Below are 57,138 nucleotides of genomic sequence, written 5' to 3'. Positions count from 1 at the left end.
ATTTTCAGTTGGACATCATGATCGGCGAAGGCCCTGCGGCGCGCTCGATCAAGCTCGACCTGCCGCCCTTTACGTTGGTTGGCGCCACCACTCGTGCGGGCATGCTCACTAATCCGCTGCGTGATCGCTTCGGTATCGTGCAACGGTTGGAGTTCTATTCCACGGCCGATCTGGCGACCATCGTCAGCCGTTCGGCCGGCATTCTTGGCCTAGCTATCGAGGCCGAAGGCGCTTTCGAAATTGCCCGTCGTGCTCGCGGCACGCCCCGTATCGCCAACCGCCTGCTGCGCCGGGTGCGGGATTTTGCGGAAGTTCGTGGGAATGGTGAGATTACTCGCCGTACAGCGGATCTCGCGCTGAACATGCTCGATGTAGACGAGCGCGGCTTGGATCATCAGGACCGACGGTTGCTGCTGACATTGATCGAGAAGTTCGATGGCGGGCCAGTGGGCATCGACAATTTGGCCGCCGCCATCAGCGAAGAGCGCCACACCATCGAAGATGTGCTCGAACCCTATCTGATCCAGCAGGGCTACATCATGCGTACGCCGCGTGGGCGCGTGGTTACCCGGCATGCCTATCTGCATTTCGGCCTGAACCTGCCGAAACGCCTGGGCGATTCGCCAGTAGCGGACCTGTTCGACGGCGACACAAAGTGAAGAAAATATTCTTGTCCCACCCGATTGGAATTTACGGGGCCTGGCTCTAGTATGCGCGCGGAATCGGATGCTCAACCCTTCACTCATCGGTGTCGGGTGTACTACGAAGATACCGATGCCGGCGGCATCGTTTATTACGTCAATTACCTCAAGTTCATGGAGCGGGCCCGCACCGAGCGGTTGCGCAGTCTGGGTTTCGCCCAGTCGCAACTGGTTGGCGAAGACCTGCTTTTCGTCGTGCATTCGAGCGAAGCGCGTTACCACGCGCCAGCGCGGCTGGACGACGAGTTGCTGGTAACGGCCGAGGTGATGGAAATAAAGCGCGCCAGCCTGCGTTTCAGGCAGCAGGTGCGACGCGCCGAGGACAAATTGCTGCTCTGTGAAGGGCAGTTTCTGGTGGCCTGTGTACGCACCGAGAGTTTGAAACCCCGACCTATTCCCGAAGCGCTGCGCACAGCCTTCATCGAGTCGGGTCTATCCCCTGCAGGAGACTAAGTGTGGAACCCAACGTCGACCATATGTCCATGTGGAGCCTGATCAGCAACGCCAGCTTTGTGGTTCAGCTGGTCATGTTGATTCTGGTGGCGGCTTCGGTGATGTCGTGGATCATCATTTTCCAGCGCGGCAGTATGCTGCGTGCCGCCAAGCGTTCGCTGGACACCTTTGAGGAACGTTTTTGGTCGGGCATCGACCTGTCCAAGTTGTATCGCCAGGCCGGCAGTAATCCCGATCCGGATTCCGGCGTCGAGCAGATATTCCGCGCCGGTTTTAAGGAGTTTTCCCGTCTGCGCCAACAGCAGGGCGTAGATCCCGATGCCGTGATGGATGCGGTGAACCGAGCTATGCGTGTCGCTATTTCCCGCGAAGAAGAAAAGCTCGATCAGAGTTTGCCGTTCCTCGCGACCGTCGGCTCTACTAGTCCTTACATCGGTCTGTTCGGTACCGTCTGGGGCATCATGAATTCGTTCCGCGGGTTGGCACAGGTGCAGCAGGCGACTCTCGCCACTGTCGCTCCCGGCATCGCCGAGGCATTGATTGCCACTGCAATCGGTCTCTTTGCGGCGATTCCCGCGGTGATCGCCTACAACCGTTTCTCGGCGCGTGGCGAAATGCTAATCGGCCGTTACTACACCTTCGCCGATGAATTCCAGGCGATTCTCCATCGCAAAGTTCACACCACCGAAGATTGAGGCCCCCAGGCCATGGCCAGAATTCGCAACAGACGCAAACCTGTCGCCGAGATGAACGTGGTGCCCTACATCGACGTGATGCTGGTGCTGCTCGTCATCTTCATGGTGACCGCGCCAATGCTCAATCAGGGCGTAAAGGTTGATCTGCCCAAGGTCAGCAGCGAAGCCCTGCCCCAGGATAACGATGCTCAAGTACTGACCATTTCGATCAAGGCGGACAAGACTTACTTCTGGAACATCGGGAGCGAAGTGGACACCGAAACCGTTCAGGATCAGGCCCTGACACTGGATGAGATGACCAAAGCGGTCACCGCGATCATGAACCAGAACCGTAGCCAGGGTAAGCAGGTTCAGGTGTTCGTGCGTGGCGACAAGGCGGTGGACTACGGTTCGGTGATGTCCGCCATGGGCGGACTGCAGGAAGCGGGTGTCGGTAACGTCGGCTTGATTACCGAGGCGCCTTGATGCAACAGCCGGAACGTTCACGCTCGGAGAGCTACTACTGGCCCACCATTCTGGCGGTCGGGCTGCATATTGTTATTTTCGGAATGCTCTTCGTCAGCTTCGCCATGACACCGGAGCTGCCACCATCCAAGCCCATCGTTCAGGCGACCTTGTACCAGCTCAAATCTCAGAGCCAAGCTACGACTCAGACGAATCAGAAGATCGCGGGCGAGGCTCAGAAAACTGCTGCCAAGCAGTATGAAGCCGAGCAGCTGGAACAGCGCAAGGCCGAGCAGCAGAAACAGGCCGCCGCCAAGGCCGCGGAACAAAAGAAGGCGGACGAGGCTCGAAAGGCCGAAGCAGCGAAGGCTGACGCGGCAAAGAAGTCTGCGGAGGCGAAAAAAGCCGAAGAAGCCAAGAAACTAGCCGAACAGAAAAAACAGGCGGATATCGCCAAGAAGAAAGCGGCTGACGAGGCGGCCAAGAAAAAGGCTGCGGAAGAAGCCAAGAAGAAAGCTATTGCCGAGGCCGCGAAAAAGAAAGCGGCAGAGGACGCAAAGAAAAAGGCGGCAGCTGAGGCTGCGAAGAAAAAGGCCGCCGAAGAAGCCAAGAAGAAAGCAGCAGCCGAGGCTGCCCGCAAGGCTGCCGAGGACAAAAAGGCGCAAGCACTTGCCGAGCTATTGTCTGAAGACACGGAGCGGCAGCAGGCCATGGCTGACACTCAAGGCGATCAGGTAGCCGGTAACTTCGATGACCTGATTCGTCTGCGTGCGGCAGAGGGCTGGACCCGACCGCCATCGGCCCGGAACAACATGTCGGTAACGCTCCGGGTCAATATGCTGCCGGATGGCACCATTACCGCTGCAACCGTTTCGCGTTCGAGTGGCGATGCGCCGTTCGATAATTCGGCGGTCGCAGCAGTAAAGAATATTGGTCGGCTGACCGAAATGCAGGGGCTCACTGCCCAGGAGTTTCAGCCGTATCGCTCGTTCACGATGACATTTACGCCTGAGGATCTAGCGTTGTGATCAATTACCTTCGAGGTTTTATCGTCTTTTTCCTGTTCGTGATGGGCAGTGCCGTGGCGCAGGAGAAGAACATTGTCGTTACCAGCGGTACCGATCGTGCGATTCCGATTGCGGTTGTGCCGTTCGGTTGGCAGGGCGGCACTGTGCTGCCGGAAGACATGGCGGAAATCATCGGCAATGACATGCGCAATACCGGTATTTTCCAGCCGATTCCCAAGCAGAACATGATCAGTCTGCCGACTCGTGGCAGCGAAATCATTTTTCGTGACTGGAAGGCATTGGGTGCCCAGTACGTCATGGTCGGCAACATCGAGCCTTCGGCCGGCAAACTGCAGATCCGCTACGAGGTGTTCAATGTGACCACTGAACAGCAGGTCATGACGGGTACCGTGGGTGGCGGTCAGGATCAGCTGCGGGATATGGCGCATTTCGCAGCTGACCAGGCGTTCGAAAAGCTGACGGGCATCAAGGGGGCTTTCTCCACGCGCTTGCTCTACGTTACCGCTGAACGTCTCGGCGGCACCAATACGCGTTACACGCTGCAGCGTTCTGACTACGACGGTGCGCGCGCCGTGACGCTGCTGCAATCCCGTGAGCCGATTCTGTCGCCGCGCTATTCGCCGGATGGCCGTCGCATCGCCTACGTTTCTTTTGAACAGAAGCGCCCACGTATTTTCATGCAGCACATCGACACGGGGCGTCGTGAGCAGATTACCAATTTCGAAGGGCTCAACGGTGCGCCGGCATTCTCGCCGGACGGCAATCGCCTAGCATTCGTGCTGTCGAAGGATGGCAATCCGGAAATCTACGTGATGGATCTTGGGTCGCGTCAGTTGCAGCGACTCACCAATCATTACGCAATTGACACGGAGCCTTTCTGGGGCGCCGACGGTCAGACTATCTACTTCACCTCGGATCGCGCGGGCAAGCCACAGATCTACAAGCAGCGTCTGGGTAGCAATAATGCCGAACGAGTCACTTTCGTTGGTAACTACAACGCAAACCCGAAACTATCGGCAGATGAAAAGACGCTGGTGATGATTCATCGCCAGGAGGGTTACACCAATTTCAAGGTGGCAGCACAGGACCTGCAGCGCGGCAATTTACGGCTACTCTCAGATACGAGTTTAGATGAGTCGCCCACTGTTGCGCCTAATGGCACCATGCTAATCTACGCGACCCGCCAGCAGGGCCGGGGAGTCTTGATGCTCGTATCAATCAATGGTCGAGTTAGGCTCCCGCTTCCTACTGCTCAAGGCGAAGTCCGTGAGCCATCGTGGTCCCCTTACCTGAACTGATGCGGTATCAACGCTTTACTAACCAAAAACACAACTGGGGTTGTTACACATGGAAATGCTGAAATTCGGTAAGTTCGCTGCGCTGACTCTGGCTCTGGCCGTAGCTGTTGGTTGTTCGTCCAAGGGTGGCGACGACTCTGGCGAAGGTTCCTCCGCCATTGATCCGAACGCTGGCTACGGCGCTGACAGCGGTGCTGTCGACGGCAGCATGGGTGGCGAAGAAGCCGCTCTGCGCGCTATCACTACTTTCTACTTCGAATACGACAGCTCGGACCTGAAGCCGGAAGCCATGCGCGCTCTGGACGTTCATGCCAAGGACCTGAAGTCCGCTGGCAACCGTGTCGTTCTGGAAGGCCACACCGACGAGCGCGGTACTCGTGAGTACAACATGGCTCTGGGTGAGCGTCGCTCCAAGGCTGTTCAGCGCTACCTGGTTCTGCAGGGCGTATCTCCTGCTCAGCTGGAACTGGTTTCCTACGGTGAAGAGCGTCCGGTTGCCATGGGCAACGACGAGCAGTCCTGGGCTCAAAACCGCCGCGTTGAGCTGCGTAAGTAATAAGTCATGCTCAAGCACCGTTACGTTCTGACGCTTATCGCGCTTGGTCTTCCGTTTTTCGCGGCGGCTCAAGTCCCAGTGATTGAATACGACTCGCAAACCCAAAGCGGTGCGCCTGAGTCGGGTTATTCCTCTGGAGCAGATACTGGCGGTGCCTATGTCGGGGGCGGAGCGTCGGCTCCGTCTTCGGCGCAGGGCATGCTCTTCGTTCAGTTGCAGCAGATGCAGGAAGAAATCGCGCAACTGCGCGGTATGCTGGAAGTGCAACAGAATGAGATCCAGCGCCTGAAGCAGGAGGGCCTGGAGCGTTATCAGGATTTGGATAGTCGCTTGGCGAACGCCGCATCAGGCGGTTTGGCCAGCCAGAATTCGTCAGCCACGGGCAGCAGTAACGCCGGTGGCTCGGTGCAAACGCCTGCGAATGCGTCCGGGCAAGATCAGGCAAACAGTCAATCGGCGGATCCCGAAAGGGAAAAGCTGTACTACGACGCCGCTTTCGATTTGATCAAAGCGAAGGATTTCGACAAGGCCAGTCAGGCTTTTTCCGCCTTCTTGCGTAGATATCCCCAAAGCCCCTATGCCGGTAATGCACAGTACTGGCTGGGCGAGGTCAATCTCGCCAAGGGAGATTTGCAGGGGGCCGGTCAGGCATTCGCGAAGGTCAGTCAGACGTATCCTCAGCACAGCAAGGTTCCTGACTCGCTGTACAAGCTTGCGGATGTCGAAGTGCGGCTGGGCAATCGTGACAAGGCTGACGGGATCCTTCGTCAGGTCATTGCCGACTACCCGAACAGCTCGGCTGCGCAGTTGGCTCAGCGCCAACTGAATCGATAAGCCGATCCGTCGGCGCCAGTAACAAAAACCCGCCCATAGAGCGGGTTTTTTCGTTAGAATCGCTGCCCTTTTCCCGCAACGGAGGCGGATGGCCTGTTTAGCCGTCACGCCCGTGGCTGATATGCAAAATACCCTGCGAATTTCCGAGATTTTCTACTCGCTGCAGGGGGAGACCCGTACCAGTGGCCTGCCTACTGTGTTCGTCCGCCTGACCGGCTGCCCCCTGCGCTGTCATTACTGCGATACCGCCTACGCTTTCAGTGGTGGCGAGATCATGTCGCTCGAAGCAATTCTCGAGCGGGTCGCGTCCTATAAGCCTCGCTACGTCTGCGTCACGGGGGGCGAACCGCTGGCTCAGCCGAACTGTCTTCCGCTGCTGCGCGAACTCTGCGACGCGGGCTATGAAGTTTCATTGGAGACAAGTGGTGCGCTGGATATTTCCGATACCGATACTCGAGTAAGCCGGGTTGTCGATCTGAAGACTCCGGCCTCGGGCGAGATGGGTCGCAATCTTTACGAAAACATCGGTCAGCTAACACGGAACGATCAGGTCAAGTTTGTAATTTGTTCACGCGAAGATTACGACTGGGCTGTATCCAAGCTTATCGAGTACCGGCTGGATGCTCGTGCTGGCGAGGTGCTGTTCTCGCCTAGCCATCGGCAGGTAGATGCCAGGGCGTTAGCCGACTGGATCGTCAGTGACAACCTCCCGGTACGATTGCAGCTGCAGCTGCACAAAATTCTTTGGGACGATGCACCCGGCCATTGATACGCGCCGGAGTGGCTGTTTTTTGTTTCCTGAATGTGCCGGAATCTCAAGGTAAAAAGATATGACTGACAAGAAAGCCGTAATCCTCCTTTCGGGCGGACTCGATTCTGCAACCGTTGTCGCGATGGCTAAAGCGCAAGGTTACGCTTGCTACACCATGAGCTTCGATTATGGTCAGCGTCACCGTGCGGAGCTGCAGGCTGCCGAGCGGGTTGCTCGCCAATTGGGCGTGGTGGAACACAAGGTCATCGGCATGAATCTCGATGGGATAGGGGGCTCGGCGCTCACCGACTGTAGCATCGAGGTGCCGGAGGCGCCCGAGGAAGGTATACCGGTAACCTATGTGCCGGCACGCAACACCGTGTTTCTCTCGTTGGCGTTGGGCTGGGCGGAGGTGCTCGGCGCTCAGGATATTTTCATTGGAGTCAATGCCGTCGACTACTCCGGTTACCCCGATTGCCGTCCAGAATTTATCGATGCCTTCGAGCGCATGGCCAATCTTGCGACCAAGGCTGGCGTGGAGGGGCAGGGGTTTGCCATTCGTGCACCCTTGCAGAACTTGAGCAAGGCGGAGATCGTCCAGGCTGGTGCCCGTCTGGGTGTTGATTATGCGATGACCGTTTCGTGCTACCAGGCCGACGACGATGGGCGCGCTTGTGGAAAGTGCGACAGCTGCCGTTTGCGAGCTGCAGGTTTTGAGCAGGCCGGCCTTTCAGACCCGACTCGCTACCGTTAATTTTTTCCAAAAAAACTTTGATTTAATCAATCAAATCAGTATCATGCGCCCCGCATTGGGTCGTTAGCTCAGTTGGTAGAGCAGTTGGCTTTTAACCAATTGGTCGTAGGTTCGAATCCTACACGACCCACCATATTCTCCTTGGGGAGCAGAAAGCCGGAGGCCGTTAGGTCATCCGGCTTTTTTATGTTCGCAGTTCACAGCAATCAAAGCGGGTTATTTCCGTCGGTTATTAAAGGCGGTTTTCACTACGACCTTGGTCTGTGACTCAGCCGAGATTAAACGTAATAGACTGCGACCTCCCGATTGTCCGTTGGTTTGAGGCTCAAATGTATTCTGATCGCATCCGCTTGTCCTCTCTGCAGAGCAAGGTCATGAGCGCCCAAGAGGCCGCTACTCTTATTCAAGACGGCATGACCGTCGGCATGAGCGGCTTTACCCGTGCGGGTGAGGCTAAAGCCGTGCCTTTGGCGTTGATCGATCGCGCCAAGGACGAAAAGCTGAAGATCAGTCTCATCACTGGTGCCAGCCTCGGTAACGACCTGGATGGGAAAATGGCCGCAGCCGGTTTGTTGGCTCGCCGCGGTCCGTTCCAGGCGGATGCCGTTCTGCGCAAGGCGATCAACCAGGGCGAGGTGATGTTCATTGATCAGCATCTCTCCCACACCGTCGAGCAGATGCGCAACAATCAGATCAAGCGCCCGGACGTGACCATTGTCGAGGCCGTAAGCATTACGGAACAGGGTTACATCGTACCGACTACTTCCGTGGGTAACTCCGCTAATCTAGCGGTGTTCGCCGACAAGATCATTGTCGAGCTGAACCTTGCGCATAACCTTAACCTGGAAGGTCTGCACGACATCTATTTCCCGGGTGAGCGTCCGAACCGTGGTCCGATCCCGCTGACCAAGGTCGACGATCGTATCGGCACCGCCGCCATTCCGGTCGACCCGGCCAAGATCGCCGCTATCGTCATTACCGAGCAGCCGGATTCTTATTCCACCGTCACGCCAGCAGACGAAGAAACCCAGGCCATCGCCAATCACCTGATCGAATTCTTCAAGAAGGAAGTCGATGAAGGTCGCATGGCGAAGAACCTTGGTCCGATGCAGGTGGGTATCGGCAACATCGCCAATGCCGTTGTATGTGGTCTGATCGACTCGCCGTTCGAAGATCTGGTGATGTACTCCGAAGTGCTGCAGGACTGCACTTTCGAATTGATCGATGCTGGCAAGATGAAGTTCGCTTCCGGTTGCTCCATCACCCTGTCCGAGCGCTGCAACGATCGCGTATTCGGCAATCTGGAGAAGTACAAGGACAAGCTGGTGCTGCGTCCGCAGGAAATCTCCAACCATCCGGAACTGGTGCGTCGTCTGGGTATCGTTGGAATCAACACGGCTCTGGAGTTCGACATCTACGGCAACGTCAACTCGACGCATGTAGGCGGCACCAAGATGATGAATGGCATCGGCGGTTCCGGTGACTTCGCTCGTAACGCGCACATGGCCATCTTCGTGACCAAATCGATAGCCAAGGGCGGCAACATTTCCAGTGTTGTACCAATGGTTGCGCATGTCGACCACACCGAGCACGACGTGGAAATTCTCGTCACCGAGCAAGGCCTGGCGGATCTGCGTGGCCTGGCGCCGCGCGAACGGGCCCGCGTGATCATCGATAACTGCGTCCATCCTTCGTACCGCGATGCGCTGAACAATTACTTCGAAGGCGCATGCGACAAGGGCGGCCAGACTCCACATATGTTGCGCGAAGCCATGAGCTGGCACATCAATTTGGAAGAACGCGGTCATATGCTCAAAGACAAGTGATCGAAAACCGCCGGCAAATGCCGGCGGTTTTCATTTGGGTGAGCCTAAACACCCTTCGTTTGCCCCCTCGCTTTCCCTTTTGCAGACGCTTCAGCTAGTATTCCTGCCCCTTGAGCGGGCAGGGAGCGGCGGACTGCACCTCGCACTGTCTTCCTCTTTCGCCTCGTCCGATTCGAACAGGCTGGCCGGGTATACTCGGCGCTTCATGCAATAACGTGCTTTTGCAGGACCGCGAATATGACGCAGATACCCGAACGCATTCTTGTGCAGGCTCACCTGGCAGCCAAACAACCCCAGCCGCTGTCGCCCGAGCAGGAAGCGCAATTGCGCGACGATATCGCTGTCGAGTTGAAGCGCCAGAATGCGGTGCTCGTGGCGCATTACTACACCGACCCGGTGATCCAGTCGCTCGCCGAGGAAACCGGAGGCTGTGTTTCCGATTCGCTGGAGATGGCCCGCTTCGGCAACGAACACTCAGCGCAGACCGTGGTGGTCGCGGGCGTCAAGTTCATGGGTGAGACGGCGAAGATCCTCAATCCTGAAAAGCGGGTGCTGATGCCGACATTGGAGGCCACCTGCTCGCTGGACCTCGGTTGCCCGGTGGAAGAGTTTTCGGCTTTTTGTGATCAGCATCCAGAGCGCACCGTCGTGGTCTATGCCAATACTTCGGCGGCTGTGAAGGCTCGGGCTGACTGGGTAGTTACCTCGAGTTGTGCGCTGGAAATCGTCGAAAGCCTGATGGATAACGGCGAGAAGATCATCTGGGCTCCAGATAAGCATCTCGGCAGCTATGTGCAGCGTGAAACCGGAGCCGACATGCTGCTCTGGGATGGCGCCTGCATCGTCCATGAAGAATTCAAGGCGAAGCAGCTCGAAGATATGAAGGCGTTATATCCGGATGCTGCCGTTCTGGTTCATCCTGAGTCACCTGAATCGGTGATCGCTCTGGCGGATGCCGTTGGGTCCACCAGTCAGCTGATCAAGGCGGCCCAGACGCTGACGAATCCAACTTTCATCGTTGCCACCGACCGCGGCATCTTTTACAAGATGCAGCAGCTTTGTCCTGATAAGGCGTTTATCGAGGCGCCGACGGCCGGTAGCGGAGCCGCCTGCCGTAGCTGCGCACATTGCCCATGGATGGCGATGAACACGCTCGAGCGTACGCTGCATTGCCTGCGCACCGGCAGCAACGAGATATTCGTCGATCCAGCCTTGGTTCCGCGGGCGGTCAAGCCGCTCAAGCGCATGCTGGATTTCACTCAGGCTGCGCGTATCAAGCAGGCTGGCAACGCCTGACATCATTGTCCTCGAGGGTGCTGCTGCACGCTCAGCGCAGCATCTCCTCGATCATTCGCTTCTCTTCGATCAGCTGTTTCTGTCGGGCGTCGATACGTGCGGCTGTCTGAAAATTGCTCGATCGGCGCTTGGCGAGATCCAGTTGCTCGATCGCCTGATCGTAATCCCCGACCAGGGCGAAGAACTCAGCTCGGCCCTGGTGCAGCCCCAGTATGTTTCCGGTGAGTCCCCGGATCTCTGAAACCTGATACCAAATGTCCGGGTCCTTGGGGCGTGCTTCGACCAGTTTGTCCAGCTCTTGCTCGGCCTCTTGCAGCTTGTCTTCCTTTATCAGCAGATCGATATGCGTCTGGCGTACCGGGTAACTGCTGGGGTAGAGATTGAGCAGGGTCTGGGTTCGCTCGCGTGCTGCTGCCAGTCGGTTGGCGGTAATATCCAACTCGATCTGCGCCAGGTTGTAGCTGACCTCATCCGGCGACTCCGCCAGTAGCGGTTGCAGGCTGGCGGCGGCGTCCGAGAGTTGGCCACTTTTGATCTGAGCCAGCGCCAGGCCATAGCGAGCAGCATCCAGGCTTTCGTCTTCATTGAGCATGGCTCGGAAGCGCTTGGCGCTGAGACCGGGCGTACTTTCGAATTTAAGGTCGACTCGTGCACGCATCAGCTGATATCGCAGGCTGTCTTGCACGCCGCCAGCCGGATACTGTTCGGCGCGGTTTTTGGTATCGGCGATGCGCGATTCCGAAACAGGGTGAGTCAGGAGAAACTCTGGCGGTTTCTGGTCATAGCGATACTGACGCATCAAACGGCCAAACATCCGCGGCATGGCACGAGGGTCGTATCCGGCTCGTTCGAGATTGACGATGCCGATGCGATCGGCTTCTTGTTCGTTCTGGCGGGAGAAGCGTCGTTGTGCCTGAATCGCCGCGGCTTGAGTCGAAACAATCGCGGCGATGCCTGCATCGCCCGCGCCGGCAGCGGCCGCTACGACTCCCGCAAGCATCGCTGCCATCAGCGGTAGTTGCATCCGCTTTTGTGCCTCCAGGCCACGTGCGAAGTGGCGTTGGGACAGATGCGCTAGTTCGTGCGCCAGTACCGAGGCGTATTCGGCTTCAGTCTGGGCATGAAGAAACAGGCCGCCATTGACTCCGATGATTCCGCCCGGCGCGGCAAACGCGTTCAGCTGCGGACTTTCGAGCAGCACGAACTCCAGACGGCGATCTTGCAGCTGGCTGGTCTCGGCCAGGCGATAGACGCTGCGTTCCAGATAGTCTTTCAGCAACGGGTCGGACAATTGCGGAACCTGTCCGCGAAGCAGGCTGAGCCAGGCCCGGCCCAGTTGGTACTCCTGTTCTGGCGAGACGATACCTGAGCTGGAATCGCCGAGAGAGGGCAGATCATTGGCCATGACCGGCTGCGCAATCAGGCACGCAAGTGTCAGCAGGGTGGGGCGCAGCAATTTCATCCAGACTGGCTCATGAAGGCAGGAGCGTTACTGTAGCCTTGTGCCAGGGTGGCTGGCCAGGGGCGGGCGCGGGTCGGTATCCTGCGCTCCTTTCGAGGAGATGACCATGACCCAACAGACCGTGCCTGTCACCTGCGATGCCGAGCTGGATGCGGTCGGGCTGGAATGCCCGATGCCGCTGCTCAAGGCTAAACTTGAACTCAACCGACTAACCAGCGGGCAGGTACTGAAGGTTACCGCGACCGATCCGGGCTCGCAGCGAGATTTTCGTAGTTTCGCCAGATTGTCCGGCCATGCTCTGTTACGTGAAGAGGCGGATGAAGGCCTCTATCGCTACTGGCTGCGTAAGGCTGAAGGCCTCTAAGGGAAACATATGCTCAAGGTGTTGCGCAGCTGGGCCCATCGCTATTTCTCTGATGAGGAAGCGGTGGTCTTGGCTGTACTGTTGGTGGTTGCCTTTGCTGCGGTTCTGACACTGGGCGACATGCTTGCGCCGGTCCTTGCCGGCCTGGTACTCGCCTACCTGATGCAGGGATTGGTCGGCGCGCTGGAGCGCATCAGGATTCCCCACCTCGTGGCGGTCTGGCTAGTATTTTTGATGTTCGTCGGCGCGCTCACGGTTTGCATGCTGTTTCTTGTGCCTTTGGTCTGGCAGCAGGTGCTAACCCTGTTCAACGAGCTGCCACGGATGCTTGTGGAATGGCAGTCCTTGTTGCTGCTTCTGCCCGAGCGCTACCCGCAATTGCTCACCGAAGAGCAGGTGCTGCGTGGCATCGATTTCATGCGTGGCGAGGTAGGCCGCTATGGTCAGGTGGTGCTGACGTCGTCGCTGTCCAGCCTGCCATTGCTGTTAAGCCTGATGATCTATCTGATCCTGGTGCCGATTCTTGTGTTCTTCTTTCTCAAGGATCGCCAGCAGATAAGCGACTGGTTGAGCGGCTACCTGCCGCGTGAGCGTGCGCTGATTACTCAGGTGTCTCAGGAAATGAACGTGCAGATCGCCAATTACATTCGGGGCAAGGCGATCGAGATCCTGATCTGCGGCGTGGTGTCGTATGCGGTGTTCGCGGCGCTGGAGCTCAACTATGCCGCGCTGCTGGCGCTGCTGGTGGGGGTCTCGGTTGTGGTGCCATATATCGGTGCGACCGTGGTGACCATTCCCATCGCCCTGATTGGCTTATTCCAGTGGGGGTTGGGTGACCAGTTCATCTACTTGATGGTGGCCTACGCGATCATTCAGGCCTTGGACGGCAATGTCCTTGTGCCTTTGCTGTTCTCCGAAGCGGTGAACCTGCACCCGGTGGCTATTATCTGCTCGGTGCTGTTATTTGGCGGCCTCTGGGGATTTTGGGGAGTGTTTTTCGCGATCCCCCTGGCTACCTTGTTCAAGGCGGTGCTATACGCTTGGCCGCGCAGGCCACCCACGGTCCCGGTGGTGGACGTCGGCTAGAACGAGAAAGGCCGGTGTTACCGGCCTTCGCTTATTGTCGATGCAGTGCTTGGGCGGCCTGCAGAACGGCTTCGACATGTCCGGGAACCTTCACGCTTCGCCACTCCTGGCGAAGCACGCCGCCGTGGTCAATGAGGAAGGTGCTGCGGTCTATGCCCATGTATTCCTTGCCATACAGCTTCTTCAGTTTGATGACATCAAACAGCTGACAAAGCTCTTCGGTCTTGTCGCTAATGAGCTCGAAAGGAAACGCCTGCTTAGCCTTGAAGTTCTCGTGTGTCCGCAGGCTATCTCGCGAAACGCCGAAGATCAGCGTGTTGGCTTCGCTGAACTCCGGGTGCAGATCGCGGAAACCCTGGCCCTGAGTGGTGCAGCCTGGCGTGTTGTCCTTGGGATAAAAGTAGAGCACCACCTGCTTGCCCTTCAGCGTGTCGAGGCTGATTTGGGTGTCGCCAGTGGCTTGGGCCTGGAAGGGCGGAACGGGCTGGTCGATTGCTACGGCCATCACTTGTTTCCTTATCAGGGATTTTGCGGGCGCCAGGGCTCTATCAGCGCGTCCAGATTCAGTGCGTCGGCAAAATCCAGAAATTGATCACGCAGCCAGCTGATCTGCGTACCTGCCGGTAGCGTGACGGTCAGCGTCGCGTTGAGCATGGTGCCGCCGGTCTGGGGCGCCTGGTAGGTGTCGCAAGTGAGGTTTTCCAGCTCGACGCGGTGGTCGATGAAGAACTGACACAGCTCATTGAGTATGTCCGGACGGTACACCGAACTGACATAGGCTACGTAAGGGAGTGCCTGCGGGCGGGTTTCCGATGGTTCGCTGCGCACCACGTTGGTGGTGAAGTCGTGCTTCTTGGCCAGGCTCGGTAGCGCTGTCTCCATGCGGGCGAGGGCATCCCAGGTCCCGGTGATCTCCAGGACCAGCGCACAGCATTCGCCATGTCGGGTCAGGCGCGTACTGACTACGGCGCAGCGATTCTCGTTGCTCGCTCTGCAAAGTACGTTGGTGAGCGCCATAGGGTTGCGACCCATGGCGCTGATGACGAGAAACTGTTCTCGAGGTACTGAGGGGGTGGACATGCAGGTTCCTGGCGAAGATGAATCGGACGGCCAGCCAAGCCGAAAATGGCTAAGGTTAGCGAAAAGCACCGCCCGTGGGAATGCGTGTGCGGTGTGAGCCTTAAAAGCGCAACGCTGGCGTTCGATCGTTCCGACGGTGGGATGTAACCAGCGTACTCGCAAAGCGCTCAGGAGCCTTGTACCATTACGCCTCTCTTTTTCCGGCAGGAGTGGTTGCATGATCTCAGGCAGTATGGTGGCGCTCGTCACTCCCATGGACGCGCAGGGCGGTCTTGATTGGGACAGCCTGAGCAAGCTGGTGGACTTCCATCTTCAGGAAGGCACCAATGCGATCGTTGCGGTGGGTACCACTGGCGAGTCGGCGACGCTCGAAGTGCCCGAGCATATCGAGGTAATCCGCCGGGTGGTGGATCAAGTCAACGGTCGCATTCCGGTGATTGCTGGCACCGGTGCCAACTCCACTCGCGAAGCCGTCGAGCTGACTGAAAATGCCAAAGCAGCCGGAGCGGATGCCTGCCTGCTGGTCACGCCCTACTACAACAAGCCGACCCAGGAAGGCATGTACTTGCACTTCCGCCATATCGCCGAAGCCGTGGCGATTCCGCAGATCCTCTACAACGTGCCTGGGCGTACCGCCTGCGACATGCTGCCGGAAACCGTGGAGCGTTTGTCCAAGGTGCCGAACATCATCGGCGTCAAAGAGGCGACTGGCGACCTCAAGCGTGGCCAGGAAGTGCTCGATCGGGTCGGCAAGGACTTTCTTGTCTACTCCGGAGACGATGCCACCGCCGTTGAACTGATGCTGATGGGTGGCAAAGGCAATATTTCCGTCACGGCGAACGTCGCGCCCCGCGCCATGAGCGAGCTATGCGCTGCCGCCATTGCCGGTGATGCGGAGAAGGCGCGTGCCATCAACGCATTGCTGATGCCCCTGCATCAGACGCTGTTCATCGAGGCCAATCCAATTCCGGTGAAATGGGCGCTGCACGAAATGGGCCTGATGTCGGACGGTATTCGCCTGCCGCTGACCTGGCTCAGCCAGCGTTGCCAGGAGCCGCTTCGCGACGCCATGCGTCAGTCCGGTGTACTGGCCTGAACGGTATCCGGTGTACTGATCTAATAATGAAGGAACATGCATGAAGCGACTGGCTGGCCTCTCGACCCTAGCCCTGATCATCTCTGGAACCAGCGGTTGTGGCTGGCTGTGGGGAGAAGACGGATATTTCCGTGACCGTGGTAGCGACTATCTCCAGGCCCATCAGGTACCGCCGATGCAGGTCCCGGCCGATAGTGAGTTGCGCCCGATCGAGCCCTTGCTACCGATCCCCCAGCAGGTCCCCGATACCCGTGCGACAGGCGAATACGAGGTGCCGCGCCCGCAACGGTTGCTGGTCGCCGAAGAAGCCAGCGAGTTCAGCCTGCAGACGTCAGAAGATGCGCGCTGGCTAGTCGCGATGCGTGAGCCGTCGCAAGTCTGGACTGCGACGCGACAGTTCTTCACAGACAATGGCTTTCAGATTGCAGAAGAGCGCCCACAAACGGGAGAGCTCGTCACGGCCTGGCAGACGCGTGATCAACTGGCTCCAGCGCTGGTGCGCAACCTTGGGCTGGGCGATGGAGAGACCCGTATCCGGGTTCGCATCGAACCGGGCGTGCAGCGCAACACGAGCGAGATCCAGCTGCTCAGCGTTCAGCGTCCCGCAGACAGTAATGCTGACGTGGCCTGGCCTGATGCCCCAGTCAATGCCGAACTCGATCGGGTATTGCTCGACGAACTGCAGGTCGGTCTGAACAGCAGCGCAGCGCAGGGCGGTTCAGCCTCCCTGCTTGCAGAGCGTGAATTCGACGCACCGAGTCGAGTAACGCTCATCGAAGCTGGCAGCGGCACTCCGGTGCTACAACTTGATACTGACTTCAACCGTGCCTGGTCAAGTGTGGGCCGGGCACTGGCTGCAAGTGACATCCTCGTCGAGGACTTGGATCGCAGCGTCGGTGTCTACTACATCAACCTGTCGGAAGGTGCGGAAAATCCGAACGACGAGCCGGGCTTCTTCTCCCGCTTGTTTGGCGGGGCGCCGGACCGTGAAGAGATCGAGGCGCGCGCGGAGCGTTATCAGGTCCGTGTGAGCGATGTGGCCGGCAACATTCAGGTGACGCTCGACAAGAACCTCGACACCGTCGCGCCAGCCGACGTCGCGCGGCGCGTGCTGAACATGCTCAAGGACAGCCTGGACTGAGATATCGCTCAGTCCACTCCAGCCAAGCCAGGCGAAACCCCCTCGGTTTCGCCTGTTTCGTTTTATGACAGGCCTGCCGTTACACTGCCGTCCCGCGCAACGTAACGAAGGTTCGGAACCGCGAGAATCGAAATGCCTACTTCCAATGCCCTCAGCCTGAAGAAAATCTATTCCGGCAAGGTTCGTGATCTGTACGAAATCGACGACAAGCGCATGCTCATGGTCGCTACGGACCGGCTCTCAGCATTCGATGTGATTCTCGCCGAGCCAATACCTGAGAAGGGCAAGATCCTCACGGCGATTTCGAATTTCTGGTTCGAGAAGCTTTCCGCTCTTGTACCCAATCACTTCACTGGCGACAAGGTCGAGGACGTGGTCTCAGCGCAAGAGCTGCCATTGGTAGAGGGGCGTGCGGTGGTCGCCAAGCGCTTGAAGCCGGTTGCCGTTGAAGCCATTGTCCGTGGCTATATTGTCGGCTCCGGCTGGAAGGAATATCAGAAAAGCGGAACCGTTTGCGGCATCCAGCTGCCGGCAGGCTTGAAGGAAGCAGCTAAACTGCCGCAGCCGATCTTCACGCCATCGACCAAAGCCGCCGTCGGCGATCACGACGAGAATATTTCCTTCGAGCAGTGTGAGGCCGTCATTGGCAAGGAGTTGGCGGCCCAAGTGCGGGATATCTCCATTGCGCTGTACTCGGCAGCCGTTGAATACGCCGCAACCCGTGGAATCATAATCGCCGATACCAAGTTCGAGTTCGGTCTCGATGAAAACGGCAGTCTGACGCTCATGGACGAAGTGCTGACTCCCGACTCCAGCCGCTTCTGGCCTGCCGATAGCTACCGGGAAGGCAGCAATCCGCCAAGCTTCGACAAGCAGTTCGTTCGCGACTGGCTGGAGTCCACCGGCTGGAACAAGGAGCCGCCAGCGCCTCCGGTGCCGGCTGATGTCGCCCAGAAGACCGCAGACAAATATCGCGAAGCCCTGACTCGGTTGACGACCTGATTACAGCTTTTGACTGGAGCGGAGTGGGCCGCTTCAGCCATGACAAAAGCGTTAGGGGTTTAGCGCAACATCCTGAATAGCGAGCGAAAAAACACCTTCCTGGGGTTCGACAATCGCCCGCGAACTGCTATGATGCGCGCCGCTGGAGAGATGCCGGAGTGGCCGAACGGGACGGATTCGAAATCCGTTGAACAGGCAACTGTTCCTAGGGTTCAAATCCCTATCTCTCCGCCATTATTGAAAAGACCTGAAAGCCCCGCCGCGCTTAGTGTGTAGCGGGGCTTCTTCTTTTTCTAAGCCTGGTTTGGGCAGAATTGGGGCAAGAACGCACATTCCAGCCCGCCCGAAGCCGCCCTATGCCGATCTGAACTCCACCATCTGAGAGACGCTCACAGCCACGCTTTTGTATCGGCGGGCATCTGTCGTCCATGGTGCTTCTTCACCGGCGCCGAGCCGCCGTGCGGTCTGCAGTCGGATAGACCGGCAGCCTCTCACCGCGCTGCGGACTAGAACGTTCCTTGGATGGGATACTCGACCGCCAAGCGAATCTGGTCGGCGTCCAATTCCGCCTGATCGGTGTTGCCCCGATGCACTGCATAACGGGCGCTGAAGGTCATCCCTTGGGCGGCCCCGTTTTGTACGACGTAACGGGCTTCCAGGTCACGCTCCCAGTGCCGTCCGTTACGGCCGTAGCCCAAATAGGCATAGCCACCGCTGGGGTCCACATCGCTACCGTCGATGCCACTGCCGCGAATATATGCTGCGCTGAAACTCAAGCCGGGGATGCCGTATGCGGCCATCGCCAGGTCATAGCGTAGTTGCCATGAGGCTTCATTCGGCCCGTTGAAGTCAGACAGCGCCACCGCGTTAGTGAGGTAGATGGCACCGCGGGTGACGTAATCGAACGGCGTATCTCCATGCACCTTCTGGTAGCCCAACGAAAAGCGATGGGCACCGTGCAAGTAAGTACTCATCAGGCTCCAGGTCGTGTTGTCGATAGCGCCCGAGCGTGCTTCGCCGGTGTCCTGTGTGCGGTAGAGATTCAGGTTAAAGGACAACGCCTGTTCGTCATCGATCGGCCATGCGTACACACCGCCCAGGTAATGCTGCCGCCAGGTTTCGTCGTATTGTGCGCTGTAAAGGACGAAGGTCGAGGCGCTCCATGCCGTCATAGCTGCCGCCCAGGAAGTCGAACGAGTCGCCTTGTCTCCCGTTGGAGTAGTTCACGACGAACCCACGCTCGTGGCTGCTGGCATTGCGGTCGGTACTTTCGGTGAAATGACCGCCGTTGAGGGTCACGTCACTCCATTCCTGGCTGGTTACCCACCACCCCGTCGCGGTTTCGGGCAATAGGCGGCTGTCGGACGAACCGAAGACGGGCGTCTTCACTCGTTGCTCGCCGTATTTCAGCACTGTGGATGACAGACGCAGCTTCGCCGCTGCACCAGCGCGCCCATAGTCATCCTTGGGATGCCCCTCGTTATCCACCGAAAGCAGACGAGCCTTGCCAGCGCGCCCACCGCCGCTGTCCAGCTTTACCCCCAGATAGGCGTGGGCATCGAGGCCGAAGCCGACCGTGCCTTGGGTGAACCCAGAGGCGTAGCTGCCCATCAGCCCGTAGCCCCATTCCTCCGCCAGGTCACTGCGCTCGCCGCGCGGTTTAGCTGCATTGCGCGCGGCCCCGTTGAGCCCGCCGTGGCGGTAATCACGACGGTCGTAGACGGTGCGGTTCAGCACGTTCCATGTGCCATCTTCGATGAAACCGGCCGCCTGCTCCTGTGCGCCAGCACACGCCGCCAATGGCAGGCATGAAAGCGACATCACCCGCATCCAATAACTGGTTTTCCTGTTCATCACCAAGCCTTAGAAGTATTTCAGCCAGGCGATATCGCGACGGCGCTGCTTGAGCTGCGCGAACCAGCGGGTCGGAAAATAAAGTGCTGCCGACAGCATCACAGCCCATAGCCAGATACCGGCGAGGCTATCGAAGCCGTAGTAGTTGCCTTGATTCAGACCCCAGATCTGCACCGCGATCAGGTAAAGCGCCTTGAGTACCAGCAGGTGAAGGACATAGAAGAACATCGGCGCGCCGCCATACAGCGAAAGCACCTTCAGCACGGGACGCCCTTCGAGTTGCTGAAACCAGGCGAGCAGCAGAAAGCCGACGGCGATGGTTGGCATCAGGAACATAAGGGAAGGCGGGTATTTGGTAAGCGACATGAAGCTCATGAAGGTGCGCACGCCGTTTTCCATGGCGCTCCAGGGCTTGTCGCCATAAACGTTCAGGTAGCGGATCAGGACGAAACCCACGAGCAAACCGACTCCCCACATCAACAGGCGGCGGGCACGCTGCGCCGGATCGGCATCGCGGGCAAACCAGGGGCCGGCGCAGTAGCCAAGCGCGATGAGACCGATCCAGGGCAGGATGGGGTAAGTGGTCCGTGCACGCGTGTGCTCGGTGATTTCGATAAAGGAACGCTGGTGCAGGATCGACCAGATCTCGAAGAATGGCGAATCCGCTGTGAGCACGATGCCATCGAGCAGGTTGTGGCCGGCTACGATCACCAAGCCCAGCACCGCCAGCGCGGCACGCGGCATGTGGATAAGTGCGGACAGTACGATCATGCTCAAGCCGATTGCCCAGATGACCTGCAACCACAGGGTCGGCGGTACGAAGGTCGCGTTCCAGGCGAAGTTCACCAGGGTCAGTTCGAGGAACACGAGGAATACGCCCCGCTTGAGCAGGAACGTCGACACTTCGCTGCGGCTGTGGGATTGCCCGTACAACCATGCGGAAAGGCCGGTCAGGAATACAAAGACCGGTGCGCAGACCATGCTGCTGATACGCGTGAAGAACAGCTCAGGTGGCGTGTTGACCGGATCCATGGGGTCGCCTACCTGAACGTGCAGGAAAAAGGTCTCCCGCACGTGGTCGACGAGCATGAACAGCATGACCAGCCCACGCAATGCGTCGATCGCAAGCATTCGCGTGCGTACCTGCGTCTTGGCATGAAGGGATGAAAGCGTGCCGGCTGCGGGCATCGTGGCGGCGGCGTTAGTCATGTAAGCGCGTCCTGGATATAAAGCGGGACGCGAAAGTTATAATATAACAAGACCGTTTGGAATGGCTGTTCGCCAAATTTTCGACCTGGCCCCGCATAAGGTTCGACTACCCGGTAGGCTATCGGCACGATACCGATGCGGCTCACGAGGATTGGCCTGTCTTCTTTTGCCTAAATCACGGTTAGAAATCACTTAACCAATGCATTCTCCTCGGGCACATAAATCATCCTTCCGTCGTTCAGGCGATAGGTGATTCCAGCCTTGGCGCCCTGGCCCTCGCCGATTTCCCCATTCGACTCATATTGCTTCAACTCCTGACCGTCCTTGATCAGCATGCGCATGTTCGCTTCGCCCGGATTTTCGATAACCACGACCTTCTCCTGGCTGAATGGATTGAGCGGGTTCTGCACGATGACGATGAGCAGAATGCCGATCACCACCAGGAACAAATCGATCAGGTTGACGACTGACAGCAGCGGGTCATCGTCGTCGTCATGGTCGAGAAATCTCATCGGTACTGTACCCCGGCGCGCTCGATGGCACGCAGCTCCTGCAACAGCCAGCGGCGCCGAACGGTGAGAATGAAGAAGGTGACGCTCGCTGCGATGAGCGCGAGGATCACCGAGGAGAAGGCGACCACCAGATTCTCGCCGATGCCTTTTGCATCGCTCTGGGTCAGTGCCAGCAGGGCTGGGCCCATGGGAATCATCGTCGCGACCAGCCCCAGCATCGGCGCGCTGCGCGAGGTTACGCGCAGCCATTCCAGGCGTTGCATGATCCAGAGCTCGAGGTCATCGCTGGTGCCACCGTTTGCCGCTTGGTGCGCGGCGAGGACGGAACGATAGCGGCCGTTACGGCGTTGCCAGGCCTCCATGGCGAAGCTGCCCAATGCCAAAAAGGCATAAGCCAGCGCGGCCAGGATCAATAGCAGAACGGGTACGAGAAAGATGCGTGTCAGTTCGTAGAGACTGGTTTCAAGTGCATTCATGGGTTTCGGTTCACTGAGAATTAAAAATCGGCTCGACGCGATGGTTGGCGAGCGCTTGGAGTAGGGCGCCAAGTACGAGGCACGACAGCAACGCGGCGATGCCGAGCAGAAGCCGCCATGGGTTCGGCGCTTCGCTCGGTTGCTCAGCCACTTCCTGCATCACCTGGCCGCGCACCGCCTCGTCCGCGCCCACGTTGCTTGAAGAGGTGGGCGTTGCGGCCGTTGGCGCGAGGCCGTAGCCGGCGGCCATCTGTTCGATGAAGTCTCGGGAAATCGGCTCGCCGGCATCGGCGCCATGTCCAGTGGTGAGCGCCTGCCAACGTTCGGCCAGTTCGCGTCGGGTTTGATCGGAGGCATCCCAGTAACCCTTGCGGATCGCCTCGGCCATACGCTCGATCAGCTGGGCCTGAGCCGTGGGGTTGTGTGCCTCGAACCATTGATCGAGGCCAAGCTCGCGCTGGTCCATTACGAAGGTGTCATGCAGGGCCTGCCATTGGTCGGCGCGAACCATGCTGCGGTCGGCGGCTTGCCAGCCCCAGAGGTTGTTGGCGACGTTCAACACCTCGAGCGTGCCGGCGTAGCCTTCCTGCTGCATTGCGCTGATCCATTGCGGGTTCAAGTAGCGGCTGCGCAGTTCACTGGCGAGGTAGCTCGCGGCGCCGGTCGTGCGGGGCTCGGTCTTGCGCAGGTCCGATATATAGAGCGACGGGCTGGCACCGTTGAGATGGCGGACCGCCAGGGAAAGTCCCCCTAGAAACTCGAACGGATGGTCGGTCGACAGCACGCCGTTGAGCTCGCTGGAGCGGGCCATGACCGCGGCCTGGCCCCCCCTGAGTTGTTCGGCGAACAGGTTCTGGCCGTCGATTTTCTCTCCCCAACTGCCGGTGCCGTAGCCATATTGCAACCGCGAGAGGAACTGCTCGGCGAGCTGCGAATCGTTTTCCCAGCGTGTGGAATCCATCGTCAACTGAGAAACACCGGTGCCGTAATCGCCGGGCTCGTTACCGAACAGCCGCAAGTGCGACAAGCGCTCGGCGCGATCGGCATCGACCCCTTGATCTTGTAGCCGCTGGGCCAGCAGCCGGCTGTTGCTGGCCAGCGTGTTGCCCGGTTCATCCAGCACGGCGAGCCGCTCCATCACATCGGCCAATTGCCGCATGAAGCCATCGAACTGATCGCGGTAGACGCTGGTGACCTGGACGACGACATCAATGCGTGCTCTGCCAAGTTCCGCTGCCGGGATGATCTCCAGGGCACGAACCCGTCCTCCCCCATCCCAAACCGGACGTACACCCAGTGCGTGCAAGACTTGGCTTTCGAGGATGCCCAGGTGGCGCATGGCTTCGGAGGACCACAGGCTGAAGGCGAGCTTCGTCGGCAATGCGCCTTCGTGCTCATCACGGTAGCTCGCGAGCAGTTGCTCCAGTGCCTTGCCGCCTGCCTCATAGGCCGCTCGGGTCGGCAACTTGTCGGCCTCGAAGGCGTAGAGGTTGCGACCGCTTGGCACGTCCGGATTGCGCACCGGATCGCCGCCGGGGCCGGGTGCGACGAAGCCGCCGGCAAGGCCGGTCAGCAGCGCTTCCATTTCACCTGTGTCGGTCAGCCGGGCGTCCAACACGCGTGCGCGTTCGATCTGCTCGCGCAGTTCGGTATCGGTAATCGAGTCAAGGCTTTCATCCTCGCGCAAATAACGCTGCAGGGTGCGATAGGGAAGGCTGGCCTGCAGTCCGGCGAAATCCTCGGCCATCGGCTCGTCGTCGGCCAGCTCCAGCGCACGCAGGTAGGGCTCGCCCAGCTGTTGCAGCACAGTGGCCAGACGGTGTTCGGCGGATGCAGGCTCGCCGAAGGTGTGCAGGCCGAGCGGCAAGTTCGCCTGGGCCATCTCGTGCAGGTAATCATGCAACGCCAGCAGGAAGTCTCCGGTATTGGCGCGCATGCGCGCTTCGTCCCAGCCAAGGTCTTCCAGCAGCTTGCTTTGCAAGGCCAACCGACGAATACGTTCGGCCGTGTTTTCACGCACCGCGCCCTCGTCAAGCTGCTGGTATTCGTGGATCAGCGCATGCACGTCGCGCAGCTCGTCATACAGCCCGGCGGGCGCAAAGGGCGGTGTCTGGTGACTGACGATGACCGCGCGACCGCGACGGCGCGCCTGTATGGCCTCGCCAATGTTGTCCTGAATGTAGGGGTAGAACACCGGCATATCGCCCAGCGCAAGGAAGGGGTAGTCGCTCGCGGCCAGGCCGCGATCCTTACCGGGTAGCCATTCCTGCGTGCCGTGCGTGCCGAAGTGAATCAGCGCATCGGCTTTAAAGACCTCTCGCAGCGCTTGATAGGCGGCCAGATAGAGATGATCCGGCGCGACCTTGCTGTCGTGATAGGCCTCGCCGGGACGGCCAGCACGCGGCGGTTGCGGCAGCAGTAATAGCTTGCCGAGGCGCGCGGCGGGAATGATGAAATGAGGCTTGCCGTCTACTTCACGTAGCGCCCAATGGTCAGTCGGATCGCCCCATCGCTCGAGTAATGCCTTGCGTCTGAATGCCGGCAGATCTGCGAGCCAACGCTGGTAGTCCGACAGCGGCAACGCCACGGCAAGGCCGTCGGCTAGCAGATCGTCCAGTGTGTCTGACCGGTAATAGCCGCCAAGCAGGCGCTGCGCCGTTTCGATCAGCTGCGCCTCACCCGTGACGGGCACGTCATAGCCGGCCGTCTGCAGCGCAATAGAGAGGCGCGCCAGGCTGCGTGGCACGTTGAGGTTGGACGCGGCCACGTTCTTTTCGCCGCCGGGATGGTTCCAGAACATCAACGTCAGACGTTTCTCCGCAGGGGCAAGCCGACGCAGCCGGGTCAGGCTGTCGACCTTGCCGAGCAGCGCCTCGACTTGCTCGGGGATTGGGGTCGGCTCGCCATTTTCGACGGCGGCGATCACCAGCGGATCGGTCATGCCCCAGCTTTCGGGGATGGTCAGCATGGCCGCGGCGGTTCGCGCCGTGATACCGCTATCGGACGCTTGCCAATGCGCAAAATCACCTTCCCGCCAGGTCAGGGTGGACAGCACCGGGATGCCAAGTGCTAGAAACTCTGCCTGACGTGCCGGACCGTTCTGCATGTGCTGAAGGTTGACCAGCACATCGCTGCGTGCGGGTATCAGCACCTTGCTCAGCGCCTGTGGGTCCCTGTCATCCATCCAGAACGCGATTGGAGCCTGGCCGCGCGATTCGCTGCTTTTCATCAACGCGTCGAGCAACTGCAAGTGGCTATCGACGATGGCACCGCGGTGAATGGCGAAGGCGACACGCGGCGCATCTTTCGTCCAGCGATCGGCGCCCCAGGCGAGGTATTCGTCGAGTTCTGTAAAGGGCGCGGGTGCGTCGGGATGATAGAAGCCGACCTTGCCCAGCTCCGTAGGGGCAGGAATCGAGTCGGTGGGGAGGTCGTCGTGCCAGGCTCGCAGGTAGGCGAACAGATCCCTGAGGTTCTGTTCGCCACCGTTAGCGTAATAACCGATCAACCGCCTGGCGACCGGCATAGGCAGGTTGCCAAAGGCAGGCGAACCCCCGCCGACGCGTATCCAAGGCGTGCCCCTCGCGATTAGCGCGTCGAACTGCTGCTGGACCGCCGCAAGGTCCGCAGGGCGCGGCGTGTCCAGTATCAGCAGGTCCGCGTCAGTGCCGTGTTGCGGCGTGGCTACCGAGGACACGCGCAGGGTATCGAGCGTGACACCGTATCGGTCCGCCCAGCCCGCCAGCCGGTCGAACTTGCCCTGCAGGACGAAGTCGGTCGTCAGCACCTGTACATGAATGTCTTGCCGTACCGGATTGGCGAACGCAGTCGCTCCCCAGCCGGCCAGCGCGATTAGCGCCGCGCCGATTCTGATCCAACTGGACATGTCAGAAACTCAGGCTCAAGCCGACGTGATAGGTGCGGCCCGGTTCGGCGAAGGTGAAGTTGTCAGACGCATCGCTGAAGTCTTCGTCGGTCAGGTTTTCGATGCCGCCGCGAATGCTCAGGGCGTCGGTAATCCGCTGCGTCAGCTCCAGATGCCACAGGCTGTAGGCCGGCACCGCATAGGCGGTGTTGCTGGAATAGGTCAGCTGGCTGCCGACGTATTCGCCACGCAGCTGCCCGGTGAACGTGGCGTTCGGCGTCCATTGGAGTTGGGTGTTGGCCAGATGACGCGCGCGATCACCCAGGCGCCGGTCGGCGCTGCGGTCGATGGCGTCGAGGTAGGTGTAGTTCAGGTCCCAGCGCAGGTTGGCGGGCAAATCTACACCGCCGCCTAGCTCAAGCCCGCGGATGCGCGCTTCGTCGACGTTGTCGTAGTTGCGAACTTCTTGGCCGCGAACGCCACAGCTCGATACGCAGACCGTTTGGATCAGACCACGCACGTTGTTCTGAAAGACACCCGCGTTCGCGGACCAGCCGTCTGCCTGATAGTCCACGCTGATTTCGTACATGGTGTTGATCTCGGGTTCGAGATCCGGATTGCCGTTAATCTTGAACATCCCGCCGCCGCCGATGGCCGAATAGCCCGGCGATAGCTGCTTGAGTGAGGGCGCCTTGAACCCGCGGCCGCCGCCGCCCTTGATCGTCAGGGCATCGTTAACATGGTGAACCAGGTAGGCACGCGGGCTGTTGTGCCAGCCGTATTCCTCGTGCTGATCGAAGCGGTTGCCCAGGACCAGCGACCAGGCCGGGTTGAACTGGATTTCATCCTGCAGAAACAGCGCACGGTGAATGATTCGGGCATCGCCTGTCGTAAAGCCGCCGTCCTCCAGCTGCTCCTTGCGCCACTCGCCGCCGAGCGTGATCAGGTGCATGTCGGCAAATGGCAGGGTCAGGCTGCCATCGACGATGTCGTCGGTGAGTTCCTGACGTGGCGAGGAGGGGACCACGCCGTTGGTATAGCGGTTGGTACGCTCCAGTGTGTTGCGGTAGGCGCGCAGCGAGCTGCTGCCCCACGCCCAGTCGCCGCTATGGACGAGGGAGAATCGCTCACGTTCGATGCGATCGCTGGACTCGTACTCCACCGGTGCGCGTCCAGCACTGCGAGTGTTGCGCCAGCGATCCTCCAGGCCGCTTGCATAGCTGAGGTCGATGCGTTGCGCGGTGTCTGGCGTCCAGCTCAGCGTGATGTCGCCGCTGTGTGCGTCACGGCCTTCGATCTCAGACGGCGAGGTATCGTCGTGAAAGGGCGTTTCCTGGCGGCGCCGCGTCTCGCCGCTCATGGATAGGCCGAGCAGTCCAGGCACAAGCGGGCCGCCGGCATAGGCCCCAAGTTGGTGTGTCTGGCCGCCGCGCCCGTCCTCGCGTACGCCGCCGTTGATCTGCGCCGCGCCCTGCCATGCGTCCGTAGCGCGCCGTGTGATCACATTGACCACACCCCCGAGCGCCTCGGAGCCGTAGAGCGAGGACATCGGGCCGCGTATCACCTCGATGCGCTCGATAGCCTCCACCGGCACCCAGCCCAGATCGAAATCGGCGTGCGCCACGGCGCCTGCGGCCGTATTGATGCGCTGCCCGTTCAACAGTACGAGCGTGTGCTCGCTTCCCATCCCACGAATGCTGACGCCACGGCGTGTCATGCCAATGCCGGTGAACTGGAGCCCCGGCGTGCCGCGCAGGGCATCTTCGAGATCCTGAACGGGCCGCATGCTCAGTTCCTTGCGGGTGATGACCGTAACGCTTGCGGGTGCATCGCTCAGCTGGCGCACCGTGGAGGTGGCGGTGATGACCGTGGGTTCGAAGTTCAGGGTCTGGTCAGCGCCCAGTGCGGCCAGAGGTAGCAGGGCGAGGGCAGCAACGAGTCGGGCGGGTGTGCGGACAGTAAGAAGGTGGGGCTTGCGGGACATTGAAGCGTCTTCCGTGGCTTGGATGATTGTGATCGGGGGCTAGGGCGCTATCCGCTCGAATATTCGAGCGGATCGTCTTGGCGTTGTGAAAAGTGCGATCACTTCTTCGTGGTAAATCCTGCGAAGCGCTTGTTGAAGCCCGCGATACGGCCTTCGGACGTCGTTTTGCGTTGCTGGCCGGTGTAGACCGGATGCGATGCGCTGGATACGTCGAGCGCCACGTACGGGTAGGTATTGCCATCGGTGTGCTGGTGCGTACGGCTGGATTCGACCGTTGAGCCAATCAGGAAGTAGACGTCCGCCGCCGTGTCGTGGAACAGGACGGGACGATAGTCGGGATGGATGCCTGGTTTCATAAGCCGCTCCTTCATTTCGAGTTGGGTGTGATTGATATGGCTGCAAATGTTATATCATAACAATGTCTAGCTGGGCGACACCCTTGATGGGATCCCACCCGTAGCCCAGCAGGTATGCCAAACGCCTTTATCAAGAAGAACGTCAGAGAGCGGATTTATGGATGTCGTGTCGTCTCAATCGATCATTGGTGCCACCCATGACTGAGCAGGAACTGCTTCAGCAACCCTCCAGCGCATACATGAGCGAACAGCAGCAGGCGTTCTTTCGCGAACTGCTGCTGACCGAGCGTCGTGAGCTGCAGGAGCGAATCACGAGCGAGTTCGATGAACTACGCGATCACGAGCCGAGCAGCGATCCTGCGGATATCGGTAGTACGGAGGAGCAGCGACAGTGGCAGCTACGCCTGCTCGAACGTGAGAAGAAGCTGCTCGACAAGATTGACCGGGCACTTGAGCGCCTGGCCCGCGGCGAATACGGCTGGTGTGAGGAAACCGGCGACCCGATCGGTCTGCGCCGCCTGTTGCTGCGACCTACTGCGACGTTGTGCATCGAGGCCAAGGAGCGGCAGGAAAAGAAAGAGAAACATCTACGTGAGACTTGAGGCTCCCCCTATGACTGATCGACTTCCCGTCACCGTACTGTCCGGCTTTCTTGGCGCCGGCAAGAGCACGCTCCTCAACCATGTGCTGAAGAACCGCGAGAACCGTCGTGTCGCGGTGATCGTCAACGACATGAGCGAAATCAACATCGACGGCAGCGAAGTACAACGCGACGTAAGCCTTAATCGTGCCGAAGAGAAACTGGTGGAAATGAGCAACGGCTGCATCTGCTGCACCTTGCGCGAAGATCTGCTGGAGGTGGTTAGTCGCCTGGCTCGCGAAGGCCGTTTCGACTACCTGCTGATCGAATCCACCGGCATCGCGGAACCCTTGCCGGTGGCCGAGACCTTTACCTTCCGCGACGATCAGGGGCGGAGCCTGTCCGACCTCGCGCGCCTGGATACCATGGTCACGGTGGTCGACGGGGTCAACTTTCTCCTTGATTTCCACGAAGCGGAGAGCTTGGCCAGCCGCGGCGAGACGTTGGGCGAAGAGGATGAACGCTCTATTACCGATCTGCTGATTGAACAAGTAGAGTTCGCCGACGTCATCCTGATCAGCAAAATTGATCTGATTTCCAGCGCCGAACGTGAAGAGCTGACTGCCATCCTGCGCGGCCTCAATACGCGCGCTGAAATCATTCCGATGAGCATGGGCCAGGTGCCGCTGGGCAATATCCTGGATACCGGCCGCTTCGATTTCGAGCGTGCCGCTCAAGCGCCAGGCTGGCTCAAGGAGCTACGGGGCGAGCACGTGCCCGAAAGCGAGGAGTACGGTATCGCCTCAACCGCGTATCGTGCGCGTCGGCCATTCCATCCGCAGCGTTTCCATGAATTTCTGATCCGTGACTGGAGCAATGGCAAGCTGCTGCGCTCCAAGGGCTTCTTCTGGCTTGCGAGCAAGCACCAAGAGGCCGGTAGCTGGTCCCAGGCCGGTGGTCTGATGCGCCATGGTCTGGCGGGGCGTTGGTGGCGCTTCGTACCGAAGACACAATGGCCCACTGATGATGAGGGGATGCAGGAAATTCTCAAGCACTGGGACGTCCAGACCGGCGACTGCCGGCAGGAGCTGGTTTTCATTGGTCAGAACATCGATTTCGAACGACTGAGCGCGGAACTGGATGCCTGCCTGCTCGACGACCAGGAGATGGCCGCGGGCGTGCAGACTTGGGAGCGACTTCCCGACCCCTTTGGCTCCTGGCACGAGGCTGTCACCTGATGCCAGCGAGCCGGTCGAGAAGCAGTCACGGCACGTGGCCGACAGCTGGTCGCTTCCATCCTGGCTTTCTAGATCAACTGGCGACCGCTTCGCGAACGAACCGCAGAAATGAAAACGCCCTCCTGGCCGAGAGGCGAGGAGGGCGTTCGATGCGAAGGATCAGGCCCGGTGGTTGTACTTGCCCAGGTCCATGTGACGATTCACATCCTTGTACAGCAGGTAGCGGAACTTGCCGGGGCCGCCGGAGTAGCAGGCCTGCGGGCAGAAGGCGCGTAGCCACATGTAGTCGCCTGCTTCCACTTCGACCCAGTCCTGGTTCAGGCGATAGACGGCCTTGCCTTCCAGTACGTACAGGCCGTGCTCCATCACGTGGGTTTCGGCGAATGGGATCACCGCACCCGGCTCGAAGGTCACGATGTTCACGTGCATGTCATGGCGCATGTCGCTCATGTCGACGAAGCGAGTAGTGACCCACTTGCCATCGGTGCCCGGCATCGCGATCGGCTCGACGTCCTGCTCGTTGGTGACGAACGCCTCCGGATATGGCAGCCCTTCGACGGCCTGGTAGTACTTGCGTACCCAGTGGAAGCGTGCAGGGGCGCCGCTGTTGTTGCGCAGGCTCCATTTGGCCGCCGGCGGGATGAAGGCGTAGCCGCCCGGACGCATGACGTGCTGGGTGCCTTCGAGGGTCAGGGTGAACTCGCCATCGACCACAAAGAGTACGCCTTCGGCGTTCGGATCCTGCTCGGGCTTTTCGCTGCCACCGCCGTCGGCCAGTTCAACGATGTACTGGGAGAAGGTCTCGGCGAAGCCGGACAGCGGGCGGGCGAGCACCCACATGCGCATGTTGTCCCAGAAGGGCAGATGGCTGGTGACGATGTCGCGCATCACGCCCTTCGGAATGACGGCGTAGGCCTCCGTGAACATCGCGCGATCGGTCAGCAACTCAGTCTGCGCTGGGTGCCCGCCAGTGGGGGCGTAGTACCTTGTGTTTGCCATATGACTCCCATCTTGTTGGTGGTGCCTGCGGTCGAGATGGCCGCAGGCTGGGTGCGGAGCTATGTGCTCAATTGTACACATGCTGACAAATAAATCTCCAGCAATTGTATACAATCATTGATCGTTTCAGACCTGAGCTACATTCTTGAGCATGATGGAGTCGGTGCAAAGCCCCCGTTTCACTGGATCATCCGCCAGCCGCCCGCTCGACTGCAACGGCGTTAGAAGCCCTGGCTAGGGCAGGTAGGCCGCCCTGATAAGGCGGCCCCAAGCCAGCTTAGAACTTCAGTGTTGCCCCATCCTCGGGAATCTCGACGCGTTCCTGAATGCCTTTCTCCTGAACGTAGGCTTTCAACTCTTTACGGCTCAGCCTCATATGGTTGATGGCATCCATGTGCGTCGCCACCACGGTTGCGTCCGGCACCGCCTGGGCGGCCCGCAGCACATCTTCCTTGCCCATGATGATGGCGCCGTTATAGCCAGTCACCTGCGCATAACCCGCGTTCAGCACTATGACTTCCGGCTCGTATTGGGTTAGCGCCTGGTCGACCTCGTCGCGCCAGATGGTATCGCCTGCCAGATAGAGCGTTTTGTGCTCTGGCGCTTCGAAGACGACGCCAATCGCAACGCCGAGAAACTCTGCGAGTTCAGGGGTGGCGAACATTTTGTCGGTACCGTGCTGGCCGCCGGTCCTGCTTAGCGTGACGCCACCGAACTCCGCTTGGTCAGTGAGAATCCGGACGTCGCGAAAGCCCTGCCCACGGATGATCTCGGCATCGGATTCGTTCTGTACGAACAGCGGGAGATCCTTGGGCAACATCTGCTGCGCGGCCTCATCCCAATGATCCAGATGGGTGTGCGTGACGATCACCGCATCGACCCCGGCGAGTACCTCTTCGGCCGGCATCGGCAGCTCGACCAGCGGGTTACGAAGTTCGCTGCGGTAAGTGCCCTCGAAGCCTGGGTAAGTGCCTTTCTTCGCGAGCATCGGGTCGATCAGAAAGGTCGTGTCGGCGTAGGTGATTATCAGCGTAGCACTGCGGATCTGCTGCAGCTGAACTTGCTCGGCAGGCGTGGCCGATGTGTCTGCTGGTTGTGCCGAGGCAAACGCGCTGGTGAAGGCGAGGCTGACGGCCAAAGCCAGTGAACTGCTGATTTTTGCAAAGTGCATGGAACACTCCTGGGTTCGTTTCGAAGGAGCGCATTGTGGGAGCGGGAGGGAATAAGTAATAGCGGCCCAAAAGACAATCATGGATAAAAACGGGCCATTCTTTGAGCGAATTGTGGCTCTTGGGGCGAGCGCGGAGCCTGTTTATGAAACCGCGCTGAAACGTCGTCGGTACTCGCTAGGCGTAAGCCCGACGATGCCTGTAAATACCTTGCGGAACGCGCCGGGGTCTCCATAGCCGACCTCCCAGGCGATCCGTTCGATGGACAGCTGGCTTGCCTGTAACATCTCTCTCGCGCGGCCCACGCGCAGGCGCTGGCAGTATTCGGTGGTGGTCATGCCGGTCGCTTTTTGAAAGCGGCGCAGAAAGGTGCGAACTTCCATGCCGGCACGTTGCGCCAGATCAGCCAGGACGATCTGCCGGGCGCCTGTTTCTTGCAGCCAGTGCTGCACTGCCAGCACGGCCTGATCACCGTGAGCCAACCGCGGCGCGAAGGCGCTGTAGTAACGCTGCTGGCGTCCGGGCGGATCGACGAGAAGCATCTGGGCGGTGTCGATCATCACCGCAGCGCCCAGGTAGCGGTCCACCAATCGCAATCCGAGGTCGATCCAGGCCATGACGCCGCCGGCGGTGATGATGTCGTCGGCGTCGATGATGAGCTGGTCGATATCGAGCTGCACGTCTGGAAAGCGCTCCGCGAATTTCTCCACATAGAGCCAATGCGTCGTGATGGTGCGACCGGACAGCAAGCCTGTTTCGCCAAGCAGGAAAGCGCCTGCACACACGGACGCGAGCGTGGCCCCCGCGCGGTGCTGCGCCTGCAGCCATTCTCTGTAGGGCGCCGCTGCGCTGGTGGCAATCGGTTCTTCCAGGCTCGGGGGCAGAATCAGCACGGCGGGCGTCGTGCTCATGCCGGCACGCGAATCCTGTACTCGCACCGGAGTTTCGCTGGGGCTTTGTTTTTGCCACTGGCTGATGCGCAAAACCGGCGTATCCGGCACCCCTCGCTCGTCGGCGATTCGTTGTGCAAACGCGAACAGGTCGGTCAGGCCCAGAACCGTCGCCAGCTGCGCACCGGGATACAGCAGCATCCCGATTTCTATAACGTCTCTATCCGGCATGTGTCGATCCAGCCCTTGAAGATGTCGATCTCGCCACTTCGCAACAAGCGCCCCGATGGCTGATGATGGTCACGCTTCCCCTTACACCATCGTCAAGGAGCCAATAATGAGCAAGCGTGCATTGGTCGTAATCGATCTGCAGAACGAATACTTGCCGACGGGCAATCTACCGCTGACCGGTATCGAGGCGGCCGTCGATAACGCAGTAAAAGTGATTGCCGACTCCCGCGCCAAGGATGTCCCGGTTATTCACATCCGTCATGAATTCGTCCACGGGGAAGTCCCGGCTTTCGTTCCGGGGACGCAAAACGTCGAGATCCAACCCGCTGTCGCCCCGCAGAATGACGAGCCTGTCATCGTCAAGAACTACCCCAACTCGTTCCGTGAAACGGAGCTCAAGCGTTTGCTCGACGAGCAGGGTGTAGAAGAGGTCGTGATCGTCGGCGCGATGAGTCATATGTGTGTCGATGCCGGCGTTCGTGCCGCAGCCGATCTGGGCTATTCGGTAACCGTGCTGCACGATGCCTGCGCGACGCTGGATCTGGAGTTCGAGGGTGTACAGGTTCCGGCCGCTCAAGTGCATGCGGCCATGATGGCTGCCCTGAAGTTCGGCTACGCCAATGTGATTTCGACGCAAGCCTATCTGACGGCCTGAGCCGTCCGTTGCATTTCCCGATCCGTGCACGATCCACAGGTCGGGGAAGCACCTGCCAGCGATACCGCTCAGCACTCGATGTTTGACCTGAATGACGCTCTTGAATATTTTCAGGCCATCTTTTCCAAAGCGGGTCATCTGTCATGTCCATACTTCGCGTTGCCGTCCTGGCGTTCGATGGCGTGAGCCTGTTCCACCTCTCCGTGCCCGGAATGGTCTTTGGCGCCGCCAAGGATGCACCGGACCTGCCGCATTACGAAGTTCGATATTGCGCTGCAAAGCCAGGCCAGGTCCGTAGCGATCAAGGCGTGATGATCGACGTGCCCGATGGGCTGGAGGCGATGGCGCGTGCCGATATCGTCATCGTGCCGGCATGGAGCGATCCCAGCCTGCACGCGCCGGCCGAGCTGACCGACGCCTTGCGCCGGTGCCATGCACAGGGCGCATTGATCGTCGGCTTGTGCCTGGGCGCTTTCGTGTTGGGCGACGCCGGCCTGCTGGATTACCGCGAAGCCACTACGCATTGGGTGGCGCGCGAGCTGTTCGCTCGGCGCTTCCCCAGCAGCCACTTCCGCCCGGATGTGCTCTACGTTTCTGACGACAACATCGTCACCTCGGCCGGTACGGTCGCCGCCATCGACTGTTGCCTGCACTTGCTTCGTCAGCGTCATGGTGCCGACGTAGCGAATCGGATGGCTAGGCTGCTGGTTACACCGCCGCACCGGCAAGGCGGGCAGGCGCAGTACATCGAACAGCCTGTCCCGCAATTGGCGAGCGAAAGCCGGCTGCCCGGCGTGCTGGAGTGGGCGCGGGAACATCTGGCCGAACCCTTGTCGCTCGATACGCTGGCCGATGTGGCCAGCATGAGCCGCCGTACCTTCACCCGCCGTTTTCGCGAAACCACGGGCACGACCTTCATCAAATGGCTCAACGCCGAACGTGTCGCGCGGGCACAACAACTTCTGGAAACCACCGAGATGCCGATCGACTGCATCGCATCGGAGGTCGGCTTCGGCACGTCGCTTTCACTGCGTCAGCAATTCGCTGCGCAATTGGGCACGACCCCCTCGGATTACCGGCGGACCTTCTGTAAGGAGCTGCGCTCAAAGGCGCTCAGCTAAACGGTCGCGTGAACAAGCGATCAGGCCCATGCTGGGCTCGTGGATTCCCGCTGCTCCTTGGCCTCGGCCACCAACTGGTCGCGGGCGAGCGGCACAGCGTTCTTCACCGCCAGGACCTCGGCCATGACGCTCACCGCGATTTCTGCCGGCGTCTTGCTGCCAATGTAGATGCCGATCGGACCGCGGAGGCGTTGCAGGGATTGCTCAGTCTCGCCGAAGTGAGCGATCAGCCGTTCTCGCCGGCTCTGGTTGTTGCGCCGCGAGCCGATGGCGCCGACATAGAACGCCGGACTCTGCAGAGCCGCCAGCAGGGCGAGGTCATCCAGCTTGGGGTCGTGGCTCAAGGCGATGACGCAGCTGCGCGGGTCGGGTCGGAAGGCGACGACCTCGTCGTCCGGCATGCCGCTGACCAGTTCCACTTCGGCCACCGACCAGGTGTCCATGTACTCGATGCGCGGGTCGCACACCGTCACCTTGAAGCCGTTGAACAGCGCCATGGTGGCGACATACTCCGCGAGTGCACCAGCGCCGATCAGCAGCATGCGATAACCAGGACCGAGGGTATTGATCAGCCGCGTGCCATCGAACTGCAGCGCCTCGGGGGTTGGCGTGCTCGTCAGTGCCACCTCACCGCTGGCGATGTCTAAGGATCGGCGTACGAGGTTGCCACGGTCGAGATCGAACAGCAGTTTCTCCAATGACTCCAGCGCCGGGTCGAACTCCAGCACGAGCTCAAGCGTTCCGCCGCAGGGCAGGCCGAAACGATGGGCCTCGTCGGCGCTTACGCCGTAGCGCACCACCTCGGGCGTGCCTTGTGGAAGTCCCGCAGCGCCGAATGCCGTGGTGTAACGATGGATCAGATCATCCTCGATGCAACCGCCGGAAACGCTTCCCACCGCCCGGCCATCGTCACGCAAGGCCATCATCGAGCCGGTCGGGCGCGGCGAAGATCCCCAGGTCCTCACCACGGTGGCGAGCATCACGCGGCGGCCCTGCGCGAGCCAGGTGCTGGCGGTGCGCAGAACGATGAGGTCAATACTTTCCATTGGGTTCCCCCTCGAAATCAGATGTCTGCCGGATCTGCAGCAGGTGCCGCGCCAACGTCAGATCGTCACAGGTATCCACATCGATGATGGCGCCTGCGTCCTCCACCGAGAGCTCCAGGACCCGCCCTAGCAGCTTGTTGCCCCGCACGATCACGGATGCACCGGTATCCCCCTGCAGGGCGGCCAGCTCGGCGAAATACTGCCGCTGGAAGCCGACGGGATGCCCGCGCCGCGAGCGCCAGTTCGGCACGACGATGGGGTTTTCGACCAGGGCTTGAGCTACCTGTCGAATGGTGCTCGCCCTAATCAGCGGCAAATCGCCGGGAAGGATCATCCAGGCAGGCGCATTGGCGGTTGCCCTGACGCCCATGGCGATTGACTCGCCCATGCCAGCCGTACCGCCTTCAGGGCGAACCAGAAAAGACTTCAGTCCGGCGGCCTCTACGGCGTTCAGGACATGCGAAAGCACCGACTGGCCGGCGAGCACCGCGTCGAGCTTATGGCCTGCGCCGCCGGATACGGAAAAGCGTTCGCCGCGGCCTGCCGCAAGCACCAGAACCATAACGTCGGTTGGGGAATTCAGCTGCAAGAGGGATGTCATTGAGGTTGGTCATGCCAGAGAAAAACAAGCAGCTACGACTGCGCCTGAGTGGATAGACCGCATAACCTCGAAAACGACCCATTAAAGGCTTCGTTCGCGCAAGGGAAAAGGCTGTCGGCCGAACGCAGCTATGAGCCATATCGATCAATGCCGCTTTGATGCAGCGCAACGAGCCAGGTGTTGCCTTGATGTCCAGAGCGGTCATTTCGATGCAGGCGGGTTTGCTGGCATCTCCAGTTGGCGTGAGGCTTCGTCCTGCTGCTTGCGCGTTCCACTAATGAGAGCGGCGGGTGGACAGGGCGATGCCGACCGATGCCGCGCCGAGCAGGGCGACGACCCCGATCATTACCGTCACGAAGGCGCTGTCGAAAGCGCTTTGCGCCAGGCTGACGAGCGGGGCGGCGAGGGCATCTGGCAGGGATTCGGCGGCGATCAGCGCGCCGTCGAGGCTGTCTCGGGCCAGCGCTGGCGCCGCGCTGCCTGCCGGTGCGGCGAAGGCTGCGGAATACACCGCGGACATCAAACTACCCAATATGGCAATGCCCAGTGCACCGCCCAGCTCGTATGACACCTCTTCGATCGACGCCGCCATTCCGGCGCGGTCTGGCGGCGCATGCAACAGCATGGCGCTGGAGGCGGCAGTCATTGCCGCGCCGATGCCGAAACCGAGCAGGCTGAACGACAGAATCTGAACCCATAGCGCGGCGCCATAACCCAGCAGATACAGCAGCGCCCCGGCTGCCGACAGGGCGAGGGATGTGCTCAGGATGCGTTCGGCCCCGAAGCGCGGCAACGCCAGTCCGGCAAGCGGACCGGCGACGAAGGCGCCGAGTGGAATTGGCAGAATGGCCAGACCGGCCTGCAATGGCGATAAGCCGACCACCAACTGCAGTCGCTGGCTGACCACCAACTCCATGCCCATCAATGCTGCCGAGGCGATCAACGCCGTCGCTACGCCTGCCGAGAAGCTGCGGTCGCGAAACAGCGCGAATTCGATCATCGGTACAGTCGTCTGGCGCTGGCGCCGCAGGAAAGCCAAGCCGCATACAAACGCCGTGATTGCCGCCGCGCTGGCTTGCAGCACTGACGGGTCTGGCTTGCCGGCTTCCTTGATGGCCAGCGTCAGTCCGACCAACGCACCCATGATCCACAGCGAGGCGAGCAGGTCGAACGGCCGATCGGGGTTGCCGGGCCGGGCGGGCACCCAGATCACAGCGAGCACCAAAGCCACGATTACGATCGGCACGTTGATGATGAACACCGAGCCCCACCAGAAATGTTCCAGCAGCACACCGCCGACGACCGGGCCGAAGGCGGCACCGCCCGAAGCGATAGCGGCCCATATGCCGAACGCCAGGGCGCGCTCGCGGACGTCCTCGAAGACGTGACGGATGATCGCCAGCGTGGCCGGCATCATCATCGCCGCACCTACCGCCAATGCCACCCTGGCGGCGATCAGCGCCTCGGCACTAGGCGAAAAGGCAGCGCCCAGCGAGGCCCCGCCGAATACCACCAGTCCGGCGATGAACATTCGCTTGTGGCCGAAGCGGTCCCCCAGCGCGCCCATGCCGGGCAGCAGGCCCGCGACCGTGAGCGCATAGGCGTTCACGATCCACAGCTTCTCGGTGGCCGAGGCGCGCAGTTCGTAGGTCAGGCTGGGCAACGCCAGGTAGATTACCGTCATGTCGATGACGATCAGCAAAAGTGCGCTGGACAATATGCCCAGCACGAGCCAGCGAAGAGGTGATTTCAACGGGTCGTCCTCAGTTCCGGTATTCCAGCAATTGGCTGGGGGAAAACGTTGCGGCAGAATATAAATACATACGTATTTAATTTAAAGGGGTGAATGTGGGCAGAAAGAGAACCATCGATCGGGAGGTACTGCTGGATGTGGCTGAAGGAATCGTCAATCGACAAGGTGCCGCAGCATTGACGATAGACGCCGTCGCCAAGGCGGCGGGCATTACCAAGGGTGGTGTGCAGTACAGCTTCGGTACCAAGGACGAGCTGATTAACGCGATGTTCGAGCGTTGGGGCAGGGGTTATACCGAGCAGTTCCAGCGCATCGCCGGGGACGACCCCGATCCGCTGACGGCGGTGCGCGCGCATGTCGAGGCCACTCGCGGCTCGGATTCCGGTTCTCACGCCAAGGCGGCGAGTCTGTTGGCGGCGCTGCTACAAACTCCCGAGCACCTGCAGTCGACCCAGGCGTGGTACCGGGAGCGCCTTGCCGGACTCGACACCTCGACCGAAGAAGGACGCCGCGCCCGTGTCGCCTTTTTCGCTGCTGAAGGCATTTTCACGCTGCGCTTCTTCCGCCTGATGGAAATAGGCGAGGAGGAGTGGACGGACGTCATGAGTGATATCGCTGCAGTGGTCCGTCCGGATAGCTGACGGGGCCTCGACGCGGCGACTGGGTGGACTCATCACGACCGAAACTAGGCGCGAGCAGCGCTATAGCAGCCCTGCGCCGTATGAGAGACAGGGCCACGACCAGACGCGCTAGCGTTGCCCTGTCTTTTCTTCCTCAGGCTCTGCCTGCTCATCGGCTCGCTCGTATGCGTTTTCCGCTTCTTGCTCGGTCATGCGCGGATCCGGATCGACGCCAGTCGGGTTTTCGTAGCCATGTGCCGACTCTTCACCGCTCTGGCTCGGATTCGCATTCTGGCGGTCATCGAGGGTTTCCTGATTGGCTGCTGCGCTGGTTGCGACCAGCAGGGCGAGAGCCGCGGTGGCGATGTTTGGGACAATCATGATGGGCCTCGATAGTTGAGTCGGGGGTTCTGCTTCGACCCGGTACCGTGGCGATCGTTGGCTCCATCCATCCGCTTGCGTCGCGCCGCGACGCTTGAGGCCAATCCATGGTTTGACCGAGTCGGATCCGGGTGAATGGTCCAGCTCGCTCTGGCTCGGGGGGAACTTAAGCCTCTACCGCCGGTCGAGTTAACCTGGCAACACTGCGGATCGGCGGGGCCGATGCGGAAGGAACGCTTACGGCGCGCAGCAGGAGCTGCGCGAACTGTTGGAGGCGGCCGTCCGAGAACGACGCTGCGATATGGAAAGGGTAGTTGGGTGGATATCAACCGAGTAAGCGCAAGGGATGTCGACAAGGCACATTATGAGTTGGTCGTCATAGGATCTGGTTTCGGCTCCAGTTTCTTTCTGACCGAAGCGTTAAAGCACCTTACCGGGCGTGCGCTGATCATCGAATGGGGTGATTTCCATCCCTGGGACTGGCAGATCCAGACCCAGAGCAGTTCGGCAATCGCGCCTGAATCCACGTACGACAATCGCGGCGAGAAGCCTTGGAATACCACCATTGCGCTCGGCGGCGGCATGAATTGCTGGTTCTCGCAGACGCCTCGGTTGCACCCCAGCGATTTCGCCACGCGCAGCCGCTATGGCGTCGGTAATGACTGGCCGCTGAGCTACGAGGACCTGGAGCCTTATTACTGCCAGGCCGAACAGATCATGTCGATCGCAGGCGATGAGGACATGGCCAAGGTGCTGCCTCGCAGCCAGCCGTTCCCGCAGCCGCCGCACAAGGGCTCGTCGATCGACATGATCATGAAGCAGGCAATGCCTGACCATCACTTCATCATGCCGACCGGTCGGGCTCGGGTCGCGACCGGTACTCGCGGTGTCTGTTGCGCGAACGCGACCTGCAATCGATGCCCGGTCAACGCGAAATTCACAGCGCAGAACGGTCTGGCCGACCTGTTCAACCATCCCAAAGTCGACGTCTGCCTGAAGACAGAGGTGCGCACGCTCGAATACGAAGGCAACACCGTCAAGGGCGCCACGATCCGTTCCGAGGGTCGCGAATTCAAGGTTTTCGGTGATCTGTTCGTGCTCGGCGCCAATGCCATTCAGAGCCCAGCGATCCTGTTGCGTTCGGATATCGTTCATGGCGAAACCGGCATGGGCCTGCATGAACAGGTGGGCGCGAACGTCGAGGTCTATCTCGACGGCCTAGGCAATTTCGATGGCAGCACCATCACCACGGGCCTGAACTATTCGCTCTACGACGGTGAATTCCGCAAAGAGCATTCGGCCTGTCTGGTCTATTTCGAAAACCGTTGGCCGTATGGCCTTCGTCCGGAGCGCGGTCGCTGGAACCAGACGCTGCCGTTGATGCTGGTCAGCGAAGACCTGCCCAACGTGGAAAACCGAGTCCTCATCGATCCAAAAAACGGCCAGGCGATCATCGATTACCGAGGCGAGTCCGATTACGGCATGAAAGGCGTCCAGTACGGTCTGGACAGTCTGGAAAAGCTGCTAGCGCCGTTGCCGGTCGAATCGATCAATTTCCGTGAATGGCGTCTGACCGAGTCCCACGTCCAGGGCACGCTGCGCATGGGGCAGGTCGACGACGGCTCGGTGGTCGACGGCCAGATGCTGCACCACCGCATGAGAAATCTCGTCGTTGTGGGCACCGCAACCTACCCAAGCTGCTCGCCGGCCAATCCGAGCCTGACCGCCGCCGCTCTGTCCATCCGTGCCGCCGATCTGCTCTATAGCTAAGGAATGCCCATGAAGCGCCGCACATTATTGCTCTCATCCGCCGCCGCGCTAGGCGTTGCTGCTGTCGGCTCGGCAGCCTGGGTGTACGAAGACCGCCAGGTATTCATTCCCGAACTGTTGCACCAGCTTGTCGGCGACTTTCAGATGTCGGACGAGGATCAGCGAAAGTTTGTCGATGCGATGGCCGGGCACTATGGTTCGGAGAAGCTCACGGCACTGATGGGGCTGTACAAGATCCGCCAACAAACCGGTGTCGGCAGCGCCTATACCGATCTTCGGGTGGACAACTTCGAACGTAGACTGCTGACGGACTTCATGGTCTCGACCGATTACCTGCGCCGCCAGCACGAAGCCAATCCAATGGTAGCCTTCCTTGGCTATCGTCTACCTTGTAGTAATCCCTATGCGCGATTCGACGGGCTGGCTTGACCTATCTCGTCGGGCTGACTCACGTATCTCGCGAGGAGCACGCGGCAGACCGGCGTCGTAGATATCAAGGAGCCATCCATGCGCATCGCGGTATTCAGCACGAAACCATACGACCGCCGCTTCCTCGAACAGGCCAACCAGGCGCACGGCCATGAGCTGGTCTATCTCGACCCTCGCTTGACCGCCGAAACAGCGGCGTTGGCCGCAGGCTTCAGGTGTGTTTGCGCCTTCGTCAACGACCGCCTCGACCGCGAGGTCCTGCAGCTGTTGCAGGCGAACGGCACCGAGCTGATCGCGCTGCGCTCGGCGGGCTTCAATCACGTCGACCTGCCCGAGGCGCGTCGGCTCGGTATGACGGTGGTGCGCGTGCCGGCGTATTCGCCTCACGCCGTGGCGGAACACGCGGTCGCGTTGTTGCTGAGCCTCAACCGCATGACCTTCCGTGCCTACAACCGCGTGCGCGAAGGCAATTTCTCGCTCGATGGCCTGTTGGGCTTCGATCTCTGCGGCAAGACCGTCGGAGTGGTTGGAACGGGCGAAATCGGGCTAATTTTTTCCCGGATCATGCGCGGGTTCGGTTGCAAGGTGCTGGCCAGCGATCCCTTCCCGAAAGCCGATGCCGAGGCGTTGGTGCAATACGTGCCGCTGGAAACGCTGCTGGCCGACGCCGATATCATCTCCCTGCATTGCCCGCTGACGCCGCAAACCGATCACCTGATCGACGCCCAGGCCATTGCGCGAATGAAGGATGGTGTCGTGCTGATCAATACCGGTCGTGGGCGCGTGGTCGATACCAAGGCCGTCATCGACGCGCTCAAGAGCGGAAAGATCGGCCGGTTGGGCCTGGACGTGTACGAAGAGGAAGAGCAGCTGTTCTTTCAGGACCTGTCCCAAGGCGTCATCAGCGATGACACTTTCATGCGCCTCACGACGTTTCCCAACGTGCTGATCACCGGCCATCAAGCCTTTTTCACGACCGAGGCGCTGACCAACATCGCTGAGACCACCCTGGCCAATATCAGCGCGTTCGAACGGGGTAACGGAACCCTGCATCGAATAGCGGCCGACCACGTGGTGTGAAGAAAGCGGGTCTGTTTTCGGTCAGCCTTGCTGCGTGATCATTGTGTCGCCGATGGCCGCTTTCGCTGCTGCTGTCCCGAGCGGCTTCTCCTTAGCGATCAGCGAGTGCCAGCTCGCTGATCAGCATCCCGCACGAGACCCGGAAAAGCTGATCGCCACGTCTGATCGTGAGCGGCGCTCGCTCGGCGATCACCGCACCGCTGCCGAGCATGTGATCGATGTGGGTACGCAACTGGTGATATTGCCTGGTGTAGTCCCGGTTCATCTTGCCCCCGTAGCTCTGGTGTGTTCGGGTCCATGGTCTAGGACCAACGACAGACCGATTCGTCGCACACAACTAGAGATTTTCCTTGCCATCACTCGTCTGATATTGGCGAGCAACACAGCCGCACCGTTGGTATAAAGATGGATAGCCTGTAGTATCAATTCGCTATCGCGGCCGCGAAGCTTTCAAACGGATGAGACAAAGCGCAATGAACGAGCATGCCGTACCGGTGTTGATCGCATTTCTGACTGTGGCTGGTATTGCGGCGTTTTTGCTGCGTCGAGCATTCAAAGCATTGAATCGTCAGCAGAACGACGCGGGGTCGGTACAGCTATCGGCCAATCGCGACGGGCAGGATGACAGCCAGGTAGAACCCCGTTCTGCACGATAGTCGCCAAACCTGCGCCCCTTCGGTGGGCCGTTTAGACAAAGCCCAAAGCGATACTGTCGGCCTTGGCTCTACCTATCGAAGAGTTGGCTCAGGCTGCTCGGCGCAAGGCCGGTCCAGCGTTTGAACGATCGCCGGAAGTTGGTGGTGTCGTTAAAGCACAGGTAACTCGCAACTTCCTCGTTGCTATAACCCTTCATCTGATACAGATAGAGCGCTACGTGCTTGCGCACCAAATCGAGCTGTTCCTGAAAATGAGTACCCTGTTTTTGCAGCTTGCGCTTTAAAGAGGCAGGGCTCATCCCGAACGCCTGAGCGACCCGTTCGAGGTTCAGCGGTGCGCGGATATTGGCATGGAGGTAGTCATACAGCTGATCGATAAAGCTGCACTGCCAACCTAGGCTCGCCAGTTGTGCATGGCTGGCCTGCTGGGCAACCTGGCCCGCAGTGGTCGAGGCATTTGGCCAAGGTGTGTGCAGGTACTCTCGGGGTAGGCTCATCATTGTCCACTGGCTGTCGAACGTCAGGTTCTCGCTCAGATGGACCCAGTACTGTTCGATGTGGCGTGGCTGCGCATAGCTGAAATAAAAGCGCCACGGCAGTCGCTCCCCCGATAGGCGCCGGGTCATGGCGACCACCGCGGTCAGGCTGGCCTCAACCAGAAAACGCTGCTGGTCTTCCGTGCCCCAACTTTCCACCCAGTACAGATGAGCCTGCTTGTCGTCGAGCAGCAGCCTCGGTGTCAGCAGCGGGCTGAGCAACACGCGGAATTGCTGCAGGTGTTCCAGTGCCTGGAGCAGCGTGCAGGCGTGGTTCAGTGCGTGGCTGGTTTCGCCGTAATGGCCTGGCAGCAGTCGTTGCCCAAGCAGAAAACTGCTGTCATCGGCGTCCAGCAAGCGTTGCGCATTGCTGATCAGCGTGAGCAATTGCGTCGGACTGATGCGTGCTAGGCCGCTGGTGATGTCCTCGTAAAACAGCCCGGTACCGCGCAGCAACTGATGGCTGCCGATCCCGCGCGACAACGCCAGGTCGATCAGTACGGCTGGTTGGTGATGAGCCGCGATGAAGCGCGTGTCACATTCGTAACCGAGGGGCATGGTCTGTTCTCAGGCGCAGCGCGGCAGTTGCTGTTTGGTCTTGGCCAGGTTCAGGTTGAGGCGTTTGAGGAGTTGCTCGGCATCCTCATCGAAGGCCATCACCGTCGCGGTGCTGGCGCGCAGGTGCACCCGCTCTCCGTGCTGCGCGGTCTTGTGCGCCAGGCTGGCTACGGCCTGGCGCAGTTCGTCGGCAATTGAACGGGCCTGGGCCTCGCCGGTGTTCGGCAACACGGCGACGAAGCGATCCCCCGCCAACCGGCAGAGCAGGTCCTGGCGGCGAAGATTGAGCAGCAGCAGGTGAGCCATCGCCTGCAGCACGGCGTCGCCCTCGGCCTGACCGTAACGCAGGTTGAGCGCGTTGAAATCGTCCAGATCCACGACCACCAACGACAAGGGTTGCTGCTCCGCCTGGGCCTGCGCGAGTGCCAGTTGCACGTGCTGGCGCAAATATTCGGCGGCGCCTAGCGGAGTCAGTTTGTCGAACAGCCGGTGCTCGCGGAATCCCTTTTCGCGTTTGCTCATCTGCTGACTGATGGCGCGCTGTTCCTGATTCAGGTGATAGATGCCCAATGTCAGCAACACCAGGCCGACGGGCATCGGCGCGGTTTCCAACCAGTTATCCCAGGTCGCCAATTCCGGCAGTTGGATGAACTCATCCAATGCATCCATCCACCAGGACAGGAATACGCAGGCAAGGCCGAGCGCGAGCAGCCGCGTTACTCGGCCGGCGGGACGACTGTGCAGCAGCATGATCAGCCAGACCAGCGCCAATACCGCCGAGCCGCCTTCGCCGGCCACGTCCATCCAGTCGATCTCGGCCCAGGGCTTGAGCTGGCCGGTGGCGAGGTAGACCTGCAGGCCGAAGTTGGCCGCGAATGCTAGGCCGAGCAGCGTAAGAGCATGCAGCTTTAAAAAGAATTTCATCGGGTCCCCGTGGCGAAGGCGCGCCAGTGCGTGAGGGGCACGGAAACAGAAGAATGTGACGGTTGGATGAAGGGGGAGGGGGTTGAATTGGCTCAAAGCTTTTTAAGCTGCTGTTCGTTTTATGGGTGTGAGGCGGATTGGAGAGTTGCTTGATGGCTTGGTTTCGCCCTGCTGGGCGAGTCACTTTTTCTTGAGTGGCCAAGAAAAAGTAACCAAAAAGAAGGCCACCCCTACATCCGGGTTTTGCTTCGCAAAACTTCCCTCCCTCCGGCGCCGCTCCGGGGGTCGTCGCGAAGGGACATCCATGTCCCATCGCTCCTCGCTCGGCATCCATGCCTCGCGTCCCCCTGCGCAGCGCCTACGCTCGGCCTCCTGAAGGGGGATCGGATCCGAGTTGTCTGAAAGTTGGCAAACAGCCAAACAAACACGCTTTGCTTGGTGCTTTGCACGGACTAACAGACGACACTGAATGCCCCTTTCAGGAGGGTGAGTGGAATCGTTGCGTAAGGGGTTGAGCCGCATGGATGCGGCGAAAGGCTTATAGGGCCAGGGATGGCCCTTGTAACCCGACCCCTGAAGCAGCGGTGGAGCGAACGAACCCGGAGCGAAGCGCAGGGCCGGATGCAGGGGCACAGCGTTTTTGGTTACTTTTTCCGCGTTTGGAAAAAGTGACTCGCCCAGCAGGGCGAAACCGGCGTCCCGGATTGTGCTGTAACGGGCAGCGGCACGAACCGCTACTCCACATGCCTTACCCCGCGACCCACCAGAACAGGTCATATCGGCTCATTCACCACCCGAAACCACCGCGATAAGCCCAGTCTGCCGCCCCATTCCCAACCCCTGTCACAGAACCGCCATATCCCCCACCTACCGTCCGCTGCAGTTCCGGGATGGACCCGGTAAACAGCGTTCGGGGGATTGTTCATGAGCACATACCGCAGCGGCATCCGTCATGCAGGGTTCCGCATCAGCCTGCTGGCCCTGGCCGTCAGCGCCGGTTCGGCCTGGGCGGAGGACCCGCTTGTCATGGAACACGTCGAAGTGATCGGCCAAGCCGTCAGCATCGACAAGGCGCTCAGCGAGCAGCGCAGCGCCGACAGCGTCAAGAGCGTGGTGCACGCCGACGGCATCGGCCAGCTGCCGGACGACAACGCCGCCGAAGCGTTGCAGCGTATCCCTGGTCTGTCGGTCGAGCGCGACCAGGGCGAGGGGCGCTTCGTCAGCGTGCGCGGTATTGCACCGGACCTTAACAGCGTGACCATCAACGGCACGCTGGTCCCCTCGCCGGAAAGTGATCGCCGGGCGGTGGCGCTGGACGTGTTGCCGTCGGAGCTGGTGCAGTCGCTGTCGGTGGTCAAAACCCTAACACCTGACATGGATGCCAACTCCTTGGGCGGCACCATCGAGGTAGAAAGCCTGTCCGCCTTCGATCACGACGGCCTGTTCTATAGCGTCAGCGGCGAGGGCAGCTACGACGATAACGTCAGCAAGACCAGCCCTAAGTTTTCCGGCGCCTTCAGCAACCGTTTCAGCCTGGGTGATGGCGTCGACAATTTCGGCGTCGCTGCTGCGCTGAGCTGGCAGGAGCGCGATTTCGGCTCGGATAACGTCGAAACCGGCGGCGCCTGGGATTTCGAGGATGGCGCGCGACTTGGCGAGCTGGAGCAGCGCGATTATGAAATCACCCGCGAACGTGCCGGTGTGGGCATCAACTTCGATTACAAGCCAGACGACCTCAGTAGTTATTACCTGCGCACTCTTTATAGCCGCTTCAAGGACACCGAGACGCGCAACGCCGCAGGTGTCGAGTTTGCCGACGCGCAACTGGCAGGGGAGCTGGGCGACGCCGAAGGCTGGCGTGAGCTGAAATCGCGCGAGGACACCCAGACCATCCAGTCCTACGTGTTCGGCGGCGAGCGCATGATGGGGTTCTGGACGCTCAGCGGTCAGGCCGGCTACAGCGAGGCGCGCGAGCGCAATCCGGGCGGCATCGCCGGCGCCACCTTCGTAGGCGACTTCAGCGATGCGGGTTTCTCCAGCACGCGCAAGCCGGGCCTGACGATCGACTCGTCCTTCTACGATCCGGCGAGTTTCGAGCTGGACGAGGTGGAGTGGGAAAAGAGCGACGCGCGTGACCGAGAAAAGAACATTCGCCTGGATCTCGCCCGTGATTACGACATTCGGGGCTACGCCTCGCAGTTTAAGGTCGGCGGTAAGCTCAGCCGGCGCGACAAGACCAACGACATCGATATCTGGGCCTACGATGATTTCCCTGACCTGACCCTGGCTGACTTCCAAACCGGCAACGTCGACTACGCCCTTGGCCGCTTTGGTCCGGGTATCGATGCTGGCGCGTTGGAAGGCCTGATCGGTGGCCTGGACGCCAGTGAGTTTTACGACGAGGAAGAGTCGCGCATCGGTGACTTCGACATGAGCGAGGACATCAACGCTGCCTATTTCATGAACACCCTGGACCTGGACCAATGGCGCATCATTGCCGGCCTGCGCTACGAGGGCACCGAGTTCAGCGCCAAGGGAACGGGGCTGCGCGACGGCGAGTTCGAGGCCGTCTCCAGTGATAACCGTTACGACCATTGGCTGCCGGGCCTGCATGCCCGCTATCAACTGACCCCCGATACTCAATTGCGCGCCGCCTGGACCAATACCGTGGTGCGCCCGACCTTCGAACAACTGGCGCCAGGCTTCGTTATCGATGGTGAAGATGCCGCGTTCGGCAATCCCGACCTCAAGCCACTGGAGTCGATGAACTACGACCTCGGCATCGAGCACTACATGGGCCGCGCGGGCGCCGTGTCGGCTTATCTGTTCTACAAGGACATCGACAACTTCATCTACAACACCGATCTGGCCGGTACGGGCCAGTGGGCCGGCTTCGACGAGGCGCTGAGCTTCGAGAACGGCAGCAGCGCCAAGCTCTATGGTATCGAGCTGTCCTATTCGCAGAAGCTCGACTGGCTGCCAGCGCCGTGGAACGGCGTGCTGCTGGGTGCCAACGCCACCTTCAGCAAGTCCGACGCCGATATCGAAGGGCAGGGCGGCCAGCGCAGCATCGATCTGCCGAACCACTCCGATACGGTCGGCAACCTGATGGTCGGCTGGGAGAACGACGTCTTCAACATGCGTCTGGCGGCCAACTACAAATCCGAATACCTGGCCGAAGTCTCAGGCGTCGATGACGAGGCGCACGACCTCTACGCCGACGAGCAGCTGTTTCTCGACTTCAAGGCCGGCTACTTCATCACGCCGAATCTGCAGTTGACGGTCGAGGCGCTGAACCTCACCGACGAGTCCTACTTCGTCTACACCGGGCGCCGCAATTACAACGCCCAGTACGAGGAATACGGCCCGACCTACAAGCTCGGCCTGACCCTTACCCACTTCTGATCCCTTTCGCCGCCCCGATACCGACCTGTTTCTGACAGGGCGGCGTCGGCCAGCGGCTGCTGAATGGAATAACCATGAACGTAACCTTGCATAAACCTCTGCTGTTGAGCCTCTGCATTGCGCTGGCAGCCTGCCAGACGGCCGGGCGCGACGAGCCGCTTTCGACGGTACCGAACCTTGCGTTTGCCGATGGGGCAGCCGTTGTGGAAGCGGAAAACGCCCAGCTCGTGCGCGATGATCGTTTCTGGCCGGGCGCCGACCAGCTGATGATTCGCCCCGACGCCCGCGGGCTGCAGTTGATCGATGCCCAAGGCCAGCTGCTAAGCCAGTTGAAGGGCCGATTCGAAGGGCTCGATCACCGCGCAGGCGAGCACGGCTTGCTGGTAGCCACCATCGATCAGAAGCGCCAGCAGGCTGTACTGCTCGGCTTGGATCAAGCGCATCGCTGGAGCCAGCCGCTGTATATCCCGAAGACCGATTTCGCTATCGAGGGGCTCTGCCTGTATCGGGACTCGGCACGCAACGAATTTGTCTTTCTGCTGGGTGAAGAAGGCATCGGCGAACAATGGCTGATTGCCGTGGACGAGCAGCCGCTGAGCGCACCGCAACGGGTTCGCGGACTGAGCCTGCCGCCGGAAAGCGGGTACTGCCAGGTCGACGATCAATCTGGTGAACTGTTGGTGAACGAGGAGGGCGTTGGCGTTTGGAGCTATGCCGCTGATGCGGAGGCGCCTCTGCTCCGCCAGCCGGTGGATATCCGCCAGCCCTTCGGGAGCATCGCGCAAGCCGCAGCCGGTATCGCTCTGGTGCCGGGCGGGCTGCTGGTGCTGGACCCGGAAACGGGGGCGTTACATCTGTATCGGCGAGACGGCGGCGCTTGGCTCAGCCAATCGGTGTTGCCGTTGGACGCGCTCGATGAACCGGAGCAGATAAGCGCTCGGCTGACCAAACGCGGCCTCGAGTTGCTACTGATCGATGAGCGCGGTGCCCACAGGGCCCGTCTGGACTGGCAACCCGAAGCGCCTGCCGCGATACCCGTCATCCCGGTACTGCCAGCGCAGGTCCAGACCGAACCGGTTCCGAGCCTGGGCGATGCGGCCGATGACCCAGCCATTTGGCTCAACCCGAACGACCCATCCAACAGCCGAGTGCTTGGTACCGACAAGAAGGGCGGGCTGGGTGTCTACGACATGGCTGGCAAGCAGTTGCAGTACCTGTCGGTAGGGCGGTTGAACAATGTCGATGTGCGTTCGGGCTTTTCACTGGACGGCAATCCGGTCGACCTGGCCGTTGCCAGTAACCGCGATCACAACAGTCTGCATTTATTTGCCATCGATCAACGCAGCGGGTGGCTGAGCGACATCGGCCAGATCGAGACGCCGCTCGGTGATATCTACGGCCTGTGCATGTTCAAGGATGAGCAGGGTGCCATCCACGCCATCGCCAACGACAAGGACGGCCGATTCCTGCAATACCGCTTGGATGGCATCACGGGTGAGCCGCGCGGTGAACTGGTCCGTAGCTTCAAAGTCGAGACCCAGCCGGAAGGCTGCGTGGCCGACGACCGTAGCCAGCGCTTGTATGTCGGTGAGGAAGATGTCGCGGTGTGGACGCTCGATGCCCGTGCTGACGCGCCGACCGTACTGGAGAAAGTCATCGCAGTGGGCGGCCTGGTACACGACGACATCGAAGGTCTGGCGATCTATCAGGGTGAAAAGGCTGACTATCTGGTGATTTCCAGCCAGGGCAACGACAGCTATGTGGTGCTCGATGCCCGCGCGCCCTACGCCGTGCGCGGCGCCTTCCGTGTGGGCTTGAACGCCCAGCTGGGTATCGATGGCGCTTCGGAAACCGACGGTCTGGAGGTTACCTCGGCCAATCTCGGAGGTGTCTGGAGCCGCGGAACGCTGGTGGTGCAGGACGGCCGCAAGCGCATGCCCGAGGGGCCACAGAACTACAAGTATCTGCCCTGGGCGGCCGTTGCCGAGGCATTGGGTCTGGACTGAGCCGTCGTTTCGCCTATCTAGCGTGACTGTCATCGCATGGTCATGCCGGTGCAATCAAATACGAGGCCGTCGCGTCGGACGGCCTGGAGGAAACTATGCAAAGCACACTCGAACACATGTCGGTCTGGGGGCTGGTCAGCGAGGCCAGCCTGGTGGTGCAGCTGGTGATGATCACGCTGGTGCTGGCTTCGGTCGCCAGCTGGTATCTGATAATCCAACGAGGAGCCGCGTTGCGGCGCAGCGAACGATTGCTGAATACCTTCCTGCAACGCTTTCGTAGCGGCGGCGAACTTGCCCAGCTGTACCGGGACGGCAGCGAACAGGCGCTCCCCAACGAGGCGGCATTGCAACGCATCTTTCTGGCCGGTTATCAGGAATTCAGCCAACTGCAACGCCAGCCTGGAATTGCACCGGATGCGGTGATCGAAGGCGTCGAGCGCAGCCTCTATGTGGCCATCGCGGAACAGGAGGAGCGGCTCGAAAGCGGTCTTCAGTTTCTTGCCACCGTCGGCTCGGTCAGCCCTTACATCGGCCTGTTCGGCACCGTCTGGGGCATCATGAATTCATTTCTCGGCCTGTCCATGGTGCAGCAGGCGACACTTTCGACTGTCGCTCCGGGCATCGCCGAAGCCTTGATCGCGACGGCCATCGGCCTGTTCGCGGCAATCCCGGCAGTGATGGCCTACAACCGGTTCTCCGCCCGCGGCCAGACCCTCGGTGCGCGCTACTACAGCTTCGCCAATGAACTGCAGGCGCGGTTGCATCGCCGCCTGCATGCCGGGTCGCCCAGCGTCGCCGCAGTCGCCTGAAAGGAGCCTCGCCATGCTGGTCAAACCACAGCGTAAACACGGTCCTAAAGCCGAAATGAATGTGGTGCCCTACATCGATGTGATGCTGGTACTGCTGGTGATCTTCATGGTTACCGCGCCGATGCTGGTGCAGGGTGTGAAAATCGAACTGCCCAAAGTCGCCGCCGAGGCGATGCCCACCGAGAACGAGCGGCAGATTCTCACGCTATCGGTCAAGGCCGACGGCGGCTTCTACTGGAACCTGGGCAACGAGCTGAATGCAGAGGACCAGACCGACAGCGCGATCGACCTCGAGGAGATGCGGGAAAAGGTTGCGGCAATCATCGCTGAGCGCGGCGACACCCAGGTCTACGTACGCGCCGATGATGCCGCCGACTATGGGCGCGTGGTGGCAGGGATTGCCGAACTGCAGCGCGGCGGCGTGGTGAACCTGGGCCTTATCACCGAGGCGCCACCTGGGCAAACCACGCCATGAGCAGCCTGATCATGACGCTGCCCAACAGCTTTCCAGCTCCCCGGCCGCAGTGGCTCAGCCATGCCAGCGCAGCGGTGGTGACCGTCGCGCTGCACGCCGCGGTGTTCGGCCTGCTGTTGCACGGCTGGACGCCGGAGCTGACGGCACCCAGCTCGACACAGGTGCTCAAGACACAGCTGGTCAGCTTGCCGGCTCCGCAACCCGTGGTCGCGGCGCCTGTCGAACCTGAGCCGACGCCTTTGCCGGAGCCGGTCGAGACCATGGTTCGAGACGTGGTCGAGGAACCGCAAGTCGATCCGCGAATCGAACAGCATCGGCTCGAACAGGCCGAGCTCGCCTACAAGCGCGCCGAACTGGAACGACAGGCCGAAGAGCAGCGCGTAAAAGAACGGCAACGCAAGCAGCAATTGGAGCGCGAGCGGCAAGAGCGGCTCGAGACCGAGCGTCAGCAGCACGAAGCCCAGCGTCGTGAACAGTTGGCCCGCGAGGCGCGACAGCGTGAGCAGGCAGCGCAAGCCGAAGCGGCTGCCGCCGCTGAACGGGCACGCCAAGCCGAAGCCGCCACGGCTGCCAGTCGGCAGTACCTGCCGATCGCCAAGGACGCGCCAGCCTACCCGCAACGTGCGTTGGACAAGGGTATCGAGGGCACCTGCACCGTGAGTTATTCGGTCAACCCGCAGGGGCGGATCGAGAATCCGAAGGCACTGGATGACTGCCATCCGCTGTTCATCCGTCCGTCGCTCACCGCCGCCAAGAGTTTTCGCTATCAGCCCCGTGTCATCGACGGACGTGCAGTGTCCGTGCCCGAAGTGAAGAACACCTTCCACTACCGCATCCAATGATGCGCAGCAGATCCATTTGCCGAACGAGCCATTGATGAAACAGGATTTTCATAGTTTTCACGCCAACCTTTCCGCTCTCGACGATCAGACCATCAATCCCAGCGCCAACACCTCGCTGGGGCAGCTGGTCGATCGCAGCCGTCGGAGCCTGCTCAAGGGCAGCCTTGGCCTAGCCGCGCTCGGTTTTCTCGGTGGGAGCCTGAGCGCCTGCCGCAGCGCCGGGCAGTCTGATTCGCTGATCGGCTTCAGCGGGATTCCCACGCAACTCGACCCGAAATTCGACAGCGTGCACGTGGCGCCTGGCTACAGTGCGCGGACGTTCTTCTCTTGGGGGGATGCGGTCATGGCCGACGCACCCGATTGGAATCCGGACGCCAGCGATGACTGGCAGGCCCAGCTCAAGCAGGCCGGCGACAACCACGACGGCATGCATTTCTTCCCCTTCTCGGAAGATCCGGACAGCCACGGTTTGCTGGTGATCAACCATGAGTACGTCAATCCGCCGCTGCACCCCAACGGCATGACGCTCGCCGACGGCAGACGCCCGCTGGACGAGGTGCGCAAGGAACAAGCGGCCCACGGCGTCAGCGTCATCGAAGTGAAGAAGGATGGGCAAGGCCAATGGCAGCGGGTCATGCCGTCGCGCTACAACCGCCGTATCTCGGCGATGACGCCGATGGCAGTCAGCGGTCCGCTGGCAGGTACTGACGCGCTGAAAACCGCCTCCGACCCGAGCGGGCGAGAAATCATTGGTACGCTGAACAACTGTTCCAGCGGCTTCACGCCGTGGGGGACCTACCTCGTCTGCGAGGAAAACTGGCATAACTACTTCGTCAACCACGACGCCGCGGACCTGGCTAGGCGCGTCTCCCACAAACGCTACGGTATTGCCGGCGAAGGTCTGAGCAAGCTCTACGGCTGGGAAACCGCCGATCCGCGCTTCAACGCTACGCCGGATCCTTCACAGCCACACAACGGTCACGCGAATGAGCCGAACCGTTTCGGCTGGGTGGTGGAGGTCGATCCGTTCGATCCGCAGAGCATGCCGATCAAGCGCACTGCCTTTGGTCGCTATTGCCGCGAATGTTCGGTTCTGTCGCTGGGCGAAGACGGTCGTATGGCGTTCTATTCCGGCGACGACACCAAGGGCGAGTACGTTTACAAGTTCGTCCCCAGCGGGCGCTACGTTCCGGGTGCCGATCAGGCCAACCGTCAGCTGCTGGACAGCGGCACCCTCTACGTGGCCCGTTTCAATCCCGACGGCAGTGGTGAGTGGCTGGCGTTGGTTCACGGGCAGAACGGCTTGAGCGCCGCGAACGGTTTCGCCGACCAGGCTGAGGTACTGCTCAACGCCCGCGCCGCTGCTGATCACGTCGGAGCGACGCCCATGGACCGGCCGGAGTGGGTGGCGGTGCATCCACACAGCCGGGAGGTCTACGTCACTCTCACCAACAATGACGGCCGTGGCGTGAAGCAGCCGACCGACAAGGCCAACCCACGGCCGCACAACCTGCACGGGCAAATCCTGCGTTGGAACGAGCAGGGCGGAGACCCGACCGCGACGGTCTTCAGCTGGGAAATCTTCCTGCTGGCTGGCGAGCGACCCGGCGCCAAAGACGCGAACGGTCAGCCCGTACCGGCCAACCTCACCGGCACCATCAACGGCGACATTTTCTCTTCGCCGGATGGCCTGGCGTTCGATCATGCCGGCCGGTTGTGGATCGAGACGGACTACGGCGATGAGAAGTCAGCAATGCAGGCGATGGGCACCAACCAGCTGCTGTGCGCCGACCCACGGACTCGTGAGGTGCGGCGTTTTCTGGTCGGCCCGCGCGGTTGCGAAATCACCGGCATCACCTGGAGCCCGGACTACCGGGCGATGTGGATCAACGTGCAGCACCCCGAGCTGAGCTTTCCGGCCAGTGATGGCAAGACCCGCCCGCGCTCCTCGACGGTGCTCGTCACCAAGAACGACGGAGGCGTTATCGGCACCTGACAGCGAAGCGCTTAAAGCATGAGCTAGGCTCAGGACAGAGCCGGCTAACCCGTTGCAGATGCGCGCTAAACGCGTCGGTGAACGTTTCGATAGACGCCCGGCTCTAAAACATGCAGATACATTTCCTGTTGCATGTAACCAAGGAGCTGGGCCATGGCAAACCCGCATTTGCGTACTCGTATTTCCTTCGCCGTACTTGTCGCTTGTGTTCCTCTCGTCAGCCAGGCGGATCTGTATTCGCTGAAGATCGAGAACGACATCATCGCCACCGGTAGTGACGGTCATTACACCAACGGCTTCGAGCTGATGCGCTCGTTCAAGCCAGAGGCCGATCACTGGACGCGCGGGTTCGCTGGGTCCATGCCGGGTTGGGAGGCGGAGGAGGTCGATAACGTGGCCTATCGCTTCGGGCATCAGATCTACACCCCGAACGAGATCGGACAGGCCGAGCTGATCGAGGACGATCGACCTTATGCCGGCCTCTTGTTCGCCGGAATGTCGCTCTTTTCCGATATACAGCACGAGGGCTGGCGCGAAGCCAGCGGCTTGCACCTCGATGTGGGCGTGGTCGGGCCGGCTGCTGGCGGCAAGCGGATTCAACGCTGGGTGCATGATGCGACCGACAGCGACGAGCCCAGAGGTTGGGACAATCAGTTGCGCAATGAACCCTTCGTCAACCTCGGCTACCAGAAACGCTGGTGGCTGCAGCAGCGCTTCGCCGGGTTGGAAATGGAGTACGGGCCGAGCGCAGGCGTCGCGCTCGGCAACCTCTACACCTATGGGTCCGCAGGCCTGGGCGTTCGTATCGGACAAGGCTTGGCGCGCAGCTTCAGCATCCCGGCGGTGGCGCCCGCGCAGAGTGGCAGCATGTTCTTCGACCAAGGCGGCGGGTTCGCCTGGAGTCTTTTCGCCAACCTGGAAGGACGTTACATGGCGCACAACATGCTACTGGAGGGCAATACCTTCAAAAGCAGCCATTCGGTGGACAGCCGCGAATGGGTCGGCGATGCCAAGGCCGGCGTCGCGCTGATCTGGAACAGCTGGCAGCTGGCATTCGCCAGTGTCTGGCGGACGAAGGAATTCCACGGCCAGGACGAGCATGACCAGTTCGGATCGCTGACGCTCTCGGCCTGGTTCTGATCGGTTCAGGCTAAGGACCGCGGGCTAGATGTGATCTCTCCGTAGGATTCACGGGGTTGAACCGTCGATCAGCCGCCTCAGTCCGTGATCAACCTCGTGGGGGTTACACAGCTAGATGCTGGGTGGGCGTAGCGGACCAACGACGGACTTATGAAACGAAATATTTCATGCACAGTCCCTTGAATACCAGGCGGAACGACGGATAGCGAAGAGCGGCGGTAAAAAGCCGCTCCTTCGTTCTGTTTCCGCCAAGCCCGCTGAGTGCAACCGAGCTACCGGTTTGCAACCCATCCAAGGGAGCCCGCATGAATGACAACACTACCCGTGGCTTGACACGTCGTCAGCTGATTTTCTCCTCTGTGACCGGCCTTGCGATCGGCGCTGCGGCAACCGCCAAGGCGGCCACGCTGACGGGTGTACCGCCCTGGCAACCCTTCGACCATAACGGCCCCATGCATTACGACTCGCCGGGGTGGCGTTTCTTTTCCGCTGAGGAAGTCCGGGAGGTGACAGCCATTGTCGACCGTCTGATCCCAGCCGATGACCTGAGCGTCAGCGGCAGCGACGCGGGTTGCGTGGTGTTCATGGACCGCCAGTTGGCAAGCAACTACGGCGATGCCAGCCGTCTGTACATGGCCGCGCCATTTCAGGAAGGCACGCCGGAGCAGGGTGATCAATCCCGTTTTACACCGCGCGAGCGGGTTCGCCTTGGGCTCGTTGGTCTCGAAAAGCTTTGCCAGTCCCGCCACCAGCAATCCTTCAGCGCTCTGGCGCCCGAGCAGCAGGACGCGCTGCTCGCCGAACTGGAGAAGGGCGAGGTCGAGCTCGAAGGCATGGGTTCGAAGCTCTTTTTCGAGCAGGTGCTGGGCAACACCATGGAAGGGTTTTTCGGCGACCCGATCTACGGCGGCAACCGCGACATGGTGTCCTGGAAGATGGTCGGCTTTCCCGGCGCGCGGTACGACTACCGCCGCTATATCGCGTTGCACAACCAGAAGCTGGATCTGGTTCCGTTATCGATCATCGGCGGCGAATCCTGGAATGCGAGGGCGTCGAAATGATCAAGAAGCTTCCTGCAACCGACGTCGTGGTCATTGGGCTGGGC

Annotated in this window: 52 protein-coding genes, 2 tRNA genes and 1 pseudogene (1 of these 55 only partly in view); 35 read left to right on the top strand and 20 right to left on the bottom strand. The window is 60.5% G+C overall.

Annotation, left to right across the window (positions count from 1 at the left end):
* The 13 genes from ruvB to nadA all read left to right on the top strand — a co-directional run.
* Positions 1-659, top strand: partial view of a Holliday junction branch migration DNA helicase RuvB gene (ruvB, locus tag NA647_RS15650; protein ID WP_256058534.1) — the 3' portion only. Its footprint begins 394 nt before the window's first position; the window shows 659 of its 1,053 coding nt (coding positions 395-1,053); the start codon falls outside the window, past its left edge; the stop codon is at positions 657-659.
* A 51-nt stretch (positions 660-710) separates the two neighbouring features.
* A complete protein-coding gene (gene ybgC / locus NA647_RS15645; protein WP_256058533.1) occupies positions 711-1,154 on the top strand; it encodes a tol-pal system-associated acyl-CoA thioesterase in 444 nt (147 codons plus the stop codon).
* Positions 1,155-1,156: 2 nt separating this feature from the next.
* Complete coding sequence (tolQ, locus tag NA647_RS15640) at positions 1,157-1,849, top strand: protein TolQ (RefSeq protein WP_256058532.1); 693 nt, start codon at positions 1,157-1,159, stop codon at positions 1,847-1,849.
* 12 nt (positions 1,850-1,861) lie between these two features.
* The gene (tolR, locus tag NA647_RS15635; protein WP_256058531.1) at positions 1,862-2,314 is read left to right on the top strand and encodes a protein TolR; all 453 of its coding nucleotides are present in this window, start codon (positions 1,862-1,864) and stop codon (positions 2,312-2,314) included.
* Positions 2,314-3,321 carry a cell envelope integrity protein TolA gene (tolA, locus tag NA647_RS15630; RefSeq protein WP_256058530.1) on the top strand — a complete coding sequence of 336 codons (1,008 nt, stop codon included), beginning with the start codon at positions 2,314-2,316 and terminating at the stop codon, positions 3,319-3,321. The genes tolR (NA647_RS15635) and tolA overlap by 1 nt, the downstream gene beginning before the upstream one ends.
* The gene (gene tolB, locus NA647_RS15625; protein WP_131650208.1) at positions 3,318-4,619 is read left to right on the top strand and encodes a Tol-Pal system beta propeller repeat protein TolB; all 1,302 of its coding nucleotides are present in this window, start codon (positions 3,318-3,320) and stop codon (positions 4,617-4,619) included. Before tolA ends, tolB begins: the two co-directional genes overlap by 4 nt.
* Before the next feature lie 49 nt (positions 4,620-4,668).
* The gene (pal, locus tag NA647_RS15620; RefSeq protein WP_256058529.1) at positions 4,669-5,175 is read left to right on the top strand and encodes a peptidoglycan-associated lipoprotein Pal; all 507 of its coding nucleotides are present in this window, start codon (positions 4,669-4,671) and stop codon (positions 5,173-5,175) included.
* Positions 5,176-5,181: 6 nt separating this feature from the next.
* Positions 5,182-6,009, top strand: coding sequence for a tol-pal system protein YbgF (gene ybgF, locus NA647_RS15615; protein ID WP_256058528.1), 828 nt, complete (start codon positions 5,182-5,184; stop codon positions 6,007-6,009).
* 121 nt (positions 6,010-6,130) lie between these two features.
* Positions 6,131-6,778: a 7-carboxy-7-deazaguanine synthase QueE gene (gene queE / locus NA647_RS15610; protein ID WP_256058527.1), complete on the top strand. Its 648-nt coding sequence runs from the start codon at positions 6,131-6,133 to the stop codon at positions 6,776-6,778.
* Positions 6,779-6,839: 61 nt separating this feature from the next.
* Positions 6,840-7,514, top strand: a complete 675-nt coding sequence (gene queC / locus NA647_RS15605; protein ID WP_256047033.1) for a 7-cyano-7-deazaguanine synthase QueC — start codon at positions 6,840-6,842, stop codon at positions 7,512-7,514.
* 57 nt (positions 7,515-7,571) lie between these two features.
* A tRNA-Lys gene (locus tag NA647_RS15600) sits at positions 7,572-7,647 on the top strand.
* 196 nt (positions 7,648-7,843) lie between these two features.
* Positions 7,844-9,340 (top strand): acetyl-CoA hydrolase/transferase family protein, encoded by a 1,497-nt coding sequence (locus NA647_RS15595; protein ID WP_256058526.1) that lies wholly within the window; start codon positions 7,844-7,846, stop codon positions 9,338-9,340.
* Between the two features lie 237 nt (positions 9,341-9,577).
* A complete protein-coding gene (nadA, locus tag NA647_RS15590; RefSeq protein WP_256047029.1) occupies positions 9,578-10,636 on the top strand; it encodes a quinolinate synthase NadA in 1,059 nt (352 codons plus the stop codon).
* A gap of 31 nt (positions 10,637-10,667) precedes the next feature.
* Here the strand turns inward: nadA and NA647_RS15585 are convergent, their stop codons facing one another.
* On the bottom strand, positions 10,668-12,098 hold the full coding sequence (locus NA647_RS15585) for a M48 family metalloprotease (protein WP_256058525.1): 1,431 nt from the start codon (positions 12,096-12,098) through the stop codon (positions 10,668-10,670).
* A 106-nt stretch (positions 12,099-12,204) separates the two neighbouring features.
* Between NA647_RS15585 and NA647_RS15580 the strand changes: the two genes are divergently transcribed.
* A complete protein-coding gene (locus NA647_RS15580) occupies positions 12,205-12,462 on the top strand; it encodes a sulfurtransferase TusA family protein (protein ID WP_256058524.1) in 258 nt (85 codons plus the stop codon).
* A 9-nt stretch (positions 12,463-12,471) separates the two neighbouring features.
* Positions 12,472-13,548 (top strand): AI-2E family transporter, encoded by a 1,077-nt coding sequence (locus tag NA647_RS15575; RefSeq protein WP_256058523.1) that lies wholly within the window; start codon positions 12,472-12,474, stop codon positions 13,546-13,548.
* A 31-nt stretch (positions 13,549-13,579) separates the two neighbouring features.
* Here NA647_RS15575 and NA647_RS15570 read toward each other — a convergent pair whose 3' ends face one another.
* Together NA647_RS15570 and NA647_RS15565 are read right to left on the bottom strand one after the other, a co-directional pair.
* Complete coding sequence (locus NA647_RS15570; protein ID WP_256058522.1) at positions 13,580-14,053, bottom strand: peroxiredoxin; 474 nt, start codon at positions 14,051-14,053, stop codon at positions 13,580-13,582.
* A 14-nt stretch (positions 14,054-14,067) separates the two neighbouring features.
* Entirely contained in the window at positions 14,068-14,628 is a 561-nt protein-coding gene (locus NA647_RS15565; RefSeq protein ID WP_131650219.1) for a glycine cleavage system protein R, read from the bottom strand.
* A 217-nt stretch (positions 14,629-14,845) separates the two neighbouring features.
* Here NA647_RS15565 and dapA point away from each other — a divergent pair, with 217 nt between their 5' ends.
* The 4 genes from dapA to NA647_RS15545 all read left to right on the top strand — a co-directional run bounded on the left by dapA (position 14,846) and on the right by NA647_RS15545 (position 18,101).
* Complete coding sequence (gene dapA, locus NA647_RS15560; RefSeq protein WP_256058521.1) at positions 14,846-15,724, top strand: 4-hydroxy-tetrahydrodipicolinate synthase; 879 nt, start codon at positions 14,846-14,848, stop codon at positions 15,722-15,724.
* Between the two features lie 40 nt (positions 15,725-15,764).
* The gene (gene bamC / locus NA647_RS15555; RefSeq protein ID WP_256058520.1) at positions 15,765-16,865 is read left to right on the top strand and encodes an outer membrane protein assembly factor BamC; all 1,101 of its coding nucleotides are present in this window, start codon (positions 15,765-15,767) and stop codon (positions 16,863-16,865) included.
* Positions 16,866-16,997: 132 nt separating this feature from the next.
* Positions 16,998-17,867, top strand: a complete 870-nt coding sequence (locus tag NA647_RS15550) for a phosphoribosylaminoimidazolesuccinocarboxamide synthase (protein WP_256058519.1) — start codon at positions 16,998-17,000, stop codon at positions 17,865-17,867.
* Positions 17,868-18,011: 144 nt separating this feature from the next.
* Positions 18,012-18,101 (top strand) — tRNA-Ser (locus NA647_RS15545).
* Positions 18,102-18,373: 272 nt separating this feature from the next.
* Here the strand turns inward: NA647_RS15545 and NA647_RS15540 are convergent.
* From NA647_RS15540 to NA647_RS15510, 7 genes and pseudogenes are all read right to left on the bottom strand, one after another.
* Positions 18,374-19,697: pseudogene (locus NA647_RS15540) on the bottom strand (OprD family porin).
* A gap of 33 nt (positions 19,698-19,730) precedes the next feature.
* A complete protein-coding gene (locus tag NA647_RS15535; RefSeq protein ID WP_423836485.1) occupies positions 19,731-20,909 on the bottom strand; it encodes a DUF1624 domain-containing protein in 1,179 nt (392 codons plus the stop codon).
* 209 nt (positions 20,910-21,118) lie between these two features.
* On the bottom strand, positions 21,119-21,442 hold the full coding sequence (locus NA647_RS15530) for a DUF2149 domain-containing protein (protein ID WP_256058518.1): 324 nt from the start codon (positions 21,440-21,442) through the stop codon (positions 21,119-21,121).
* Positions 21,439-21,918, bottom strand: coding sequence for a MotA/TolQ/ExbB proton channel family protein (locus NA647_RS15525; protein ID WP_256058517.1), 480 nt, complete (start codon positions 21,916-21,918; stop codon positions 21,439-21,441). Before NA647_RS15525 ends, NA647_RS15530 begins: the two co-directional genes overlap by 4 nt.
* A gap of 10 nt (positions 21,919-21,928) precedes the next feature.
* Positions 21,929-25,804, bottom strand: a complete 3,876-nt coding sequence (gene cobN / locus NA647_RS15520) for a cobaltochelatase subunit CobN (RefSeq protein WP_256058516.1) — start codon at positions 25,802-25,804, stop codon at positions 21,929-21,931.
* A gap of 1 nt (position 25,805) precedes the next feature.
* Positions 25,806-27,767, bottom strand: a complete 1,962-nt coding sequence (locus NA647_RS15515; protein ID WP_256058515.1) for a TonB-dependent receptor domain-containing protein — start codon at positions 27,765-27,767, stop codon at positions 25,806-25,808.
* 98 nt (positions 27,768-27,865) lie between these two features.
* Entirely contained in the window at positions 27,866-28,123 is a 258-nt protein-coding gene (locus NA647_RS15510; RefSeq protein WP_256047015.1) for a type B 50S ribosomal protein L31, read from the bottom strand.
* 197 nt (positions 28,124-28,320) lie between these two features.
* Between NA647_RS15510 and dksA the strand changes: the two genes are divergently transcribed.
* Both dksA and zigA read left to right on the top strand, forming a co-directional pair.
* A complete protein-coding gene (dksA, locus tag NA647_RS15505) occupies positions 28,321-28,725 on the top strand; it encodes an RNA polymerase-binding protein DksA (RefSeq protein WP_256058514.1) in 405 nt (134 codons plus the stop codon).
* A gap of 10 nt (positions 28,726-28,735) precedes the next feature.
* Positions 28,736-29,941, top strand: coding sequence for a zinc metallochaperone GTPase ZigA (gene zigA, locus NA647_RS15500; protein WP_256058513.1), 1,206 nt, complete (start codon positions 28,736-28,738; stop codon positions 29,939-29,941).
* A gap of 159 nt (positions 29,942-30,100) precedes the next feature.
* Here the strand turns inward: zigA and NA647_RS15495 are convergent, their stop codons facing one another.
* From NA647_RS15495 to NA647_RS15485, 3 genes are all read right to left on the bottom strand, one after another.
* Positions 30,101-30,940, bottom strand: a complete 840-nt coding sequence (locus NA647_RS15495) for a bifunctional allantoicase/(S)-ureidoglycine aminohydrolase (RefSeq protein ID WP_131650231.1) — start codon at positions 30,938-30,940, stop codon at positions 30,101-30,103.
* A 277-nt stretch (positions 30,941-31,217) separates the two neighbouring features.
* A complete protein-coding gene (locus tag NA647_RS15490) occupies positions 31,218-32,111 on the bottom strand; it encodes an MBL fold metallo-hydrolase (protein ID WP_256058512.1) in 894 nt (297 codons plus the stop codon).
* Between the two features lie 141 nt (positions 32,112-32,252).
* Positions 32,253-33,230, bottom strand: coding sequence for a GlxA family transcriptional regulator (locus NA647_RS15485; protein WP_256058511.1), 978 nt, complete (start codon positions 33,228-33,230; stop codon positions 32,253-32,255).
* Positions 33,231-33,336: 106 nt separating this feature from the next.
* Between NA647_RS15485 and NA647_RS15480 the strand changes: the two genes are divergently transcribed.
* A complete protein-coding gene (locus tag NA647_RS15480) occupies positions 33,337-33,885 on the top strand; it encodes a cysteine hydrolase family protein (RefSeq protein ID WP_256046983.1) in 549 nt (182 codons plus the stop codon).
* A gap of 143 nt (positions 33,886-34,028) precedes the next feature.
* A complete protein-coding gene (locus NA647_RS15475) occupies positions 34,029-35,006 on the top strand; it encodes a GlxA family transcriptional regulator (RefSeq protein WP_256058510.1) in 978 nt (325 codons plus the stop codon).
* A gap of 20 nt (positions 35,007-35,026) precedes the next feature.
* On the opposite strand, the gene NA647_RS15470 is transcribed toward NA647_RS15475, so the two are convergent.
* From NA647_RS15470 to NA647_RS15460, 3 genes are all read right to left on the bottom strand, one after another.
* A complete protein-coding gene (locus NA647_RS15470) occupies positions 35,027-36,052 on the bottom strand; it encodes an XdhC family protein (RefSeq protein ID WP_256058509.1) in 1,026 nt (341 codons plus the stop codon).
* Positions 36,039-36,653, bottom strand: coding sequence for a nucleotidyltransferase family protein (locus tag NA647_RS15465; protein WP_256058508.1), 615 nt, complete (start codon positions 36,651-36,653; stop codon positions 36,039-36,041). Before NA647_RS15465 ends, NA647_RS15470 begins: the two co-directional genes overlap by 14 nt.
* A 274-nt stretch (positions 36,654-36,927) precedes the next feature.
* Entirely contained in the window at positions 36,928-38,406 is a 1,479-nt protein-coding gene (locus NA647_RS15460; protein ID WP_256058507.1) for an MFS transporter, read from the bottom strand.
* A 95-nt stretch (positions 38,407-38,501) separates the two neighbouring features.
* Between NA647_RS15460 and NA647_RS15455 the strand changes: the two genes are divergently transcribed.
* Positions 38,502-39,047: a TetR/AcrR family transcriptional regulator gene (locus NA647_RS15455; protein ID WP_256058506.1), complete on the top strand. Its 546-nt coding sequence runs from the start codon at positions 38,502-38,504 to the stop codon at positions 39,045-39,047.
* Positions 39,048-39,155: 108 nt separating this feature from the next.
* Here NA647_RS15455 and NA647_RS15450 read toward each other — a convergent pair whose 3' ends face one another.
* Positions 39,156-39,407, bottom strand: coding sequence for a hypothetical protein (locus tag NA647_RS15450; protein WP_256046976.1), 252 nt, complete (start codon positions 39,405-39,407; stop codon positions 39,156-39,158).
* Positions 39,408-39,725: 318 nt separating this feature from the next.
* Between NA647_RS15450 and NA647_RS15445 the strand changes: the two genes are divergently transcribed.
* The 3 genes from NA647_RS15445 (at position 39,726) to NA647_RS15435 (ending at position 42,686) form a co-directional block, all read left to right on the top strand.
* Positions 39,726-41,177, top strand: a complete 1,452-nt coding sequence (locus NA647_RS15445) for a GMC oxidoreductase (RefSeq protein WP_256058505.1) — start codon at positions 39,726-39,728, stop codon at positions 41,175-41,177.
* A gap of 9 nt (positions 41,178-41,186) precedes the next feature.
* A complete protein-coding gene (locus tag NA647_RS15440) occupies positions 41,187-41,606 on the top strand; it encodes a hypothetical protein (RefSeq protein ID WP_256058504.1) in 420 nt (139 codons plus the stop codon).
* A gap of 78 nt (positions 41,607-41,684) precedes the next feature.
* Positions 41,685-42,686: a 2-hydroxyacid dehydrogenase gene (locus NA647_RS15435; protein ID WP_256058503.1), complete on the top strand. Its 1,002-nt coding sequence runs from the start codon at positions 41,685-41,687 to the stop codon at positions 42,684-42,686.
* A 91-nt stretch (positions 42,687-42,777) separates the two neighbouring features.
* On the opposite strand, the gene NA647_RS15430 is transcribed toward NA647_RS15435, so the two are convergent.
* The 3 genes from NA647_RS15430 to NA647_RS15420 form a co-directional block, all read right to left on the bottom strand.
* A complete protein-coding gene (locus NA647_RS15430) occupies positions 42,778-42,951 on the bottom strand; it encodes a hypothetical protein (RefSeq protein ID WP_256046971.1) in 174 nt (57 codons plus the stop codon).
* Positions 42,952-43,410: 459 nt separating this feature from the next.
* The gene (locus NA647_RS15425; RefSeq protein WP_256058502.1) at positions 43,411-44,436 is read right to left on the bottom strand and encodes an AraC family transcriptional regulator; all 1,026 of its coding nucleotides are present in this window, start codon (positions 44,434-44,436) and stop codon (positions 43,411-43,413) included.
* A gap of 9 nt (positions 44,437-44,445) precedes the next feature.
* The gene (locus NA647_RS15420; RefSeq protein ID WP_256058501.1) at positions 44,446-45,360 is read right to left on the bottom strand and encodes a GGDEF domain-containing protein; all 915 of its coding nucleotides are present in this window, start codon (positions 45,358-45,360) and stop codon (positions 44,446-44,448) included.
* A gap of 924 nt (positions 45,361-46,284) precedes the next feature.
* Here NA647_RS15420 and NA647_RS15415 point away from each other — a divergent pair.
* The 8 genes from NA647_RS15415 to NA647_RS15380 all read left to right on the top strand — a co-directional run bounded on the left by NA647_RS15415 (position 46,285) and on the right by NA647_RS15380 (position 57,094).
* Positions 46,285-48,765 (top strand): TonB-dependent receptor, encoded by a 2,481-nt coding sequence (locus NA647_RS15415; protein WP_256058500.1) that lies wholly within the window; start codon positions 46,285-46,287, stop codon positions 48,763-48,765.
* 74 nt (positions 48,766-48,839) lie between these two features.
* Complete coding sequence (locus NA647_RS15410; protein WP_256058499.1) at positions 48,840-50,771, top strand: phytase; 1,932 nt, start codon at positions 48,840-48,842, stop codon at positions 50,769-50,771.
* A gap of 95 nt (positions 50,772-50,866) precedes the next feature.
* Entirely contained in the window at positions 50,867-51,580 is a 714-nt protein-coding gene (gene tolQ / locus NA647_RS15405; protein ID WP_256058498.1) for a protein TolQ, read from the top strand.
* A gap of 13 nt (positions 51,581-51,593) precedes the next feature.
* Positions 51,594-52,055, top strand: coding sequence for a protein TolR (gene tolR, locus NA647_RS15400; protein ID WP_256058497.1), 462 nt, complete (start codon positions 51,594-51,596; stop codon positions 52,053-52,055).
* On the top strand, positions 52,052-52,897 hold the full coding sequence (locus NA647_RS15395) for a TonB family protein (RefSeq protein WP_256058496.1): 846 nt from the start codon (positions 52,052-52,054) through the stop codon (positions 52,895-52,897). The genes tolR (NA647_RS15400) and NA647_RS15395 overlap by 4 nt, the downstream gene beginning before the upstream one ends.
* A 34-nt stretch (positions 52,898-52,931) precedes the next feature.
* A complete protein-coding gene (locus tag NA647_RS15390) occupies positions 52,932-54,893 on the top strand; it encodes a PhoX family protein (RefSeq protein ID WP_256058495.1) in 1,962 nt (653 codons plus the stop codon).
* Between the two features lie 153 nt (positions 54,894-55,046).
* Complete coding sequence (locus tag NA647_RS15385; protein ID WP_256058494.1) at positions 55,047-56,033, top strand: lipid A deacylase LpxR family protein; 987 nt, start codon at positions 55,047-55,049, stop codon at positions 56,031-56,033.
* A gap of 305 nt (positions 56,034-56,338) precedes the next feature.
* Positions 56,339-57,094 carry a gluconate 2-dehydrogenase subunit 3 family protein gene (locus tag NA647_RS15380; protein WP_256058493.1) on the top strand — a complete coding sequence of 252 codons (756 nt, stop codon included), beginning with the start codon at positions 56,339-56,341 and terminating at the stop codon, positions 57,092-57,094.
* Positions 57,095-57,138 lie beyond the last annotated feature (44 nt).

This window comes from Stutzerimonas stutzeri (assembly GCF_024448985.1).
Classification (GTDB): Bacteria; Pseudomonadota; Gammaproteobacteria; order Pseudomonadales; family Pseudomonadaceae; genus Stutzerimonas; species Stutzerimonas stutzeri_AP.
This window is presented reverse-complemented; position numbering and strand designations above follow the sequence as displayed.

Coding starts and splice junctions, on each gene's coding strand:
- ybgC (WP_256058533.1), top strand. CDS start 711: ATGCGCGCGGAATCGGATGCTCAACCCTTCACTCATCGGTGTCGGGTG.
- tolR (WP_256058531.1), top strand. CDS start 1,862: ATGGCCAGAATTCGCAACAGACGCAAACCTGTCGCCGAGATGAACGTG.
- tolA (WP_256058530.1), top strand. CDS start 2,314: ATGCAACAGCCGGAACGTTCACGCTCGGAGAGCTACTACTGGCCCACC.
- pal (WP_256058529.1), top strand. CDS start 4,669: ATGGAAATGCTGAAATTCGGTAAGTTCGCTGCGCTGACTCTGGCTCTG.
- ybgF (WP_256058528.1), top strand. CDS start 5,182: ATGCTCAAGCACCGTTACGTTCTGACGCTTATCGCGCTTGGTCTTCCG.
- queE (WP_256058527.1), top strand. CDS start 6,131: ATGCAAAATACCCTGCGAATTTCCGAGATTTTCTACTCGCTGCAGGGG.
- queC (WP_256047033.1), top strand. CDS start 6,840: ATGACTGACAAGAAAGCCGTAATCCTCCTTTCGGGCGGACTCGATTCT.
- NA647_RS15595 (WP_256058526.1), top strand. CDS start 7,844: ATGTATTCTGATCGCATCCGCTTGTCCTCTCTGCAGAGCAAGGTCATG.
- nadA (WP_256047029.1), top strand. CDS start 9,578: ATGACGCAGATACCCGAACGCATTCTTGTGCAGGCTCACCTGGCAGCC.
- NA647_RS15585 (WP_256058525.1), bottom strand. CDS start 12,098: ATGAAATTGCTGCGCCCCACCCTGCTGACACTTGCGTGCCTGATTGCG.
- NA647_RS15580 (WP_256058524.1), top strand. CDS start 12,205: ATGACCCAACAGACCGTGCCTGTCACCTGCGATGCCGAGCTGGATGCG.
- NA647_RS15575 (WP_256058523.1), top strand. CDS start 12,472: ATGCTCAAGGTGTTGCGCAGCTGGGCCCATCGCTATTTCTCTGATGAG.
- NA647_RS15570 (WP_256058522.1), bottom strand. CDS start 14,053: ATGGCCGTAGCAATCGACCAGCCCGTTCCGCCCTTCCAGGCCCAAGCC.
- NA647_RS15565 (WP_131650219.1), bottom strand. CDS start 14,628: ATGTCCACCCCCTCAGTACCTCGAGAACAGTTTCTCGTCATCAGCGCC.
- dapA (WP_256058521.1), top strand. CDS start 14,846: ATGATCTCAGGCAGTATGGTGGCGCTCGTCACTCCCATGGACGCGCAG.
- bamC (WP_256058520.1), top strand. CDS start 15,765: ATGAAGCGACTGGCTGGCCTCTCGACCCTAGCCCTGATCATCTCTGGA.
- NA647_RS15550 (WP_256058519.1), top strand. CDS start 16,998: ATGCCTACTTCCAATGCCCTCAGCCTGAAGAAAATCTATTCCGGCAAG.
- NA647_RS15535 (WP_423836485.1), bottom strand. CDS start 20,909: ATGCCCGCAGCCGGCACGCTTTCATCCCTTCATGCCAAGACGCAGGTA.
- NA647_RS15530 (WP_256058518.1), bottom strand. CDS start 21,442: ATGAGATTTCTCGACCATGACGACGACGATGACCCGCTGCTGTCAGTC.
- NA647_RS15525 (WP_256058517.1), bottom strand. CDS start 21,918: ATGAATGCACTTGAAACCAGTCTCTACGAACTGACACGCATCTTTCTC.
- cobN (WP_256058516.1), bottom strand. CDS start 25,804: ATGTCCAGTTGGATCAGAATCGGCGCGGCGCTAATCGCGCTGGCCGGC.
- NA647_RS15515 (WP_256058515.1), bottom strand. CDS start 27,767: ATGTCCCGCAAGCCCCACCTTCTTACTGTCCGCACACCCGCCCGACTC.
- NA647_RS15510 (WP_256047015.1), bottom strand. CDS start 28,123: ATGAAACCAGGCATCCATCCCGACTATCGTCCCGTCCTGTTCCACGAC.
- dksA (WP_256058514.1), top strand. CDS start 28,321: ATGACTGAGCAGGAACTGCTTCAGCAACCCTCCAGCGCATACATGAGC.
- zigA (WP_256058513.1), top strand. CDS start 28,736: ATGACTGATCGACTTCCCGTCACCGTACTGTCCGGCTTTCTTGGCGCC.
- NA647_RS15495 (WP_131650231.1), bottom strand. CDS start 30,940: ATGGCAAACACAAGGTACTACGCCCCCACTGGCGGGCACCCAGCGCAG.
- NA647_RS15490 (WP_256058512.1), bottom strand. CDS start 32,111: ATGCACTTTGCAAAAATCAGCAGTTCACTGGCTTTGGCCGTCAGCCTC.
- NA647_RS15485 (WP_256058511.1), bottom strand. CDS start 33,230: ATGCCGGATAGAGACGTTATAGAAATCGGGATGCTGCTGTATCCCGGT.
- NA647_RS15480 (WP_256046983.1), top strand. CDS start 33,337: ATGAGCAAGCGTGCATTGGTCGTAATCGATCTGCAGAACGAATACTTG.
- NA647_RS15475 (WP_256058510.1), top strand. CDS start 34,029: ATGTCCATACTTCGCGTTGCCGTCCTGGCGTTCGATGGCGTGAGCCTG.
- NA647_RS15470 (WP_256058509.1), bottom strand. CDS start 36,052: ATGGAAAGTATTGACCTCATCGTTCTGCGCACCGCCAGCACCTGGCTC.
- NA647_RS15465 (WP_256058508.1), bottom strand. CDS start 36,653: ATGACATCCCTCTTGCAGCTGAATTCCCCAACCGACGTTATGGTTCTG.
- NA647_RS15450 (WP_256046976.1), bottom strand. CDS start 39,407: ATGATTGTCCCAAACATCGCCACCGCGGCTCTCGCCCTGCTGGTCGCA.
- NA647_RS15440 (WP_256058504.1), top strand. CDS start 41,187: ATGAAGCGCCGCACATTATTGCTCTCATCCGCCGCCGCGCTAGGCGTT.
- NA647_RS15435 (WP_256058503.1), top strand. CDS start 41,685: ATGCGCATCGCGGTATTCAGCACGAAACCATACGACCGCCGCTTCCTC.
- NA647_RS15430 (WP_256046971.1), bottom strand. CDS start 42,951: ATGAACCGGGACTACACCAGGCAATATCACCAGTTGCGTACCCACATC.
- NA647_RS15425 (WP_256058502.1), bottom strand. CDS start 44,436: ATGCCCCTCGGTTACGAATGTGACACGCGCTTCATCGCGGCTCATCAC.
- NA647_RS15420 (WP_256058501.1), bottom strand. CDS start 45,360: ATGAAATTCTTTTTAAAGCTGCATGCTCTTACGCTGCTCGGCCTAGCA.
- NA647_RS15415 (WP_256058500.1), top strand. CDS start 46,285: ATGAGCACATACCGCAGCGGCATCCGTCATGCAGGGTTCCGCATCAGC.
- NA647_RS15410 (WP_256058499.1), top strand. CDS start 48,840: ATGAACGTAACCTTGCATAAACCTCTGCTGTTGAGCCTCTGCATTGCG.
- tolQ (WP_256058498.1), top strand. CDS start 50,867: ATGCAAAGCACACTCGAACACATGTCGGTCTGGGGGCTGGTCAGCGAG.
- tolR (WP_256058497.1), top strand. CDS start 51,594: ATGCTGGTCAAACCACAGCGTAAACACGGTCCTAAAGCCGAAATGAAT.
- NA647_RS15395 (WP_256058496.1), top strand. CDS start 52,052: ATGAGCAGCCTGATCATGACGCTGCCCAACAGCTTTCCAGCTCCCCGG.
- NA647_RS15390 (WP_256058495.1), top strand. CDS start 52,932: ATGAAACAGGATTTTCATAGTTTTCACGCCAACCTTTCCGCTCTCGAC.
- NA647_RS15385 (WP_256058494.1), top strand. CDS start 55,047: ATGGCAAACCCGCATTTGCGTACTCGTATTTCCTTCGCCGTACTTGTC.
- NA647_RS15380 (WP_256058493.1), top strand. CDS start 56,339: ATGAATGACAACACTACCCGTGGCTTGACACGTCGTCAGCTGATTTTC.